Source organism: Massilia brevitalea, from assembly GCF_030711405.1.
GTDB lineage: Bacteria > Pseudomonadota > Gammaproteobacteria > Burkholderiales > Burkholderiaceae_D > Telluria > Telluria brevitalea.
In genome coordinates this window covers 57,672-114,484 of record NZ_JAULSI010000014.1, presented here as the reverse complement: position 1 = coordinate 114,484, position 56,813 = coordinate 57,672, and the positions used below count along the sequence as shown (strand labels likewise).

Annotated in this window: 50 protein-coding genes (2 of these 50 cut by a window edge); 39 read left to right on the top strand and 11 right to left on the bottom strand. The window is 66.2% G+C overall.

The genetic code is table 11. The features are described 5' to 3' along the window. On the bottom strand, window positions 1–272 hold the beginning of the coding sequence (locus tag QWL29_RS11160; RefSeq protein ID WP_305822960.1) for a response regulator. 4,651 nt of this gene lie to the left of the window's left edge; only the first 272 of its 4,923 coding nucleotides appear in the window; it begins with the start codon at window positions 270–272; its stop codon lies off the left edge, out of view. Window positions 273–817: 545 nt separating this feature from the next. On the opposite strand from QWL29_RS11160, the gene QWL29_RS11155 reads away from it, so the two are divergent. Next, entirely contained in the window at window positions 818–1,555 is a 738-nt protein-coding gene (locus QWL29_RS11155) for a helix-turn-helix transcriptional regulator (protein ID WP_305822959.1), read from the top strand. Here QWL29_RS11155 and QWL29_RS11150 read toward each other — a convergent pair. Beyond that, window positions 1,530–1,796, bottom strand: a complete 267-nt coding sequence (locus tag QWL29_RS11150) for a helix-turn-helix domain-containing protein (RefSeq protein ID WP_305822958.1) — start codon at window positions 1,794–1,796, stop codon at window positions 1,530–1,532. The genes QWL29_RS11155 and QWL29_RS11150 overlap by 26 nt on opposite strands. A gap of 156 nt (window positions 1,797–1,952) precedes the next feature. On the opposite strand from QWL29_RS11150, the gene QWL29_RS11145 reads away from it, so the two are divergent. Then, complete coding sequence (locus QWL29_RS11145; RefSeq protein ID WP_305822957.1) at window positions 1,953–2,540, top strand: acyl-homoserine-lactone synthase; 588 nt, start codon at window positions 1,953–1,955, stop codon at window positions 2,538–2,540. A gap of 282 nt (window positions 2,541–2,822) precedes the next feature. On the opposite strand, the gene QWL29_RS11140 is transcribed toward QWL29_RS11145, so the two are convergent. Next, window positions 2,823–4,919: a prolyl oligopeptidase family serine peptidase gene (locus QWL29_RS11140; protein WP_305822956.1), complete on the bottom strand. Its 2,097-nt coding sequence runs from the start codon at window positions 4,917–4,919 to the stop codon at window positions 2,823–2,825. A gap of 121 nt (window positions 4,920–5,040) precedes the next feature. Here QWL29_RS11140 and QWL29_RS11135 point away from each other — a divergent pair, with 121 nt between their 5' ends. From QWL29_RS11135 to QWL29_RS11115, 5 genes are all read left to right on the top strand, one after another. Beyond that, window positions 5,041–8,190: a CHASE domain-containing hybrid sensor histidine kinase/response regulator family protein gene (locus QWL29_RS11135; protein ID WP_305822955.1), complete on the top strand. Its 3,150-nt coding sequence runs from the start codon at window positions 5,041–5,043 to the stop codon at window positions 8,188–8,190. A gap of 82 nt (window positions 8,191–8,272) precedes the next feature. Further along, entirely contained in the window at window positions 8,273–11,686 is a 3,414-nt protein-coding gene (recC, locus tag QWL29_RS11130; protein ID WP_305822954.1) for an exodeoxyribonuclease V subunit gamma, read from the top strand. Continuing rightward, window positions 11,683–15,345 carry an exodeoxyribonuclease V subunit beta gene (gene recB / locus QWL29_RS11125; protein WP_305822953.1) on the top strand — a complete coding sequence of 1,221 codons (3,663 nt, stop codon included), beginning with the start codon at window positions 11,683–11,685 and terminating at the stop codon, window positions 15,343–15,345. The genes recC and recB overlap by 4 nt, the downstream gene beginning before the upstream one ends. Continuing rightward, complete coding sequence (recD, locus tag QWL29_RS11120) at window positions 15,342–17,288, top strand: exodeoxyribonuclease V subunit alpha (protein WP_305822952.1); 1,947 nt, start codon at window positions 15,342–15,344, stop codon at window positions 17,286–17,288. Before recB ends, recD begins: the two co-directional genes overlap by 4 nt. A gap of 130 nt (window positions 17,289–17,418) precedes the next feature. Further along, window positions 17,419–17,967 (top strand): hypothetical protein, encoded by a 549-nt coding sequence (locus tag QWL29_RS11115; RefSeq protein ID WP_305822951.1) that lies wholly within the window; start codon window positions 17,419–17,421, stop codon window positions 17,965–17,967. A 146-nt stretch (window positions 17,968–18,113) separates the two neighbouring features. On the opposite strand, the gene QWL29_RS11110 is transcribed toward QWL29_RS11115, so the two are convergent. The 3 genes from QWL29_RS11110 to QWL29_RS11100 all read right to left on the bottom strand — a co-directional run bounded on the left by QWL29_RS11110 (window position 18,114) and on the right by QWL29_RS11100 (window position 21,517). Next, a complete protein-coding gene (locus tag QWL29_RS11110; RefSeq protein WP_229436686.1) occupies window positions 18,114–18,722 on the bottom strand; it encodes a PH domain-containing protein in 609 nt (202 codons plus the stop codon). A gap of 123 nt (window positions 18,723–18,845) precedes the next feature. Beyond that, window positions 18,846–21,098, bottom strand: coding sequence for a VIT and vWA domain-containing protein (locus tag QWL29_RS11105; protein ID WP_305822950.1), 2,253 nt, complete (start codon window positions 21,096–21,098; stop codon window positions 18,846–18,848). After that, entirely contained in the window at window positions 21,095–21,517 is a 423-nt protein-coding gene (locus tag QWL29_RS11100; RefSeq protein ID WP_305822949.1) for a MerR family transcriptional regulator, read from the bottom strand. The genes QWL29_RS11105 and QWL29_RS11100 overlap by 4 nt, the downstream gene beginning before the upstream one ends. Before the next feature lie 235 nt (window positions 21,518–21,752). Here QWL29_RS11100 and QWL29_RS11095 point away from each other — a divergent pair, with 235 nt between their 5' ends. Together QWL29_RS11095 and QWL29_RS11090 are read left to right on the top strand one after the other, a co-directional pair. Further along, on the top strand, window positions 21,753–24,605 hold the full coding sequence (locus QWL29_RS11095) for a M16 family metallopeptidase (protein WP_305822948.1): 2,853 nt from the start codon (window positions 21,753–21,755) through the stop codon (window positions 24,603–24,605). 151 nt (window positions 24,606–24,756) lie between these two features. After that, window positions 24,757–26,010: an MFS transporter gene (locus tag QWL29_RS11090; RefSeq protein ID WP_305822947.1), complete on the top strand. Its 1,254-nt coding sequence runs from the start codon at window positions 24,757–24,759 to the stop codon at window positions 26,008–26,010. 420 nt (window positions 26,011–26,430) lie between these two features. Here QWL29_RS11090 and QWL29_RS11085 read toward each other — a convergent pair whose 3' ends face one another. Beyond that, entirely contained in the window at window positions 26,431–27,402 is a 972-nt protein-coding gene (locus QWL29_RS11085) for a serine hydrolase (RefSeq protein ID WP_305822946.1), read from the bottom strand. 222 nt (window positions 27,403–27,624) lie between these two features. Beyond that, window positions 27,625–28,647, bottom strand: a complete 1,023-nt coding sequence (locus QWL29_RS11080) for a sulfate ABC transporter substrate-binding protein (RefSeq protein WP_305822945.1) — start codon at window positions 28,645–28,647, stop codon at window positions 27,625–27,627. 246 nt (window positions 28,648–28,893) lie between these two features. On the opposite strand from QWL29_RS11080, the gene QWL29_RS11075 reads away from it, so the two are divergent. From QWL29_RS11075 to QWL29_RS11055, 5 genes are all read left to right on the top strand, one after another. Further along, complete coding sequence (locus tag QWL29_RS11075; protein WP_305822944.1) at window positions 28,894–29,418, top strand: GNAT family N-acetyltransferase; 525 nt, start codon at window positions 28,894–28,896, stop codon at window positions 29,416–29,418. A gap of 104 nt (window positions 29,419–29,522) precedes the next feature. After that, entirely contained in the window at window positions 29,523–30,131 is a 609-nt protein-coding gene (locus tag QWL29_RS11070) for a YcbK family protein (RefSeq protein WP_305822943.1), read from the top strand. 114 nt (window positions 30,132–30,245) lie between these two features. Next, window positions 30,246–30,536, top strand: coding sequence for a DUF378 domain-containing protein (locus QWL29_RS11065; RefSeq protein WP_305822942.1), 291 nt, complete (start codon window positions 30,246–30,248; stop codon window positions 30,534–30,536). Next, window positions 30,536–31,015, top strand: coding sequence for a metallophosphoesterase family protein (locus QWL29_RS11060; protein WP_305822941.1), 480 nt, complete (start codon window positions 30,536–30,538; stop codon window positions 31,013–31,015). Before QWL29_RS11065 ends, QWL29_RS11060 begins: the two co-directional genes overlap by 1 nt. 66 nt (window positions 31,016–31,081) lie before the next feature. Beyond that, complete coding sequence (locus QWL29_RS11055; RefSeq protein WP_305822940.1) at window positions 31,082–31,498, top strand: hypothetical protein; 417 nt, start codon at window positions 31,082–31,084, stop codon at window positions 31,496–31,498. A 175-nt stretch (window positions 31,499–31,673) separates the two neighbouring features. On the opposite strand, the gene QWL29_RS11050 is transcribed toward QWL29_RS11055, so the two are convergent. Beyond that, window positions 31,674–32,876 carry a porin gene (locus tag QWL29_RS11050; protein ID WP_305822939.1) on the bottom strand — a complete coding sequence of 401 codons (1,203 nt, stop codon included), beginning with the start codon at window positions 32,874–32,876 and terminating at the stop codon, window positions 31,674–31,676. Window positions 32,877–33,172: 296 nt separating this feature from the next. Further along, on the bottom strand, window positions 33,173–34,849 hold the full coding sequence (locus QWL29_RS11045) for an electron transfer flavoprotein-ubiquinone oxidoreductase (protein WP_305822938.1): 1,677 nt from the start codon (window positions 34,847–34,849) through the stop codon (window positions 33,173–33,175). Window positions 34,850–35,049: 200 nt separating this feature from the next. Here QWL29_RS11045 and QWL29_RS11040 point away from each other — a divergent pair, with 200 nt between their 5' ends. The 23 genes from QWL29_RS11040 (at window position 35,050) to QWL29_RS10930 (ending at window position 54,778) form a co-directional block, all read left to right on the top strand. Further along, window positions 35,050–35,826: an SDR family oxidoreductase gene (locus QWL29_RS11040; protein WP_305822937.1), complete on the top strand. Its 777-nt coding sequence runs from the start codon at window positions 35,050–35,052 to the stop codon at window positions 35,824–35,826. Window positions 35,827–35,868: 42 nt separating this feature from the next. After that, window positions 35,869–36,288 carry an acyl-CoA thioesterase gene (locus QWL29_RS11035; protein ID WP_305822936.1) on the top strand — a complete coding sequence of 140 codons (420 nt, stop codon included), beginning with the start codon at window positions 35,869–35,871 and terminating at the stop codon, window positions 36,286–36,288. A 579-nt stretch (window positions 36,289–36,867) separates the two neighbouring features. Continuing rightward, complete coding sequence (locus QWL29_RS11030) at window positions 36,868–37,599, top strand: beta-ketoacyl synthase chain length factor (protein WP_305822935.1); 732 nt, start codon at window positions 36,868–36,870, stop codon at window positions 37,597–37,599. After that, the gene (locus QWL29_RS11025) at window positions 37,592–38,365 is read left to right on the top strand and encodes a lysophospholipid acyltransferase family protein (protein ID WP_305822934.1); all 774 of its coding nucleotides are present in this window, start codon (window positions 37,592–37,594) and stop codon (window positions 38,363–38,365) included. The genes QWL29_RS11030 and QWL29_RS11025 overlap by 8 nt, the downstream gene beginning before the upstream one ends. Beyond that, window positions 38,358–38,612, top strand: a complete 255-nt coding sequence (locus QWL29_RS11020) for a phosphopantetheine-binding protein (RefSeq protein WP_229436664.1) — start codon at window positions 38,358–38,360, stop codon at window positions 38,610–38,612. The genes QWL29_RS11025 and QWL29_RS11020 overlap by 8 nt, the downstream gene beginning before the upstream one ends. A gap of 9 nt (window positions 38,613–38,621) precedes the next feature. Next, the gene (locus QWL29_RS11015; RefSeq protein ID WP_370663690.1) at window positions 38,622–38,909 is read left to right on the top strand and encodes an acyl carrier protein; all 288 of its coding nucleotides are present in this window, start codon (window positions 38,622–38,624) and stop codon (window positions 38,907–38,909) included. Between the two features lie 5 nt (window positions 38,910–38,914). Beyond that, a complete protein-coding gene (locus tag QWL29_RS11010) occupies window positions 38,915–39,460 on the top strand; it encodes a COG4648 family protein (protein ID WP_305822933.1) in 546 nt (181 codons plus the stop codon). After that, window positions 39,453–41,162, top strand: a complete 1,710-nt coding sequence (locus QWL29_RS11005) for an ApeI family dehydratase (protein WP_305822932.1) — start codon at window positions 39,453–39,455, stop codon at window positions 41,160–41,162. The genes QWL29_RS11010 and QWL29_RS11005 overlap by 8 nt, the downstream gene beginning before the upstream one ends. A gap of 6 nt (window positions 41,163–41,168) precedes the next feature. Further along, complete coding sequence (locus QWL29_RS11000) at window positions 41,169–42,245, top strand: class I SAM-dependent methyltransferase (protein WP_305822931.1); 1,077 nt, start codon at window positions 41,169–41,171, stop codon at window positions 42,243–42,245. Continuing rightward, window positions 42,238–42,984 carry a glycosyltransferase family 2 protein gene (locus tag QWL29_RS10995; protein ID WP_305822980.1) on the top strand — a complete coding sequence of 249 codons (747 nt, stop codon included), beginning with the start codon at window positions 42,238–42,240 and terminating at the stop codon, window positions 42,982–42,984. Before QWL29_RS11000 ends, QWL29_RS10995 begins: the two co-directional genes overlap by 8 nt. After that, window positions 42,975–43,910 (top strand): lysophospholipid acyltransferase family protein, encoded by a 936-nt coding sequence (locus tag QWL29_RS10990; protein WP_305822930.1) that lies wholly within the window; start codon window positions 42,975–42,977, stop codon window positions 43,908–43,910. The genes QWL29_RS10995 and QWL29_RS10990 overlap by 10 nt, the downstream gene beginning before the upstream one ends. Continuing rightward, window positions 43,897–45,456: an HAL/PAL/TAL family ammonia-lyase gene (locus tag QWL29_RS10985; RefSeq protein WP_305822929.1), complete on the top strand. Its 1,560-nt coding sequence runs from the start codon at window positions 43,897–43,899 to the stop codon at window positions 45,454–45,456. The genes QWL29_RS10990 and QWL29_RS10985 overlap by 14 nt, the downstream gene beginning before the upstream one ends. Beyond that, on the top strand, window positions 45,449–45,883 hold the full coding sequence (locus QWL29_RS10980) for an acyl-CoA thioesterase (protein ID WP_305822928.1): 435 nt from the start codon (window positions 45,449–45,451) through the stop codon (window positions 45,881–45,883). Before QWL29_RS10985 ends, QWL29_RS10980 begins: the two co-directional genes overlap by 8 nt. Then, entirely contained in the window at window positions 45,880–46,482 is a 603-nt protein-coding gene (locus QWL29_RS10975) for an outer membrane lipoprotein carrier protein LolA (protein ID WP_305822927.1), read from the top strand. Before QWL29_RS10980 ends, QWL29_RS10975 begins: the two co-directional genes overlap by 4 nt. Next, complete coding sequence (locus tag QWL29_RS10970; RefSeq protein WP_305822926.1) at window positions 46,479–48,857, top strand: MMPL family transporter; 2,379 nt, start codon at window positions 46,479–46,481, stop codon at window positions 48,855–48,857. Before QWL29_RS10975 ends, QWL29_RS10970 begins: the two co-directional genes overlap by 4 nt. Then, window positions 48,835–49,389: a DUF3261 domain-containing protein gene (locus tag QWL29_RS10965; RefSeq protein WP_305822925.1), complete on the top strand. Its 555-nt coding sequence runs from the start codon at window positions 48,835–48,837 to the stop codon at window positions 49,387–49,389. The genes QWL29_RS10970 and QWL29_RS10965 overlap by 23 nt, the downstream gene beginning before the upstream one ends. Beyond that, entirely contained in the window at window positions 49,386–50,579 is a 1,194-nt protein-coding gene (locus tag QWL29_RS10960; protein ID WP_370663689.1) for a beta-ketoacyl-ACP synthase, read from the top strand. The genes QWL29_RS10965 and QWL29_RS10960 overlap by 4 nt, the downstream gene beginning before the upstream one ends. After that, window positions 50,576–51,043, top strand: a complete 468-nt coding sequence (locus tag QWL29_RS10955) for a hotdog family protein (protein WP_305822924.1) — start codon at window positions 50,576–50,578, stop codon at window positions 51,041–51,043. The genes QWL29_RS10960 and QWL29_RS10955 overlap by 4 nt, the downstream gene beginning before the upstream one ends. Beyond that, window positions 51,040–51,774: a 3-oxoacyl-ACP reductase FabG gene (gene fabG, locus QWL29_RS10950; RefSeq protein ID WP_305822923.1), complete on the top strand. Its 735-nt coding sequence runs from the start codon at window positions 51,040–51,042 to the stop codon at window positions 51,772–51,774. Before QWL29_RS10955 ends, fabG begins: the two co-directional genes overlap by 4 nt. Beyond that, entirely contained in the window at window positions 51,771–53,018 is a 1,248-nt protein-coding gene (locus QWL29_RS10945; RefSeq protein WP_305822922.1) for a beta-ketoacyl-ACP synthase, read from the top strand. The genes fabG and QWL29_RS10945 overlap by 4 nt, the downstream gene beginning before the upstream one ends. 3 nt (window positions 53,019–53,021) lie before the next feature. Beyond that, on the top strand, window positions 53,022–53,603 hold the full coding sequence (locus tag QWL29_RS10940; protein ID WP_305822921.1) for a hypothetical protein: 582 nt from the start codon (window positions 53,022–53,024) through the stop codon (window positions 53,601–53,603). A gap of 98 nt (window positions 53,604–53,701) precedes the next feature. Next, the gene (locus QWL29_RS10935; RefSeq protein WP_305822920.1) at window positions 53,702–54,142 is read left to right on the top strand and encodes a heavy metal-binding domain-containing protein; all 441 of its coding nucleotides are present in this window, start codon (window positions 53,702–53,704) and stop codon (window positions 54,140–54,142) included. A gap of 15 nt (window positions 54,143–54,157) precedes the next feature. Then, entirely contained in the window at window positions 54,158–54,778 is a 621-nt protein-coding gene (locus tag QWL29_RS10930) for a 4'-phosphopantetheinyl transferase family protein (protein WP_305822919.1), read from the top strand. A 70-nt stretch (window positions 54,779–54,848) separates the two neighbouring features. Here QWL29_RS10930 and QWL29_RS10925 read toward each other — a convergent pair whose 3' ends face one another. After that, window positions 54,849–55,409, bottom strand: a complete 561-nt coding sequence (locus QWL29_RS10925; protein ID WP_305822918.1) for a PAS and helix-turn-helix domain-containing protein — start codon at window positions 55,407–55,409, stop codon at window positions 54,849–54,851. A gap of 142 nt (window positions 55,410–55,551) precedes the next feature. Here QWL29_RS10925 and QWL29_RS10920 point away from each other — a divergent pair, with 142 nt between their 5' ends. Both QWL29_RS10920 and QWL29_RS10915 read left to right on the top strand, forming a co-directional pair. After that, window positions 55,552–56,250: a CoA transferase subunit A gene (locus QWL29_RS10920; RefSeq protein ID WP_305822917.1), complete on the top strand. Its 699-nt coding sequence runs from the start codon at window positions 55,552–55,554 to the stop codon at window positions 56,248–56,250. Window positions 56,251–56,271: 21 nt separating this feature from the next. Beyond that, a protein-coding gene (locus tag QWL29_RS10915; protein ID WP_305822916.1) for a 3-oxoacid CoA-transferase subunit B crosses the window boundary here: on the top strand, window positions 56,272–56,813 show its 5' portion. Its footprint extends 109 nt past the window's final position; only the first 542 of its 651 coding nucleotides appear in the window; it begins with the start codon at window positions 56,272–56,274; its stop codon lies beyond the right edge, outside the window.

Below are 56,813 nucleotides of genomic sequence, written 5' to 3'. Positions count from 1 at the left end.
ACGATGGTGCTCCAGCCGCCGACCACGCCCGGCACGTCGGCGCGCTGGGTCAGGTGGCCTTCGCGGCCGACCACGCGCGACACTTCCGTCACGGTCTCGACCATCTTCTGCTTGGTTTCGATGATGTCGTTCAGCGTGTCGGCGATCTTGCCCGAGACGCCAGTCCAGTCGGAAGGCATGCGTACCGAAAAGTCGCCTTTTTTCAGGGCCATCAGCGTCGTCAGCAGGAGCTTGACGTCCAGCTGTTCAGCCATGTCGGTCATGGTGTTCATCGACGGTAAATCCTCGTTGTGGAAAGTGGGGTGGGTGCGGTGTGCTGTGCAGCCGGATGGCATGCCAGGCCTGGCGCGACGCTCGGATGAGCGTCAAGGAAACTGTTAAATAGAAAGTATTCAACGATACGCTTGTGCGGGGTCAAGTCAAGTAAGCAGCTGGAAAGTCTTGCAAGATTGAAATAAATTCTAAACAGGCGCGCGGAGCTTAGCGCAAGCGAACTCCGCGTGGCGCACGCTTGAGTGCGCCTTCTGGCAATGCTTCATGCATCGGCCGAATAACCGCTGTGCCTGAAATCGTTATCACGTAATAGTTACAGCATTACTTGCACAATTGAAATAACTATTGGACATGACTCTATTACTTGGAGTAAAAGTATCAACGGCATCTTAATTGATCGATTTAACAAATTTTTGTTGCCAGATGACGACCACGAATTCTCACATTCCATCGTTGGGCGTAATGAAATTGCCAGTTTGCATTATGCTGGCCCAGCGTATGCATTACCATCGTGATTTCACACTTTCGTTAAAAGCGAGCACACATGGTCGAGACTGCACAACTGGTGCAGCTGATGGAGATACGGGACCCTGGTACCTGGAGCCAGGTCCTGTTCGGGCTGGCACGCCAGCTCGGCTTCGATCAGGTGCTGTATGGCATGGTCGGCTCGCGCCATGCCCAATTCGAACGCGCTTTTTTGCGCAGTAATTATTCTTCGGCCTGGCGCGAGCGCTACGATGCCGAGCGCCTGGCCTACGTCGATCCGACGGTCGGCCATTGCCTGAGCAGCACGTTGCCGATTGTCTGGGAGCCGGATACCTTTGGCGGGAAAGAGGGACGGGCGCTGTACGAGGAAGCCTGTGCGTACGGGATACGCACTGGTGTGACGCTGCCGGTGCACGGGCCGAACGGCGAGTTCGGCGTGCTCAGCTTCGCGTCGGACGCGCCTGCGGACCAGGAGTTCACGCGGTCGATCGACGACGTGATGCCGACGCTGACCCTGGTGCGCGACTACGCGTTCGCGTCGGCGATCCGCTTCATGAACAATGGCCTCGGCAGCGAACCGGTGCCGCGCCTGACCCGGCGCGAGCTGGAAGTGCTCAACTGGGTCATGGCGGGCAAATCGTCCTGGGAAATTTCAAAGATCACCAATTGCTCCGAGGCGACCGTCAATTTCCACCTGGCCAACGTGCGCCAGAAATTCAACGTCAACACCCGCCAGCAGGCGGTCGTGAAGGCGATTGCGCTCGGGCTGATCAGCCCTGAAGATCGCCATCGTTGAGCTTGCCGTTGACGTAGAGCTTCAACAGGATCGCTACCGGGGCCGGAATCGCCAGCCCCGTCTCGAAGCGGCTGCCGCTCGACTGGGTCACGCCGAAGCGGCCCCAGAACTTTTCCTGGCTTTCGCGCTTGCTGATCCGGAACTGGCGCAGGTCCACGTGCGCCGCGCGCGGCGGCTGGTGCAGGGCCGGCTGCAGGTGCGGGCGGGCCAGCATGGTTTCGCTTACGAAATCGTTCGGCATGATGCGGTCTCCTGGTTGTTCGGTAGCAAAACCTCAGTATTCCACTCCCGTACCCCCTAGCCCACCTAGCAGAGCTGCTAGTTCCCCTCTTGCCCGGATTGCATGACTCTTTATGCGCTTCGCATACTTTTTCATTCACAACACAGGGAGAGCAACATGGCACTGCAGATCAATATCGCAGCACGGCGCGAATTCAAGTCCCGCGATTTGTGGGAAATGCACACGCTTCGTGCAAAGGTGTTCCAGGGCCGGCTGGGTTGGGAAGTACCGGTGCTTTCGGGAATGGAAATCGACGGCTACGATGCCCTGGAACCGCACTACATGATGATGCGCGAGCCAGGCGGCGGCGTGCTGCGCGGCTGCTGGCGCCTGCTGCCGACCGAAGGCCCCTACATGCTGAAGGACTCGTTCTCGCAGCTGCTGCACGGCCAGCCGGCGCCGCGCGACGAGCACATCTGGGAACTGTCGCGCTTCGCCATCGAAACCGAGGGTTGTAGCCACTTCGGGTTCTCGGAAATCACGATGGAGTCGATCGCGGCGATCATCCGTTATGGGCACGACGAGGGGATCGAGCGCTACGTGACGGTGACCACCACGGCCATCGAGCGGCTGCTGCGCAGGGCGGGCGTGGTGACCGAGCGGCTTGGGCCGCCGCTGGTGATCGGGGTCGAGACGGCGGTGGCGCTGTATGTGGATATCGAGCCGACGTGCCGGGTGTTATTTGATCGGCGGCTGGTGAGCTGAGTGGGATTGCGGCGCGTGCGGCCTAAGTGTCGGCCTGCGGCCGAAATTGTAGGGTGGGCCGGGCCGCGCTAGGCACTCCGTGCCCACGCGGTACGCACGTGTCCGTAGTCAGCGGCAGGGAGGTGTCGCCCGCAACGCATGCAATGGCCATGGGCCGTTGTCAGGCGTTTCGAGCGACATGTCGCGGCCAACGCATCAAGGATACGCACGTAACCGCGTGGGCACGGAGTGCCCACCGTACGGTATCCACCGCTAACGCAGGGTGGATATTCCGGTCATGCTTTACTTCAACTGCTTCAGCAGGAAGCTGTACGTCAACGCCCACATGCGCGCGGCTTGCGCGTTGTTGGCGGCGCCGCCGTGCCCGCCTTCGGTGTTTTCCCAGTACAGTATGTCATGCCCCTGTTCCTGCATCAGCGCCGCCATCTTGCGTGCATGGCCAGGATGCACGCGGTCGTCGCGGGTCGAGGTGGTGAACAGCACGCGCGGGTAGTGCTTGTCCTTGAAGACGTTCTGGTAAGGGGAATACTTCAAAATGTATTCCCACTGTTTCGGATCGTCCGGGTCGCCGTATTCCCCCATCCACGAGGCGCCGGCCAGGAGCTTGTGGTAGCGCGCCATGTCGAGCAGCGGTACCTGGCACACCACGGCGTTGAACAGATCCGGACGCTGCACCAGGGTGGCGCCGACCAGCAGGCCGCCGTTGCTGCCGCCCATGATGCCGAGGTGGCGCGGGCTGGTGACCTTGCGCGCGATGAGGTCCTGGGCCACGGCGATGAAGTCGTCGTAGGCCTTTTGCCGGTTTTCCTTCAGCGCCGCTTGGTGCCAGCGCGGGCCGAATTCGCCGCCGCCGCGGATGTTCGCCAGCACGTACACGCCGCCCTGTTCCAGCCAGGCGTTGCCGATCAAGCCGCTGTACGAAGGCTTCAGCGACACCTCGAAGCCGCCGTAGCCATACAGGACGGTCGGGTTCTTGCCGTCCATCTTGGCCTTGCGGTCCATGACCACGAAGTAGGGGACCATGGTGCCGTCCTTCGACTTCGCCTCGTACTGCGCCACCGTGTAGGGCTTGCTGTCGAAGTAGGCCGGCATCGCCTTCACGCGCTCGCGCTTGTCGCTACCGACGTCGCCCAGGTAGAGCGTGGTCGGGTTCAGGAAGTCGGTCACGGTCAGGAAGTACTGGTCGGACTCGATGTTATCCAGCGGCGATACGCCCAGGGTGCCGATGCCGGGCGCGGCGACGTCGCGGCGCTGCCAGGTCTGGTCGACGCGGCGCAGTTCGACCACGCGGTTCTTGACCTTGTCGAGGACGGTGAGCAGCAGCGCGTTTTTTGTGACCGCCACGCCGTCGAGCGAGGTGGTCGCCGTAGGCGTGAACAGCGCCTCGAAATTGCGCTCGCCGCGCATGAAGCGGTCGAAGTCCATCGCCAGCAGGCTGCCCTGCGGCCAGGTGCGTCCGCCCACGGTCCAGTCGGAACGCAGTTCGACCAGCATCTGGTCGCGCACCGCGTAGGCATTCGCGTCGAGCGGCTTGTCGATCTTGACCAGCTTGCCGGCATCGACCAGGAACAGTTCCGAGGTATAGAAGTCGATCTGGCGCGAGACGAAGGCGCGCTCGTAGCCGGGCGTCAGGTCGCGGTGGGCCGAGGCCGACAAATCGGTGGCGCCGGCCTCGTACACGGTGCGCGCGCCCGCCAGTGGCTGGCCGCGCTTCCACTCCTTGACGATGCGCGGATAGCCCGAGGTGGTCATCGCGTCCTTGCCGAAGTCGGTGCCGACGAACACCGTGTCCTGGTCGATCCAGGCGATGCTGCTCTTGGCTTCCGGCAGCGCGAAGCCGTTCGCCACGAAGGCGCGCGTCTTCAGGTCGAACTCGCGCACCACCTGGGCGTCGCCGCCGCCGCGCGAGAGCGACACCAGGCAGCGGTCGCCGCGCGGCTCGAGGCAGGACGCGCCGGCCCAGACCCAGTTCTCGTTCTCGCTCGTGGCGAGGGCGTCGAGGTCGATCACGGTTTCCCAGTCGGGCGCTTCCTTGCGGTACTCGGCCAGGGTGGTGCGGCGCCAGATGCCGCGCACGTGCCGGGCGTCGCGCCAGAAGTTGTACAGGTAGTCGCCATGCTTGCTGGCGTAGGGAATGCGCTCCTTGGCGTCGAGGATGGTCTGCAGGCGCGCGCGCAGGGCCTCGTGCGCCGCGCCGCCGAGTTCGCGCTCGGCCACCGCGTTGTGCTCGCGTACCCAGGCCAGCGGCTTCTCGCCGGCCACGTCTTCCAGCCACAGGCGCGGGTCGGCCGGCGCCGGGTCCGATGCCTGCGCCTGCACCGGCGCTTCACCTGCCGTTGCCAGTCCTGCGGCCAACCCTGCCGCCAATCCAATTACCATTTTCGCTGCCATTTTTCGCATGTTCGTGTATTTACTGTCGAGCGCCCCCCGGCGCATTGATCGCGTATATTACCAATGAATTAATCGAACCCATCAGTAAGCGACCCGGCAGGGCAAGGCGATGAATCTTTCGATCCCCCGCAGCATCGGCGCGGCCTTCGGTGCGCGCGGCACCACCCGCATCGTGTCGTGGGCGGCGGGAGCATGGCTGGCGCTGCTGGTCGGCGCGCTGCTGCACATGGGCGCCAGCCGCAGCGTCGAGGAAGAAGCCCTGCGCCGTTTCGAGAACCGCGCGCACGCCGCGCAGGAGCGCCTCGCCACTTCCATCAAGTCGTATTCCGACGTCACGCGCGCACTGGCGGCCCTGTTCTCGTCGAGCAAAGCCCCGGTCACGCGCCTGCAGTTCCACCGCTACGTGGCGCTGCTCGACCTGCGCGCCAATTATCCGGCCATCGATGCCGTCTCGTTTTCCCAGGAGGTGGCCGACGCCGATCGCGACAGCTTCGTGGCCGCCGTGCGCGCCGACCGCAGCCTGGCGCCGGAAGGCTATCCCGAGTTCGCCATCCGGCCGACGGGCCGCCGTTCCAGCTACAACGTGCTGACCTTCATCGAGCCGCCCGAGATGCTGCCCGAGAAGTTCGGCGTCGACCTCACCGCCGCCAGCCCGGTCGCCGAGTCGATGGCGCGGGCGCGCGACAGCGGCGGCATGAGCGCGTCCGGCCACCCGATCCAGGTGGCGCTGCCCGAGCCGCACATCGCGCTCGGCATGCGCGCCCCGGTCTACCTGGCCGACACCGCCCCGGCCGACGTGGCGAGCCGGCGCGCCGCCTATGCCGGCGCGGTGGGCGTGGCCTTCTCGGTGCAGACCATGGTCGAGCGCGCGCTCTCCGGCCAGCAGGGGCCGGCCCTGGCGCTGTCGCTGTTCGCGGCCGGCCAGGGCAATGCGGCGGCCAAGGGAACGGGAAGCCCCGGGCTGGCCCTGGCGCCGGGCGACCGCCTGCTGTACGGCGACGACGGCGTGCGCACGGCGCCGCGCGATGGCGCGCGCTTCACCACCGTGCTGCCGGTCGACTTCAACGGTTTGTTGTGGAAGGCCCACGTCAGCGCGCGCAAGAGCGCATTGTATTCGCCCTTCGACCGCTGGTTCCCGTGGGTGGCGCTGGCGAGCGGTTTCCTCGGGACCCTGCTGGTGTACAGCCTGTTCCTGTCGCTGTACTGGTCGCGCCGCGGCGCGATCGACCAGCGCATCCTGCTCGACACCGTTCTCGATAACCTCGACGCCTACGTCTACATGAAGGACCGCGACCGCCGCTACCGCTACGTGAACGCGAAGATGGCGCTGGCCCTGGGCTTGCCGGCCGAGGAGATCGTCGGGCGCCTCGACCGCGAGGTGATGCCCGTGGCCCAGGCCGACGCTGCCTGGCAGCGCGAGCGCAACGTCTTCGACGGCACCCGGCGCGCCAGCCAGGTCGGCGTCGAGCTGCCCGACGGCGCCACCCTGCAGCTGTGGGAAGTAAAGGTGCCGGTGCGCCTGGAGGGCGACGTCAGCGGGGTGCTGTGCGTGGCCACCGACGTCACCGAACTGCACCAGCTAAAGGCCCAGGCCGACGCCGCCAACCAGGCAAAGAGCGACTTCCTGTCGAACATGAGCCGCGAGATCCGTACGCCGATGAACAGCATCATCGGCATGACCCATCTGGCATTGAAAAATGCGCCCGACCCCAGGCAGCGCGACTACCTGCAGAAGATCTACCACTCGGGCCAGCACCTGCTGGGCATCATCAACCACATCCTCGACTTTTCCAAGATCGAGGCCGGGCGCCTGGAGCTCGAGCAGCTCGAGTTCCGCCTCGACACCCTGATGCAGGGCCTGGAAACCCAGCTCGGCGAAGCGGCCGCCGCCAAGGGGCTGCGCCTGGAATTCGACATCGCGCCGGAACTGGCGCGGCCCCTGCGCGGCGACCCGCTGCGCCTGGAACAGGTGCTGCTGAATTTCACCGGCAACGCCATCAAGTTTTCCGAGCGCGGCAGCGTCGTGATCCGCGCCCGCTCGCTGCACGCCTTTGGCCACGAGACCCTGGTGCGCTTCGAGGTCGAGGACAGCGGCATCGGCATCGCGCCCGAGGAGCTGGGGCAGCTGTTTACCTCCTTCCACCAGGCCGACCCGTCGACCACGCGGCGCTACGGCGGCACCGGCCTGGGCCTGGTGATCAGCAAGCAGCTGGCCGAGGCCATGGGCGGCGAAGTCGGCGTCGAAAGCGCGTTGGGGCGGGGCAGCACCTTCTGGTTCACGGCGCGCCTGGGGCGGGAAGCGCAGCCGCGCCGGCGCGTGGAGAACCCGGCGCCGAGCGCACCGGCGCGCCTGGACGGATGCAGCATCCTGCTGGTCGAGGACAACGTGTTCTCGCAGCAGGTCGGGCGCGAACTGCTGGGCGAGGCCGGCGCCGCGGTGGTGGTGGCGAACAACGGCGCCGAGGCCCTGGTGCAGATGTACCGCCAGATGTTCGACTGCGTGCTGATGGACGTGCAGATGCCGGTAATGGACGGCTTCGAGGCCACGCGCCGCATCCGCGCCGACCCGCGCCTGGCCGACACCGTGGTGATCGCCATGACCGCCAACGCCGGCGTCGAGGACCAGGCGCGCTGCATGGCGGTCGGCATGAACGACTTCCTCACGAAACCGGTGGCGCCCGAACACCTGGCGGCGACCATCGCGCGCGCGATAAGGCGCGGCGCGGCGGCGCAGGCGGCGGTCACGTCGCCGGAAGCCCGTACATCGGATACACGCATGCCGGATGCCCGTACCCCCGAAGCGCGTACGCCGGATGCCCGTACGCCGCAAGCATCCACCCCGGACGCCCGTATGCCCGAGACGGCGGCGCCGCGCAGCGAGGGGCCGGCCGCCGGCGGTGCGGCGCCCCTGCTGGACATCGCCGTGCTGGCCGCCACCTTCGGCGACAACCCCGACAAGCTGCGTAAATACGCCTTCATGTTTCTCGACAGCGCGCGCGAAGGCCTGGCCGAGATCGACATCGCGCTGGCGTCCAGCGACCTCGAACGCGCCGGCGCGGTGGCGCACCGCCTGAAGTCCTCGGCAAGGGCGGTCGGCGCCATGGCTTTCGGCGAAGTATGCGCCGAGCTCGAACAGCAGCACCAGCGCGGTTCGGTGGCCCAGGCGCGCGCCCTCGGGGCCCGCCTGCGCAGCCTGTTTGCCCGGCTGGAGCGCCAGGTCGCGGCGGAACTTGGCGCACGCGCGACGGATCACCGCTGAGCACCGCCAACGCTTCCGAAGTGGAGGCAAAAAGAGTATCCTGTGGCGCCGAACTGCCCAAGCATAAGCGCCCACTTTCACCATGTCCTCGACTATCACGCCCGGCCTGCTGATCCTGCACGGCAACCAGATGGAAATGCTGCGCGAAGCCGTCTTCGACTGGTTGCGCACGCACCCGCTCGGCCCCCTGGAACAGGAAACCATCCTGGTGCAGTCCAACGGTTTCGCCGAGTGGCTCAAGATCGCGCTGGCCCAGGACCTGGGCGTGTGCGCCGCCACCCGCGTGGCGCTGCCGGCGCGCTTCCTGTGGGAGGCCTACCGCGCCACCCTGGGCCGCGAGCGCGTGCCTACCCGTTCGCCGTTCGACAAGGACCCGCTCACCTGGCGCCTGATGCGCCTCTTGCCCACGCTGCTGAAGGAGCCGGTGTTCGCGCCGCTGACCCATTTTTTGGGCGACGGCTGCCCCGAGCGGCGCCTGCAGCTGGCCGAGCGCCTGGCCGATCTGTACGACCAGTACCAGGTGTACCGCGCCGACTGGCTGACGGATTGGGAGATCGGCCGCGACCAGTTGCGCCGCGCCGGCGGCGAGCCGGTGCCCCTGGCCGCCGACCAGTGCTGGCAGGCGCGCCTCTGGCGTGCAGTGCACGACAGCGTGCCGCCGATGGCGCGCGGTACCGGGCGCGCCGCCATCCACGAAGTCTTCGTCTCAGCCATCCTGTCGGGCGACCAGCCCAAGCACCGCCTGCCGCGGCGCGTGGTGCTGTTCGGGATGTCGGCCCTGCCGTACCAGACACTGCAGGCGATCGCCGTGCTCTCGCGCCACACCCAGGTGCTGCTGGCCGTGCCGAACCCCTGCCAGTTCTACTGGGGCGACATCATCGAGGGCCGCGAGCTGCTGAAGGCGGCGCATAAACGCCATCCGGAACGCGGCGGCATCGACCTCGCCGCGCTGCCCATCGAGGAGCTGCACGCGCACAGCCACCCGCTGCTGGCGAGCTGGGGCCGGCAAGGCCGCGACTTCGTGCGCATGCTCGACGAATTCGACAATGAGGAAGGGCGCCCCGAGGTATCGGGCATGACCAGGCTGCGCATCGATTTGTTCTCCGACGGCCAGGGTGAGACCTTGTTGCAGCAGGTGCAGGCCGCCGTGCGCGACCTGCTGCCGCTGTCCGAGCACCCGCAGATGCCGCCCGAGCTTGAGGACCGGTCGATCGAATTCCACGTCACCCACAGCACCCAGCGCGAAGTCGAGGTGCTGCACGACCAGCTGCTGGCGATGTTCGCAGCCAGCAGCACGCTGCGTCCGCGCGACGTGGTGGTGATGGTGCCCGACATCGACACCTTCTCGCCGGCGATCCACGCCGTGTTCGACCAGCACCGGCGCAACGACCCGCGCCATATCCCGTTCGAGATCGGCGACACGCGCGACCGCAGCGTCAACCCGCTGCTGGTCGCACTGGAGTGGCTGCTGCGCCTGCCCCAGCAGCGCTGCCGCCAGAGCGAAGTGCGCGACCTGCTCGACGTGCCGGCCGTGGCCAGGCGCTTCGGCCTGCATGAAGACGATCTGCCCACCCTCGGTCACTGGATCGAAGGCGCCGGCGTGCGCTGGGGCCTGGACGGCGAGCACCGCGCGGGCCTGGGCCTGGGTGCGGCCGGCGAGCAGAATGCCTGGATCTTCGGCGTGCGCCGCATGCTGCTCGGTTACGCCAGCGGCGCCGGCCAGCGCTACGGCGACATCGAGCCCTACGCCGAAGTCGGCGGGCTGGACGCGGCCCTGGCCGGTTCGCTGGCCCAGCTGGTCGAAAGCCTGCTCGACTGGCGCGCACGCCTGGCGCAGTCGCGCACGCCCCTTGAGTGGGGCGCCGAGGCGCGCGAACTGCTGGCCACCTTCTTCGACGGCCGCGAGGAAGGCGACCGCCTGACCCTGTCGCAGCTGAACGAGGGCCTGCAATGCTGGCTCGAGATGGCCGAGGCGGGCGGCTTCGACGAGCCGGTGCCGCTGGCGGTGCTGCGCGAAGCCTGGCTGAGCCAGATCGACCAGCCGACCCTGAACCATCAATTCGTGTCGGGCGGCGTGACCTTCTGCACCCTGATGCCGATGCGCGCCGTGCCGTTCCGCGTAGTCTGTTTGCTTGGCCTGAACGACGGCGACTTCCCGCGCCGCGCACCGCAGGCCGACTTCGACCTGCTGGCGCTGCCCGGCATGCACCGCCCCGGCGACCGCTCGCGCCGCGACGACGACCGCTACCTGATGCTGGAAGCTTTATTGGCTGCGCGCGACAAGCTGTACATCAGCTGGGTCGGCCGCAACGTGCGCGACAACAGCGAGCAGCCGCCGTCGGTGCTGGTGTCGCAGCTGCGCGACTATCTCAAACTGGGCTGGCACCTTGACCTGCACGACATCACGGTCGAACACGCGCTGCAGCCCTTCAGCCGCCGCTATTTCGAGGAAGGCGGTTTGCTGACCTATGCGCGCGAATGGCGCGCGGCGCACGGCGCGGAAGAGGGCAGCGAGATCGGCGACCTCCCGCCCTACGAACCCGATTCCGAGTTCCGCCTGAAACTGAGCGACCTGGCCAGCTTCCTGAAGCAGCCGGCGCGCTACTTCTTCCGCCGCCGCCTGGGCGTGATGTTCGGCGAGGCCGAGGTGATCGGCGAGGACGAGGAACCGTTCGCGCTGGATGCGCTCGAACGTTATTTTTTGGAAGACAGCCTGCTCGACGATGCCGGCAAGCCCGAGGCGCTCGACGAAGTACGCGCCACGCTGGACGCGCGCGCGGAACGCCTGGCGCGCGAAGGCGTGCTGCCGATCGGCCTGCTGGGCCGGCAGTGGCAGGAGCAACTGGTCGAGGGCCTGGTGCCGGTGCGGAGCAGCTGGCTGCGCCTGGGCGCGGACTTCCCGCAAGCGGCGCCCAAGCTGGCCGTGAGCCTGGAGCTGGACGGCCTGCAGCTCGACGACTGGATCGACCGCCTGCGCAGCAATGGCGAGCAAACCGCCTGGCTGATGCAGATTTCGTCGAAGGTGCTGGACAAGCACGGCAAGCCGCGCGGCGACAAGCTGATCGTGCCCTGGCTGCGCCAGCTTGCGGCCGGCGCCGCCGGTACCGAGGGCGCCCCCATCACCGGCTACCTTGTCGCGCGCGACGCGGTGATCACGATGGCGCCGATCGACAGCGCCGCCGCCTACGACGAGCTGGCCAACCTGGCACGCCTGTGGCGCCGCAACCTGGACGCGCCGCTGCCGCTGGCCTGCAAGACCGCGCTGGCTTCCGTGCAGGGCGGCGACATGCGCGTCAGCGAGCCGCGCGGCGTTTACGAGGGTGGTTTCGAGGTGTCGGGCGAAGTGAGCGACCCTTGCCTGGCGCGCCTCTGGCCCGACTTCGGCGCCCTGAGCGCGGGCGGCAACTGGCCGGCCTTGGCCGACGAACTGTATGGAGGACTGGCGCGCTGGCTGGAGAGCGTGCAGATCAAGAAGCTCGATGGAGAACAAGCATGAGCCAGCTGCTCGACCCCCTGGCATTCCCGCTGCACGGCTCGCGCCTGATCGAGGCCAGCGCCGGCACCGGCAAGACCTGGACCATCGCCGCGCTCTATTTGCGCCTGGTGCTGGGCCATGGCGGCGATGTCGCCTTCGTGCGCCCGCTGCTGCCATCCGACATCCTGGTGATGACGTTTACCCGCGCCGCCACGCGCGAACTGTCGAACCGCGTGCGCGAGCGCCTGGTCCAGGCAGCGGCCTACTTCCGCGGCGAACTCGCGCACGACGATCCGGCGCGAAAGGACCCGTATCTGCGCGATCTGGCCGCGAGCTATGCCGGCGACGGCGAACGCGTCGTCGCCGCCCACCGCCTGGTGCTGGCCGCCGAAACCATGGACGAAGCGGCGATCTTCACCATCGACGCCTGGTGCCAGCGCATGCTGCGCGAGCACGCCTTCGACAGCGGCAGCTTGTTCGACGAAGAACTGGTGAGCGACGAGCGCGCCCTGTTCGAGGATGCCGCCCACGATTACTGGCGCCAGCACGTGTATCCGCTGAACAGCCACGCGCTGGCCGCGGTGATCGACACCTGGCGCGACGTCGAGGCGCTGAAAGCCTCGGTGCGTGATTTGGTAAGCCGCTCGGGGGTACTCGGTACCCCCGATGCTGAGCCGCTGGCCGCCCTGGTGGCGCGCGTGCAGCGTGCGCAACAAGCCGAACTGGCGCGCCTGAAGGAAGGCTGGTCCGCGCGTGCCGACGAGATGGAACGCTGGATCGCCGGCCACCGCGATGCCAACCCCAAGTGCTTCAACGGCAACAAGCTGCGCGCCGATTCGCTGGTCAAGTGGTTCGAGGCCCTGCGCGCCTGGGCCGCGGACCCGGCCATGCTGGAACCAGACACCGCCAGGTTCAACGAGACTGCCTGGAATCGCCTCACGCCGCACGGCATCGAGGACGCCTTCAGCAAGGGCTTCAGCGCCGAGATCCCGGCCTGCTTCGACGGCACCGAGCCGCTGCGCGCGGCGCTCGATGCGATCGACCCGCTGGCCCACGCCTTGCTACGCCACGCCGCCGGCCACATCGCCGCGCGCATGGCCGAACTCAAGCAGCGCACGCGCCAGTTCGGCTTTGCCGACATGCTGGTGCGCCTGAAGGATGCGCTGGAAGGCCCGAACGGCGAGGCCCTGCGCCGCCGCATCGTGACCCAGTACCCGGTGGCGCTGATCGACGAATTCCAGGACACCTCGCCCGACCAGTACCGCATCTTCGATTTGCTGTACCGGGTGGCCGAGGACGACCCTGGGCAGGGCCTGTTCCTGATCGGCGACCCCAAGCAGTCGATCTACGGCTTCCGCGGCGCCGACATCCACAGCTACCTGTCCGCGCGGCGCGCCACCGCGGGCCGTCACTACCAGCTCGGCACCAACTACCGTTCCACCGCCGCGCTGGTGCAGGCGGTGAACCGCGTGTTCGAGTACGCGGAACGGGACGCGTCGCATCCGGGCCATGCCACCGGCGCCTTCCGCTTCCGCAAGGGCGAGGAAAATCCGCTGCCGTTCGATCCGGTTGCAGCGGCCGGCCACAAGGCGGAACTGGTCGGCGTCGACGGCCCTTACCAGGCGCTGACCATGAGCGCCAGCGCGCGCGAAGACATGAAGGTGGACGAATACCGCGAATTCTTCGCCCACCACTGCGCCGAGCACATCGTGAAGCTGTTGAACGACGAGGCGGTCGGCTTCAGGGAAGGAAGCACGTTTACGCGCCTGATGCCGGCCGATATCGCCATCCTGGTGCGCGACCGGCGCGAGGCAGCGGCGATCCGCGACGCCCTGATGCGCAGGCGCGTGGCCAGTGTGTATTTGTCCGACAAGGACTCGGTGGTCGAAAGCGAAGAAGCGCAGGACGTGCTGCGCTGGCTGCACGCCGTGGCGAATCCCCTGGACGGCGCCCTGGCGCGCGCCGCGCTGGCCACGCGTACGGCCGGGCTGCCGCTGGCCGAACTGGCGCTGCTCTCGAGCGACGAGACGGCGTGGGAAACCCGCGTCGAGCAGCTGAAGAACCTGCACAACTGCTGGCAGCGCCAGGGCGTGCTGGCCATGCTGCGCCGCTTCATCCACGAACTCGGCCTGCCGGCGCGCCTGCTGCGCGAACCCGGCGGCGAGCGGCGCCTGACCAATCTGCTGCACCTGGCCGAGCTGTTGCAGGAAGCCTCCGCCCAACTGGACGGCGAGCAGGCCCTGATCCGCTGGTTCGCCGAGCAGGTGGAAGGACTGGGCGAGGGCGGCGACGAGCGCGTGCTGCGCCTGGAAAGCGACGCCGAGCTGGTCAAAGTCATCACGGTGCACAAGTCGAAGGGCCTGGAGTACCCGCTGGTGTACCTGCCGTTCGCCGTCACCGCGCGCAAGACCGACCGCCGCAACCGCACCTTCTTCGACTATGTGGACGAGGCGGGCGGGCGCAGGATCGACCTGGCCCTGTCCGACGCGGCGCTGGAAGCCGTGGACCGTGCGCGCCTGGAAGAAGACCTGCGCCTGCTGTACGTGGCGCTGACCCGTGCGCGCCACTTCTTGTGGCTGGGCGTGGCGGCGGTGGCCGCCGGCAGGAAGGGCGAGAACCGCCTGCACGAATCGGCGCTCGGCTACCTGCTCAGCGGCGGCAACGCGGTCGCGGTGCCGCACCTGGCCGAGCATCTGGAGCGCCTGCGCGGCGAGTGCAGCGGCATCGAGCTGCATACCCTCGACGATGATCTCGACGGGTGCACGGTGCTGGACCGCGTGGAAACGCGCGCGCCGCTAATCGAGCCGGCGCCCTTCGACGCCGACTTCGAGCGCAACTGGGCGGTCGGCTCGTTCACCTCGATCACGCGCCACACCACGGCGCCGCCGCAGCGCGCCGCCGAGGAAACGCTGCTCGAAGAAGAGGAAGTGGCAGTCGCTGCCCCGCGCGGCGAGGACGCTCCCTGGCACCGCTTCCCACGCGGCTCGGTACCGGGCAACTTCCTGCACGAGCAATTGGAATGGATGGCGCAGGAAGGCTTTGCCGTCGACGACCCGGGCTTCGAATCGCGCCTGGTCCAGCGCATCGGGCGCGCCGGCTGGGGCAACCGCCTGGACGACGCGCTGGCCTGGCTGCGCATGATCGCCACCACGCGCCTGCCGCCGTTTGGCGCCAGCCTGATCGAGATCGAGGCGCCGCTGCCGGAGATGGAGTTCTGGTTCCCCAGCGACGAGCTGGCGATCGGCAAGCTCGATCGCCTGTGCCGGCGCAGCCTGCTCGGGAATGTCGCGCGTCCGACCCTGGCCGAGCGCCCGCTGCACGGCATGCTGAAGGGCTTCGCCGACCTGGTGTTCGAGCACGAGGGCCGCTACTGGGTGCTCGACTACAAGTCGAACGCGCTCGGCACGGGCGACGCCGCCTACACCCGGCGCGCGATGGAAGAGGGCATGGCCGGGCACCGCTACGACATCCAGGGGGCGATCTACATGCTGGCCCTGCATCGCCTCTTGAAGAGCCGCCTCGGCGACAGCTACGACCCGGCCGAACAACTGGGCGGCGCCGTATTCCTGTTCCTGCGCGGGATCGCCAACACCACGACCCATGGCTGCTATGTGCTGGAGCCGGACCTGGCCCTGCTCGACGGCCTGGACCGCCTGCTTGCCAACGGAAGTTTCGAATGACAGAAGTAGAAAAAATCGACGCCTTGTGGCGTGAAGTGGCGCGCCTGACCGAGGCCGGCGAACTGCGCCGCCTGTCCGGCGCCTTTGCGCGCTTTGTTGCCTCGCTGGGGTGCGCATCGACATGTGCTTCGCCGGCGATGCTGCTGGCCGCGACCGTGCTGTCCGAACTCGAGGGACGCGGCCACAGCTGCCTGCAACTGAGCGACCTGGCCGGCGACCCTGCCGCCTTGCTGGGCTGGAGCGGCGAGCAGTGGCAAGGCCTGGCCGTCGCCGTGGCGCCGCTGCCGAAGACCGCCAGGGCCTGGGCCACCCAGATCGCCGCCTGCGAACAGGTGTGGAAAGTCGGCGACCTCGATTACGGCGAGCCGCTGGTGTTCGACGGCGAGCGCCTGTATTTGCGCCGCTACTGGCGCGACGAAACCGTGGTCGCGGCCAGCATCCGCGCGCGCGCCGCCGGCACCCGCGCCGTGGACGTGGCCAAGGTCCATTCCTGGCTCGATCTGTTGTTTTTCTCGCAGCGCGCCAGCGAAACGCCGAACTGGCAGAAGCTGGCCTGCGCCGTGGCTTTGCGCGGCTCGGTGGCGATCATCACCGGCGGCCCCGGCACGGGCAAGACCTACACGGTGGCGCGCCTGCTGGCGCTGCTGTTCGCCACCGCCCCCGACGCCGCGCGCCAGCGCATCGCACTGGCCGCGCCCACCGGCAAGGCGGCCGCGCGTTTAAAACAGTCGATCGACAAGGCCTTGAGCGAGCTGGCCGAGCGCGTCGGCGAAGCGCTGCCGCTGCGCCAGCTCACCGAACGCATGGGCGCCGCCCGCACCTTGCACAGCCTGCTCGGTGCGCGGCCGGACACCCGCTCGTTCGCCCACCACGCCGGCAACCCGCTCGACGTGGACGTGCTGATCGTCGACGAAGCCTCGATGGTGCACCTGGAAATGATGGCCAGCCTGCTCGATGCGCTGCCCCCCGGCGCCATGCTGGTGCTGTTGGGCGACAAGGACCAGCTGGCCTCGGTGGAGGCCGGCGCCGTGCTTGGCGACCTGTGCCACGACGCCCAGCGCGGCGGCTACAGCATGGACACCGCGGACTACGTGCGCATCGCCAGCGGCGAGGCACTGCCCGCCGAATTCCTCGGCAGCGCCGGCGCGCTGGCCCAGCAGACCGTGATGCTGCGCCACAGCCGCCGCTTCGGCGGACCGATCGGGCAGCTGGCGCTGGCCGTGAACGCCGGCGACGCCGACGGCGCCGAGGCCGTGCTGCGCAGCAGCGACAACGCCGAACAGGTGCGCTGGATCGAGCACGCGCACCAGCACCACGTGGTCAACCTGGCGCTCGAGGGTTACCAGCCCTACCTGGAGCTGCTGGTGGACCGACCGCAGGGCAGCACGCACGAGGACTGGGTGCGCTCGGTGCTGGGGCGCTTTGAGGCCTTCCGCATCCTGTGCGCGGTGCGCGAAGGCGAGTGGGGCGTGTCCGGCCTGAACACCGCCATCGAACAGCGCCTGGAAGCCGCGGGCCTGCTGCGCCGCGGCGGCGAGTGGTATGTCGGGCGGCCGGTGATGGTGACCCGCAACGACTACGGCACCGGCGTGTTCAACGGCGACATCGGCCTGACCCTGAGCGACCCCGCGCGTCCCGGTTCATTGCGCGTGTACTTCATGGAAGGCGACGCCGTGCGCTCGGTACTGGCCACGCGCCTGCGCAACGTCGAGACGGCGTTCGCGATGACGGTGCACAAGTCGCAGGGCTCGGAGTTCCGCCATACGGTGCTGGTGCTGCCCGAAGACCGGCACGGCATCCTGACGCGCGAGCTGGTGTACACGGGGATCACGCGTGCGAGTGCGGAGTTCACGCTGGTGTCGCCGAGCGGGTCGGTGCTGGCGGAGGCGGTGGCGAGGCGCACGCATCGCGCCAGTGGCTTGCGTAGCCTGATTGAGCGTTGACACCGGTAAGCAGCCTGATTCTGGCGGAAATGCTTTCGTGTTCTTACTCAACGCTTTCTGAATTGTTAAGTTGACATAAAGTATTTGACGTTGGAGAATTTCCTTTCTTTTTTTTAATTCGACTTCCAACATGGCTATTGGTGACAGCAAGTTTGTGTACAACTTTGAAGTAATCACGAATGGTAAAGTTGTAGGTACGATCGCAGCAAGAGGCAAGGAAATAAGTGTCGTCATTTTTGAAGGCGGCCGCTCCAGCTATTCGTTGGATCAAATCGACTCTATCGAACTGATTCATGCGGAAGGTGCAAGCTTGCCCCAAGGTGGAAGAGGCATGGTGCTGGGGGCGCTGGTGGCGGGTCCGCTTGGCGCAATCGCTGGTGCGGGGATGGGGCGGTTGCTAAGAGAGTGTCACTTCGTCCTTACGCTGAAAAATGGCCGGGCCTTGTTATGCAAGGGGCTTCACAAGGTTTATGCAGACTTTGAAGCTCACCGGAAAATCCTTGCATTCGAAGAGCGAGGGACGAAAGCGATCGATACGCTGCTCTCGAAGACCACGCCGGCTCTGCCGGAAGCAGGTGCATCGACGGAAGACGCTCCGCCTCCGACTGTCATCACCGTACCTATGCCAGTGCGGCGCGCCCATGATGTGTTTTTCATTCCCAAAAAGACGTCTGGCTAAAGGAGAATTAGGTCGAGTTAAGGCTGGCAGATCGCTGGTGCGGCCAGTGCGTACAGGTACGTTAGCTTTACCGATCAGGAAAAAAAGCGAGAAGCAGCACATTACATGCCGCTTCTCCCGCAAATGACAGTAACTGCTGTCCGTTCTCAGTTGTGGATGTACTTGGTGAAAACGTCGCTGAAATCGCGCTTGGTATGCGTATCGAACATCGCCGTATTCAGCGCCTCCAGCAATTCCCCATACTGGCTCACCAGGCTCCCCGCCCCCGGCGCGATATTCAGCTTGTGCACCGACGCCGTCGCATCCAGCGCGCGCAGGGCGTTATCGCGCGACAGCGCATTGCGTTTCTGCTGCTTGCCGATCGTGATCAGGGCCTTGTAGATATCCTTCAGCTGCTCGATGAAGCTTTTCTTCACGTCGATGGAAAACTTGGTGCCTTCGAGGTTGAACTTGAGTTCGATGTCCATGTCCAGCGTGCCGGCGGTTTCGATGCTGACGTCGGTAATCTGGTACGACGCATAGTCGTAGCGCTTGATCGAGCGCTTCGACGACACGGCCGAATCGCCGTCCACGTGGATCAGGGCGAGATTGGTGAAGCAGTATTCGTCCTTCTTGCTCTTGATGAGGAAAAAGATCTGCTCGCCGTCTTCGCTGAACAAATAATCGTCCGCGTCGACCTTGTCGTAATCGGCCGAGCCGACGATGACGCCGATATCGCTGAACCCCAGTGCTTCCGCTGCCAGTCTCTTGAACATGATCGCCCTCGCGTGATGAAAACGGCTACCTTACCACTGTTTTAGTAAGGCAATTAAACAAGTGTCGCTCGCCTGACGCGGCGCAGCCCGGATCTGCGTGGACGGCCGGTGCCGCGCTGTGCATCAATCGGCCCGCTTGCGCAGGAAAGACGGTATTTCTTCGTCCCAACTCGTTGCCGTCTTGGTGTCGTAGGCGTCACGCACGATCTTCTCGACATGGATCGCCAGCATGCACTCGTCCAGCGTGTCACCCGGCCTGCCCAGGCTGCCGATCGTCTCGGTCAGGCGCGCTATCAGGCTGCGCGGCGTGACGAGCTTGCGGATCGCACGGAGCAGGGCCTGCACCACCGGCGTCTCACCGTAGCCGGCTGCGGCAAGACCGCGCAAGGCTTCGACCAATTGCGGCGGCAAAGCGCCCTCGAGCTGGTCGAGCGAGTCTGGCAGGGGGACGGACTGGTTGCCCAGGTGCTCGACAAATGCGTGCATGCGCGCCCGGTTCGGATACGGATCGGCCTCCAGCAGCGCCTGCCGCCGGAACATCACTGGTGTGTCGTAGCCGGCCTGGCGCTGCCCGACCATCATCGCCGTGTCGCCGCGGCTCCAGACCGCCGGCGCCGAATAGGTCCCGGTACGCAGCACGCCCGCGCCGCCCCAGCCCGCAGGCAAGGCCTGGGCAACGCGTTCCAGCGCCGGCATGATCTGCTGCTTTTCGCCGTCCGCGCGCGCCAGCGTCAGCACCAGGTTGGTCGTCTGGCCGACCAGGCCATATTCCATGGCCAGCGCATGGCGCGTGCGGGCATCGGCATCGCGCATGCGCGCCGCGGCGGCTACCCTGGCCAGGGTGTCGCCCTCGACGATGGCGCCATCGATGCGCAGTTCGGCGCGCTGCGGCGCTCCACTGGCCGGGTCGCACCATTCGAGCACGGCGCTGCCCGGTGCAGCTTCGAAGAAGCCTGCGAAGTGGTGCACGGTCTCGCCATTGAACAGCGGACCGGCATCGGCCTGCCAGCGCGCTTCGCCATCCCAGGTCACCTGCGCGTTCCTCACCGGCGCCTGGCGCATGCGTTTGACCATCCTGCGGATCGCGCCGTCGGCTTCCACCGGGTCGGCGATCAACTCGCAGGCGCCGCCGCTGCGGATGGCCAGCATGTGCAGGAGCGAGGAGGCCGGGGCGCTGCCGATGCCCACCGCGAACACACGCTGGCCGGCCCGTTCGGCGCAGGCGACAAGTTCGTCCGCTTCCCATACGTCGCCGTCGGTGACCAGCAAGACGTCCGCAGCGACAGGGGCGCCGAGGTCGAAGGTGGACAGCAGCGCCTGGCGGATGTCGGTGCCGCCCATGTCGGCCTGGGTGTCGGAGACCCAGCCGCCGGCCTTGGCGATGGCGCGCGGTGTGGCCGCCATCAGCGCGCGGGTGCAGTGCTCGACCGCGCTGCCGAAGCGGCTGAAGCTGAAGCTGTCGGCGATGTCGAGGTGGCTCAGGACCTGGTGCAGGGCGGTGCGTGCGGCGTCGATGCGGTCGCCATTCATCGAGCCCGAGCAGTCGACCAGGATCTTCAGGCCGAGCGGATGCGCGGCGCCCGTCGTGTCCGGGCAAAGGCTCGCGAGCGCAACGTAGCCGCGGCCATCCCTGCCGACCGTGGAAAAGGATGTCGCCGCCAGGCTGTCGATGGCCAGCACGAAATCGCGGTCGAGGCAGGCGTCGGCGGCGGGCGAGACGCGGACGCCGGCGTCGGTACGGCGCAGCGCCAGCGCGTGCGAGGGCGAGGCGAGCCGGCCCCCGGCCAGGTCGCCATGCAGTTCGAGGTCGAGCGTGAAGGGGTGCCGGGCCAGCACATCGGTGACCGGCACCTGATGCGGCTGCATGCCGATCGCGCCCGCGTCGCCATAGCGTGGCCCGATGACGGTCGGGACCACCAGCCGCACCTGGCCCTGCGCCAGGGTGAGCAGCTGGGCATAGCGGAAGCGCACCAGCGCCGTTTCGCCCGGCAGCAGGTTGCCCACGTTGACCGTGTATACGCCGTCGGCCGCGCGTTCCACCATCACCGCCGTATCGCCTTCTTCCAGCGCACGCTCGTACTGGCGCTCGCCGTCGGCCTTGGCCGTCACGGTTCCGCGCAGCACGCGCTCGCCCAGCACGAACTCCACGTCCAGCAAGACTGCATTCCACGGCACCGGGAAGTTGTATACGGCTTCGATGTTGGTGGCGCCGGCGTTCCGGTAGCGCTGCTCCACCCTCAGCTCGAACAGCAAGCCCTTGACGCTGCCTTCGGCGCGCACCGATTCCAGGACCGAGGCGCGGGGCTTGCCGCGAAGGGAGACGAATGCGTCGCTGGCCATGCCCGTATTCACGCCGATGTTCACGCCGATGCTCATGCCGAGGGTTCCTCTTGTTTGATGTGCTGGTAAGCCGCCATCACGGCGGCAAAGAATGTCCGGACCTGTTCCGGCGACAGCCCGGCCTGCGCCGGATCGAGCTTCACCTCGACGCCCTCGTCGACGATGAAATGGCTCCAGACTTCGACCGTCCCGTTGCGGTTGCGGCGTTCGGGAGCGGGCTCGGAGGCGTTGTCGAGGCGCTCGCGGATGCGTTCGAGCGACAGCCCCTCCTGGGTCCAGCGCCGGATCGCCAGCAGCTGCTCCAGGTGCTGCTGGCCATAGCGTGCCGAACGGGTTTCGCCTTCGGGACGATCGACCAGGCCCAGCTGGATGTAGTAGCGCACGGTCCGCTTCGGCAAGCCGGTCAGGGCCGACAGTTCGTCGATGGTGAAGGTTCTCGGTTCGTCGCTTGTCATGCTCATGCTCCGCTGTTGCTTAATGAGAGATCGCCATGGCCGATTCAGTCAGGCAGTTTTAATACAGTAAATTGTGACAGTAGCACTGTCAATAACTTTTTGCTGTCGTTCGGGCATCGCGTCGCAGCGAGGCTAGTCAGGACGTTGTAGCAATTGGGAAATTGCAATACTATCCAGAACCTTATGGTGCACCGGACCATCCGGCGCCATCGTTCTATTCTGAGGATCTGATTGCATGAAGACTTTCCCATCGAAGCTGGTGCTCGCAGCCTGCATTTCGTCGGCGCTCGCGTCGACCGTCCTGGCGCCGGCCCACGCCGCCGGCAAGCCGGCCGCCAGCGCGCCGCAGGCCGGCCTGAAAGTGGACTTCCAGAAGTTCACGCTGCCGAACGGACTGGACGTGGTCTTCCACATCGACCGCTCGGACCCGGTGGTAGCCGTGAATCTCACCGCGCACGTGGGTTCGTCGCGCGAAAAGGCCGGCCGCACCGGCTTTGCCCACCTGTTCGAACACCTGCTGTTCCTGGAATCGGAAAACCTGGGCAAGGGCGGTCTCGACAAGATGACCGCGCGCATCGGCGGCTCCGGCGCCAACGGCTCGACCTCGCAGGACCGCACCAACTACCTGCAGACCGTGCCGAAGGATGCGCTGGAAAAGATGATCTGGGCCGAAGCCGATAAACTCGGCTGGTTCATCAACACCGTGACCGAACCGGTGCTGGCCAAGGAAAAGCAGGTCGTCAAGAACGAGAAGCGCCAGGGCGTGGACAACGCGCCGTATGGCCACACCCGCTACGTCATCAACAAGGCCCTGTACCCGAACGATCACCCCTACAACTGGCAGGTGATCGGCTCGCTCGAAGACCTGCAGAACGCGACCCTGGACGACGTCAAGGAGTTCTACCGCCTGTGGTACGTGCCGAACAACGTGACCCTGGTGATTGCCGGCGACTTCGACCCGGCCCAGGCCCGCAAGTGGGTCGAGAAGTATTTTTCCGAGATCAAGCGCGGCGCGCCGATGAAAGCGATGGACAAGCGTCCGGGCGTGGTGAAGCAGACCGTGAAGCTGGCGCACGAAGACAACTTCGCCAAGCTGCCCGAGCTGACCATGTCCTGGCCGACGGTCGAGGACCTGCATCCCGACAGCTATGCGCTGGAAGTGCTGGCCGAATACCTGTCGGAGACCAAGCGCGCGCCGTTCTACCAGGTGCTGGTGGAAGACGACAAGCTGGCGCCAGCCGTCCAGATGGGCAACCAGACTGCGGAACTGGCCGGCCAGTTCATGCTGAAGGTGCGCGCCTTCGAGGGTAAACCGCTCGACCAGGTGGCGGGTTCCATCGACAAGGCATTCGCCAAATTCGAAAAGGAAGGCATCTCGGAGCGCGACCTGAACCGCATCAAGGCCGGCCTCGAGACGCGTTTCTATAACTCGGTGTCGAGCGTGCTCGGCAAGTCGGCGCTGCTGGCCGAATACAACTACCTGACCGGCAATCCGGGCCACATCGAAGAAGGCATCCGCAAGACCCTGGCCGTGACCACGGCCGACGTGCGCCGCGTGTACGCCACCTACATCAAGGGCAAACCGTACGTGGCCACCAGTTTCGTCCCGAAAGGCAAGCTGGCGCTGGCCCTGAGCGGCTCCGGCAAGGCCGACGTGGTCGAGGAAAAAGTGGTGCAGGGCGCCGAGAACGCGGTCGACCCGAGCGCGAACGCCGAGTATGCGAAGACTCCGTCCAGCTTCGACCGCAGCAAGGAGCCGCCGTATGGCCCGGCGCCGGTGGTCAAGGTGCCGCAGGTCTGGGACACCAAACTGGCGAACGGCATGCGCGTGGTCGGCATCGAGAACGACGAGGTGCCGCTGGTGGAGTTCGACATCGCCGTCGACGGCGGCCTGCTGCTCGACAAGCCGGAAAAGGTGGGCGTGGCGAATTTGATGGCGCGCCTGATGACCCAGGGCACGGCCAAGAAAACGCCGCAGGAACTGGAAGAAGCAATCCAGCAATTGGGCGCGAGCATCAATGTGTTTGCGCGCAACGAAGACGTGCGCATCGGCGTCACCACCCTGGCCCGCAATTACCAGGCCACGCTGGACCTGGTCGAGGAAATCCTGCTGCAGCCGCGCTGGGACGAGAAGGAATTTGCGCTCATCAAGCAGAGCGTGCTGAGCCAGATCCGCCAGCAGGAAGCCGAGCCGAATGCCGTGGCCAGCCTGAACTTCGGCAAGCTGGTGTATGGCAAGGACGATCCGCGTTCGCGCAACATCCTGGGCACGGTGGAGAGCGTGAATGCGATCACCATCGACGACCTGAAGGATTACTACCGCGCGAATCTGTCGCCGTCGGTGGCGCGCATGCACGTGGTCGGCGCCTTGCCGAAGGCAAGCGTGACGCGCTCGCTGGCCGAGCTGGACCGCGAGTGGAAGGCCAAGCCGGTCGTGCTGCCGGCCGCCGTGCCTGCGCCGGCCCCGACGCCGGCCAGGGTCTATTTCGTCGACGTGCCGGATGCCAAGCAATCGGTGCTGCGCATCGGCTACCGCGCGCTGGCGGCCACCGACCCGGACTTTTATCCGGCCACCGTGACCAACTACATCCTGGGCGGCGGCGGCTTCGCCTCGCGCCTGACCCAGCAGCTGCGCGAAGGCAAGGGCTACACCTACGGCATCAATTCGGCCTTCGCCGGCAGCAACAGCGCCGGTCCCTTCACCATCGCCAGCGGCGTGCGCAGCAACGTCACGCTCGAATCGGCCCAGCTGGTGAAGCAGGTGCTGCAGGAATACCCGGCGACTTACTCGGCGGCCGACCTGGAAACGACCAAGAACTTCCTGGTCAAGAGTAACGCGCGCGTCTTCGAAACCTCGGCGGCGAAGCTGAACATGCTGGACAACATCAGCAAGTTCGGCTGGCGCGCCAGCTACGTCAAGGACCGCGAAGCCATCGTCAAGGCCATGACCCTGCCACAGATCCAGTCGCTGTCGCAGAAATACCTGGACCCGTCGAAGATGGTCTGGCTGGTGGTGGGCGACGCCAAGACCCAGCTGCCGCGCATGCAGGAGCTGGGCTTCGAGGAACCGGTCATCATTAGCAAATAAGCAGCAAAAAAACAACGGGGGTCAGGTCTGACATGCGGACACGGCCTCTGCTGTTATCCTTGGAAATGAACGGGCAGGTTGGGCAATACGGATGAGCTCGTGTCCGAATGTCAGACTTGACCCTCGCTTTTTATGCTTTTCCTCGCTTTTCATGACAAAACAATCCTGGTATTTCGGCTGGAATATCGTTGCCGCCGCCACCCTGCTCACCACTCTGACGGTCGGCATGCGCCTCGGCATCGGGCCCTTCTTCCTGCCCATGGTCGAGGACCTGGGCTTCAGCCGCAGCCTGCTGGCCTCGATCATTGCCATCGGCATGCTGTGCTATGGTCTGGCGATGCCGCTGGCGGGCTACCTGGTGGGGTGCTTCGGCACGCGTGTCGTGCTGCTGCTCGGCACGGCCATCGTGGTCGGCTCGGTGATCTGGACCGTGAACGCGCGTTCGCCGCTGGGCTTCCTGCTGGCGTTCGGCGTGCTGATGTCGGTCGGTCTCGGCTTTACCAGCCCGGTGGCGCTGACGCCCATCATCAGCCGCTGGTTCACGCGCCAGCGCGGCATGGCGCTGTTCTTCCTGTCCACCGGGTCGATGGCGGGCATGGCGCTGCTCACGCCCATCCTTACCGCATCCATCCACGCCATCGGCTGGCAATCGACGCTGATCGGCTTTGCGGTCCTGTTCGCCGTGGTGACGGTGCCGGCGGCGCTGCTGTGCATGCGCGAGGCGGCGCCCGAACATACCGATTTGCTGTCCGAGCAGGTCAGCGCAGGCAAGGCGGGCGGCAAGACGGCGCCGGCCAGCCTGAGCTTCGGCGCCGCCGTGCAGACCTCGCCGTTCTGGAAAATCGTGATCGGCCTGTTTGCCTGCGGCTTCAGCATGAACCTGCTCGGCACCCACGGCGTGCCCATGCTGATGGACCATGGTTTCGACGCCATGACCAGTTCCTACGGCATCGGGCTGATCGGCCTGGTGGCGATCCTCGGCACGCTGGTGCTGGGCCGCCTGTCGGACCGCCTGCCGCGCCGGAATATCCTGGGCGCGATCTACCTGGTGCGCGGCTTCGGCTTCTTTGCGCTCTTGGCCGTCGGCACCCATTGGGAGCTGTACGTCGCCGCAGCCATCGGTGGCATGGTCTGGGCCGGCAGCATCGCCACCTCGTCGGCAATGCTGGCCGATATTTACGGCGTGCGCCTGGTTGGCGTGATGTACGGCACAGCGTATCTGGGCCACCAGGTTGGCGCCATGCTCAGCTCCTGGCTGGGCGGCTGGGCGTTCGACCGCTTCGGCACGCACTGGGTGGCATTTGGCCTGTCCGGCGTGCTGCTGGTGATCGCGGCAGCCGTGTCGATGCGCCTGCCCCTGAAAGGCTTTACCTTGACGGCGCCGGTTACGCCGGCAGCCAGGTAGGCGCAGGGGAGGGCGGGGTAGTCATCGCCTCCATTACCCCGCTTTCGCACGATACGACACGATAGCGCACGATTTGCGGACGAAACCGCGCGATACGGTCGCGCATTCGCACGAAACGGCGACGAAACTGCGCGACAGCGGCACGATTTCACACGATGCCATCGTTTATACGCTTTGGCATATGGCGAGATATGCGAACGCATATCGTGCGGAATCGCGCTCCGTGCGCGCGCAGATCGTGCGCTTTCGCGGCCGAATCGGGCGATATCGTGGGCCATCGTGCGATTACGGGCTGCTGGGGAATTGAGAGGACCCGCCGGGCGGACTCCTATATTGCCACTCTCCAAAACAAAAGGGACTGCCGCGTGAGCGAGAGTCCCTTTGTCATCCGAGCCCAGACCGCCCGCAGGCGGCGCCCAATCAATTGCGGCGCTTGCGCGTGACGACGGCCTTTTTCTTCTTCGGCGCGACCACGACTTTCGACTTGCTGCGGGTCGAGGCTTTCGCCTTGACCTTCACGCGGCCGGCTGAGGCCTTGATGCGCGGGGCGCGGCTGCTGGCCTTCAGCACCGCGCGCGGGGCGCTGGCGGCAACCGGGTCCTTCCCGCCATTGATGTAGCGGCGGATGTTCAGCGCGTCCATGATGCGCGCCGACGAGGCGCCGGCGTTCAGCAGCACCATGGTCGCGTTCTTGCCGGCGGCCTTGATGCTCATGATCAGGCAGCGGCCCGCTTCCTGGGTGTAGCCGGTCTTCGACAGGCCGACGTCCCAGCCCTTGGCGCCGACCAGGCGGTTGGTGTTGTGGAATTCGACTTCGCGGCTGTTGATGCTGATCAGGTTCTTGGCATCGGTGGTGCGGTCGGTGATTTCCTTGTAGTTCGAGGCGGCGTTGGCCATCTTGACCAGGTCGGCAGCGGTCGAGCGGTTGTTCGGCGACAGGCCGGTCGGCTCTTCGATCACGGTGTTGGTCATGCCCAGCGCGGCGATCTTGTGGCGCACGGCAGCCTTGAAGGCAGGCACGCCGCCCGGATAGGTGCGGGCAAGCGAGGCGGCGGCGCGGTTGTCCGAAGACATCAGGGCCAGTTGCAGCACGTCTTCGCGCGGAATGCTGGCGCCGACCGGCACGCGCGAGGTGCTGTGTTTCAGGGTATCGACGTCGCTGCGGTCGATCTCGATCAGTTCCTGCATGTCCTGCTTCGCGTCCAGGATGACCATGGCGGTCATCAGCTTGGTCAGCGAGGCGATGGGCATGACGGTGCTGGCGTTTTTTTCCAGCAGAACTTTGCCGGTGTCATCTTCCACCACCAGCACCGATTGCGAACCGAACGGCACCGCGAGTGCGGCAGCAGACGAGATCGACAATAGGACGGCAGCGAACAGTTTTTTCATCATGGTGTCGGAATGGGGAGTCGGGGTTGAGGGCCAGGATGCCAGGGCGGCATCGCGTCTTGCTGTAAGGCACACCGAAGTTTGAAAGATAGCATCGCCATTTCCCCGTGTCTATGGCGCACAGGAAAAAACGACCTCCATATGCATATTTTCCCGAAAAAAAGGCCCTGCGTTGTTGCAGGGCCTTTTTAGAGTTGCAAGAAGCTGACTGCTTCGTCAAGACGATTACTTCGGCTGGTAGATCTTGTCGAACTCGCCGCCGTCGTCGAAGTGGACCTTCTGGGCATTGCGCCAGCCGCCGAACAGCTCGTCGACCGTGAACAGGGCGATCGGCTTGTAGTTCGCCGCATACTTCTTCATCACCGCTTCGTTGCGCACGCGCAGGAAGTGCTTGGCGCCGATTTCCTGGCCGGCCGGGGTGTACAGGAAGTTCAGGTAGGCCGTTGCCGGCTTGCGTACATTGCGGCGGTCGACCACCTTGTCGACCACGGCCACCGGCGATTCGGCCAGGATCGAAGCTTGCGGATACACGACCTCGAAGTTGTCGCCGAACTCCTTGCGCACCATGCTGACTTCGTTTTCGAAGGTCACCAGGGCGTCGCCGATCTGGCGCTGGGTAAAGGTGGTGGTGGCAGCACGGCCGCCGCCGTCGAGGATCGGCACATTCTTGAAGATGCGGCCGACCAGGTCGCGCGCCTGCGCTTCGTTGCCGCCCTTTTTCAGCACCGAGCCCCAGGCCGCCAGGTAGGTGTAGCGGCCATTGCCCGCGGTCTTCGGGTTCGGGATCACGACCTGCACGCCCGGCTTGGCCAGGTCGTCCCAGTTCTTGATGCCTTTTGGATTGCCCTTGCGGACCAGGAACACCATGGTCGAGTAATAGGGCGCCGCATTGTTCGGGAACTTCTTCGCCCAGTCCTTGGCCACCAAGCCACGGTCGGCCAGCATGTCGATGTCGTTGGCCTGGTTCATGGTGACGACCGACGCTTCCAGGCCGTCGGCCACGGCGCGCGCCTGCTTGCTCGAGCCGCCGTGCGACTGCTTGATGGTGACGGTGTCGCCGGTCGCCTTTTTATAGTCGGCGATGAAGGCCGGGTTGACGTCCTTGTACAGTTCGCGCGCCACGTCGTAGGACACGTTCAGCAGCTCGGCCTCGGCGGCGCTTGCGCTCAGCGGCAGGACGGCGCCCAGGGCCAATGCGGCGCCAAGGGACAACGACACGCGACGCAGGGGCAGGAATTTGTTCGGCATATGTTCTCGCTTTTTGTATGCTATTGGGACAGTGTGCATGTTCCTTAATTTCGGCGCGAAACGGAAGAATACTTTCGTCATATGCTTAGAAGCCGCGCGCAGACTGGCGCCAGGACTGCATGGCATCCGGCAGACGAAGCCGCTTTCGGTGTATAGTCCGGGCATTGCGCTACCCGGATGGGATACCCGGACGGGACAATGCGCAGCAAGAAAATAGTGAGACAACGATTTACTGGGTCAGATGGTATGGGTATCGATATTCGCACAGCAGCACCGGCCGACGCCGCTTACGCCTGCGCCTTGCTACGCCGCTCGATCGAGATCGGCTGCGAGGCCGATCATCGCGACCGTCCTGGCCTGCTCGACACCTGGCTCGGCAACAAGACGCCGGAGAATGTCGCCGCCTGGTTCACCGCGCCGACCAACTACGCCATCGTTGCCGAGCAGGACGGCAAACTGCTCGGCCTGGCCCTGCTGACCCAGGCCGGCAAGGTGCCACTCTGCTATGTCGAGCCGGATGCCTTGCGCAGCGGCGTCGGCCGCGCCCTGCTGGCAGCCCTGGAAGCGCAGGCGCGCGCCTGGAATATCCGCAAGCTGCACCTGCACAGCCCGCACAGCGCGGCGCCGTTTTTCGAGCGCCATGGCTACACGAATGCCGGCCTGGAAAAGTCCTGCTTCGGCATGGAAAGCAACTTGTTGTGGAAAGCACTGGATATCGATCCAGCGGTTGCGGCAAAACAGGGTAAACGTTTTTGCAATTGCAGCCAATAAGCGACACGTACCGTCTTCTTTAAGCGAAGTTGTTGCGTTATAGTACAGACCTTCGCATTGATGAGTACGTTATGTCTTCCCGCAGAGATTTCCTTCGACAGGGCATGCACCTGTCCGCCCTGGGCGTACTGAGCCCGACCCTGATCGGCAGTGCCCAGGCTGCAGCGCAGGCGGCGCCGGCCGACCTGACTCCCCCTCCCGATTTGTTCGACGCGCAGTTGCTCGACCTCGATTTCTGGGTCAAGCCGCGTACGCTTACCGTCACCCGCCCGGCCAGCGGCGAAAAGGCCAGGCTGCTGTACTGGAAAGACGGCGAGATGATCGATTCCGCCTACCAGGAACTGTGCCACCTGCTGCGCGACGTGAACGGCAAGCAGACCGCGGCGATCGACCCGAAACTGCTGGAAATGCTGTGGAGCACCCAGGCCTTCATCGCCCGCTACGGCCTGGAGCAGCCGCTCGAGATCCTGTCGGGCTACCGCACCCCGGCCTCGAACGCGCGCCTGATCGAAGCCGGCGTGCCGGCCGCGCGCAAGTCGCTGCACATGACGGGCAAGGCCGCCGACATCCGGATTGCCAGCCTGAACGAGGAAGTCCTTGGCGGACTGGTGCGCAGCTTCCGCACCGGCGGGGTGGGCTATTACTACCGGTCGGGTCCGAAGGGCGGCTGGATTCATGCGGATACCGGCCTGAACCGCACCTGGAAAGGTTAGTCCGCCATCCACGGCGCGCCAGCCTGCTGGTATTTTTGCTATCGTGAGTCTGCGCGGCGCCGCTTGCGCCGCCGGTTCGACGCATCCCGACTCATCCGATCCGAGGAGAAAACGATGGCAACGATGAACGCACCCACGATGGACCGCCGTACCAGCCCGGAACGCCGTCTCGCCCTGCGCGAAGGCCGCCGTTCCGCCATGTCGGCCCTCGACTACCTGGCCATGGCGCTGCTGATCGTCGGCGGCCTGAACTGGGCCATGGTCGGCCTGTTCGACGTCGATATCGTCGCCACCATCTTCGGCCCGGGCAGCCCGGCCACGCGCCTGGTGTACGTGGTGGTGGGCCTGGCCGCGCTGTACTCGATCTACACGACGGCGAAGATGGCGAGCGCCAAGCGCCACTGATGGTGTCGCCGGCGGCCGTGCGCATCGGCCTGATTTCCGATACCCACGGCCTGCTGCGTCCGGAAGCATTGCGCTTCCTGGCCGGCTGCGACCATATCGTGCATGGCGGCGACATCGGCAAGCCCGGCATCCTCGACGAGCTGGCGCAACTTGCGCCCTTGACCGTGGTGCGCGGGAATAACGACCGCGAGGACTGGGCCGCCGGCATACCCGTGACGGCGACGCTGCAATGCGCCGGCGTGACCCTGTACGCGATCCACGACCTGAAGGAACTCGCCATCGACCCGCGCGCGGCCGGGGTGCGCGTGGTCGTGTCCGGGCATTCGCACAAGCCGGCCTGCAGCGAGCGCGGCGGCGTGCTGTACGTGAATCCGGGCAGTGCCGGCCGGCGCCGCTTCACGCTGCCCATTTCCTGCGCCGAGCTGCTGATCGAGGGGGAGGTGGTGACGCCGCGCATCGTCACCATCGTCGCCGATTAAAGCGCGGCCCACGCATGCCTGCAAATGCCGTAGCATACGGCTCTTACGCCATTCTTATCGCATGTCATGACCGCATCAAACGATTCCCCAGACACCCCGCCGCGCTTCCGTCCCCGTCCCTGGTTCCACCTCGAAACCCCGCAGGATGTCGAGCTCTGGATCGCCGAGCACGACCAGGCGTTGCAGGACCTGATCAAGCCGCAGGAAACCGGTTACGGCGTCAAGTTCACGCTGGCCGAAGGCGGCGACATCTACCTGCAGACCGGCGAGGATGCGCTCGTGCTCGACGTCGAGCCGGACGCGGCCTGGATCGCGCCCCTGATCACCGCTGCCACCGGCGCCGAGCCGCCGCCGGGCCAATACTGGCTGCTGCCGGCCGACCGGCTGGTGCAGCTGGTCATTGGTTTATCGAGCCTGGTTGCCAGCACCACGCTGGTGGTCGGCCACCGCTTCGGCGCCCACGGCCGGCGCATGGCGTATTAGGTATGCCTGGTGGGTTCGAGCCGCACGCGGACCGACCCACCCTACAAGGATGCGCTACGATAAAAGGTAGTCTCGTAGGGTGGGCACTCCGTGCCCACGCGGTTACGTGCAGATCCTTGCACCCGCAGCAGCGAACCATCGCCCGCCACCGCTTGCAACGACCACTACCCCCGCATCAGAAGTGGTGCGTCACACCCATCGCCAGGGTGCGCGTTTCGATTCCCATCTGCGGCACCGTGGTCCCCGCCACCAGCGGCAATGCCGTCCCATTCAGGATCACCGTCGACACCCCGAAATTGCGTACCGACCCCGCCCGCACATACAAGCCTGTCCGGCGCGACAAATCGACATCCGCCCCCAGCATGATCCCCAGCGCCGACGACTGCGCCAGCTGCCCGGAAAAATTGCGCGCCCGCTCGGTATCGCGGTACACCGCCGACGCCCGGTAGGTGAACTGCCCGCGCGGCACGATCAACCCCAGCGTCACCAGCGAGGCCTCGCCGCTCTGCGCCTCGCGCGGCTTGATCTGCACATAGGACGTCGACAGCACCAGCCGGCCATTGTCGAAGATCGCGCCGACCGACGGAATATCCGTGCGCACGCTCTGTGCCGGCGCGCCGCCCGTCACCACGACCGGGCTGCTGAAGCCCTGGGTCAGGCTGGCCGCCAGGTAGAACGGCCCGCTGTTGTACGACAGCACGCCGCCGCGCGCGCCGGTGCGGGGCTCGTTGGCGCCGGTCGGGTTGGTGGCGTAGATGAACTGCGCCGACAGCGGGCCGACGCGCGGCGTGGCGTAGGTGATGGATTTCGGCACGCGCACCGGAATCGTCGCCGCGCCGGGGCCGAGGTCGGTATTCGAGCCGAGGCCGCGCGGCGTCTGCATGATGCCGCCGCCGACCCAGGTATACACCGAGTTCGTCACCGGCAGGCCATAGGGGTCGATGAACAGCGGCAGCATCGCATTGATCTGGTTACCGATGCGCACTGCGCCCCAGGTGCTCGACCGCAGGCCAACCCAGGACTCGCGGTTGAACAGGGCGGCGGCCTGCTGGGTGCCGTCGTCGGCATTCAGGCCCGCTTCCAGCTTGATCTCCGCCTTCAGCCCACCGCCCAGGTCTTCCGATGCGTAGAAACCGAGCTTGGAGCTGTAGGTACCGCCGCTCTGCATCTGCCACTTGCCCGCGGCGTGATCGGTTTTCGTGTACAGCGTGCCGAGGTCGACCGTGCCGTAGACCACCATGGTGCTTGCGGCGCGGCTGAATTCAGGCATCTGGGCCAGGCGGGTCATCAGGTAGGAGGGCGTGGTCTGGGCGCTGGCGTGGGCGAAGACTGAGGCGAGGGCGGTGCAGAGCAGGGCGCGGCGGAGAGGGCTTGGCATGGAGGCAAGGTTGGTGGAATTGAAGGCGCGCATTATTGCATATGGATAATGCGCGTCACCAGCCAGGCGGGGTGGGCACTTGTTGTATGGCGGTAACAAGTGTCAGTGGGCCTGAGATTGTCCGTGTATTGGATGATCATGCGTCGTACCGCGTGGGCACAAGTGCCCACCCTACATTGCATATGCCGCGAAAGTTTGCACCTGCACTCGTGCCCACGCGGTCCTTCGTGTCGATGCACACCCGACAATAAAAAACAGCCCGCCAAAGCGAGCTGTCTTCCCATCCAACGACCAAATTACATGTTCGGATAATTCGGCCCGCCGCCACCTTCCGGTGTCACCCACACGATATTCTGCGTCGGGTCCTTGATGTCGCAGGTCTTGCAATGCACGCAGTTCTGCGCATTGATCTGCAAGCGGTCCTGCCCCGCATCCGTCTTCACATACTCGTACACGCCGGCAGGGCAATAGCGCTGCTCGGGCCCCGCATACTTGGCCAGGTTCACCTCGACCGGAATCGCCGGATTCTTCAGGGTCAGGTGCACCGGCTGGTCTTCCGCGTGATTCGTGTTCGAGATGAACACCGACGACAGCTTGTCGAAGGTCAGCTTGCCGTCCGGTTTCGGATACACGATCGGCGTGAATTCCGAAGCCGGGCGCAGGCATTCGTTGTCGGCATGCTTGTGGCGCAGCGTCCAGGGCGCCTTGCCCTTGAAGATCAACTGGTCGATACCGGTCATCACAGTGCCCAGGTACAGGCCCTTGCTCATCCACGGCTTGAAGTTGCGCGCCACGTGCAGTTCCTCGTGCAGCCAGGAGTTCTTGAAGGCTTCCGGATAGCTGCTCAATTCATCGTGCTGGCGTCCCGCGCCGAGCGCCGCAAAGGCCGATTCCGCCGCCAGCATGCCGGTCTTGATCGCGCCATGGCTGCCCTTGATGCGGCTGACGTTCAGGAAGCCCGCGTCGCAGCCGATCAGGCAGCCGCCCGGGAAGACGGTTTTTGGCAGCGATTGCAAACCGCCTGCGGTGATCGCGCGCGCGCCATACGAGATGCGCTTGCCGCCTTCGAAGTAGCCGCGAATCGCCGGATGGGTTTTGTAGCGCTGGAATTCCTCGTACGGCGACAAATACGGGTTCTGGTAGGACAGGCCCACCACGTAGCCGACGGCCACCTGGTTGTTCTCCAGGTGGTACAGGAAGGAGCCGCCATAGGTATCGGTCGGCAGCGGCCAGCCGGCGGTGTGGATCACCAGGCCCGGCTTGTGCTTGGCCGGGTCGATTTCCCAGAGTTCCTTGATGCCGATGCCGTACACCTGCGGGTCCTTGCCCTTGTTCAGGTCGTACTTGGCCATCAATTGCTTGCCCAGGTGGCCGCGCGAACCTTCGGCAAAGAAGGTGTACTTTGCATGCAGTTCCATGCCGAGCTGGAAGTCCGGACCTGGCTCGCCGTCGCGCTTGACGCCCATGTTGCCGGTGGCGACACCTTTCACCGAGCCGTCCTCGTTGTACAGCACTTCGGCCGCCGGGAAGCCGGGGAAGATTTCCACACCCAGGGCTTCGGCCTGCTGGCCCAGCCAGCGCGTGACGCTGGCCAGCGAGATGATGTAGTTGCCGTGGTTGGTCAGCGACTTGGGCACCATGAACGAGGGCGTGGCGTACGACTTGGTCTCGGTCAGGAACAGCACCTGGTCTTCGGTGACGGCGGTGTTCAGCGGCGCGCCGAGTTCCTTCCAGTTCGGGAACAGCTCGTTCAGCGCGATCGGGTCCATCACCGCGCCCGACAGGATATGGGCGCCGACTTCGCTGCCTTTTTCCAGCACGCAGACCGTCGCTTCCTGGCCTTTTTCAGCGGCCAGCTGCTTCAGGCGAATCGCCGCCGACAGGCCCGCCGGGCCGCCGCCGACGATCACAACGTCGTACTCCATTGCTTCGCGCGGGCCGTATTGTTCGAGGATGTTGGTAGGCTCTGTCATGGTCGTAAAATGGGTTAAAAAAATTTAAGCACGAGTGTGCGGGTTTTTGCTGCCGTTTGCAATGTGGCGCACCGTTTTAGGGCCAATTTATCCCGATTATTAGGGGCGAAGGTCTAATCCCGCCGTCCTGGGGCTGGGTTTTATGCCATCATTATGCCTTCATAGTCATCCGTGCCGCGGCACACCAGACAGGAGCGAACGTGGGCATCGAAGTCAATTTTGAAGGAAAGATCGCCATGGTCACCGGCGCCTCGAGCGGCCTCGGGGCGCGCTTCGCGAAAGCCCTGGCCGGCGCCGGCGCCCAGGTGGTGCTGGCCTCGCGCCGCATCGACCGCCTGAAGGAACTGCGCGCCGAAATCGAGGCCGACGGCGGCGCCGCCCACGTGGTCACGCTCGACGTCACCGACCTGGCCAGCATCAAGTCGGCGATTGCCCACGCCGAAACCGAGGCCGGCCCGATCGACATCCTGGTCAACAACTCCGGCGTGCAGAGCACCCAGCGCCTGCTCGATGTCACCGAAGACGATTACCAGTACATCATGGACACCAATTTGCGCGGCGCGTTTTTCGTCGCGCAGCAGGCGGCCAAGCGCATGATCCAGCGCGCCAAGGGCGATCCGCGCAAGCAGCACCGCATCGTAAACATCGCCTCGGTGGCCGGCCTGCGCGTGCTGCCGCAGATCGGCGTGTACTGCATGAGCAAGGCCGGCGTGGTGCAGATGACCAAGGCGATGGCGGTGGAGTGGGGCAAGTACGGCATCAACGTGAACGCCATCTGCCCCGGCTACATCGCCACCGAGATGAACGAGGATTATTTCGAGACCGAACAGGGCAAGAAGCTGATCGAGCTGCTGCCGCGCAAGCGCCCGGGCAAGCCGGAAGACCTGGATGGCCTGCTGCTGCTGCTGGCGGCCGAGGAAGCGCATTTCATCAACGGCGCCATCATCACGGCGGACGACGGCATGACGGCGCAATAAGATCTTCGCAGTACCGAATTTTTAGCAACAAGAGCAGGAAGCATGAGCAACAAGAAGCTGGTACACACGATGCGGATGCCGGTCCGCTGGGGCGATATGGACGCGATGGGCCATGTCAACAACACGGTTTATTTCCGCTACATCGAGACGGCGCGCATCGCCTGGCTGGAAGGGGTGGGCGCCTTGCCCGACCCGAGCAAGAGCGGCCCTGTGCTGGTCAATGCGCAGTGTTCGTTCCTGAAGCAACTGAAGTATCCAGCCGAGATCGAGGTCACGTCCTGGGTCGGTCCGCCGGGGCGGTCGAGCTTCGAGGTGTCGCACGAGATTCGTCTCGTCGACGCGAACGGAGACGCGGGCGCGCTGCATGCCGAAGGCGCGGCCAAGATCGTCTGGGTTGATTTTACGGTCGAGAAATCGGTGCCGCTGCCGGACGAGATACACAGCCTGCTGCCCGCAGCATGAGCGAAGCGCCCCGCGGGGCGCTTTTTTTATTGTGTCGGCTCTGGCCGGAGCCACAATGTCTCCCGTAGGGTGGGCACTCGTGCCCACGCGGTACGCACCCATCCGTCAGTCCGCAGCGGCGAGGCATCGCTCGCAACGCCTCCATCTACGACAAACCCGCATGGCGCCCGGCTTCGCTTGAAGCCAGCGAGCGACAATTTACCGCCACGAGTGCAAGCCAGCGCACCTACCGCGTGGGCACGGAGTGCCCACCCTACGGATGCCCATCGTCCGTTACAAGCGCCAACACTATTCAGCCGTCAAGCCCCATCGCAAGACCGTTGTAATCCCGCTGATTGTGAGAATGTGTGAGTTTTAGCTGGCTTGCGATGTGGCAATATGGCGCGCTTTCGACAACAGTGGCTGAAGAGCGCATCCCGGCTGCATAAGCCCGGTCTGTCAAGTGTTGCAAAAGAGGCTTGCCACTAGCGACATTGTTCTCTAAGGCAAGTCGCGCGATTATAATTTGATCTACAACACCCCGTCGCGCGTCTGAATTTGCTGCCGAATCGACTTTCATTTCCTACGCATCGCTCGCCTATGTCCACTCACGAAGTCGCCTTTTCCATTGCCAGGCACGCTGCCTGGGCGCCCGGCGTGACTTCGTCCGACGCATGGCGCGCCTGGGCCGGTGCTCCCTGGCCAATTGAAATGGGCGAGGAGCCGAAGGTTGCCGCCATGCCCGCCATGCTGCGCCGCCGTGCCGGCTTCCTGGGCCGCATGGCGCTCGAAGTGGCCTACGAATGCGCGGGCGGACAAACCAATGTCCCCACCGTCTTCTGCTCGCGCCACGGCGAAGTGGCGCGCGCCATCGAACTGCTGTCCGACCTGGCGCGCGGCGAACCGCTGTCGCCCACCGCCTTCGGCCTGGCTGTGCACAACGCCAGCGCCGGCCTGTTTTCGATTGCACGTGCCGACCGCGCCAACCACGTGGCCCTGGCCGGCGGCAGCGCCACCGTCGAACACGCGGTGATCGAAGCCTGCGGCATGCTGGCCGACGGCGCCGCCAGCGTACTGCTGGTCGCCTGCGACGCGCCGCTGCCCGCGCTGCTCGCCCCCTTCGAGGACTGCGACGAACAGCCCTGGGCCTTTGCCTGGCTCATGACCGCGGCGGATGCGAATCCGTTGCGCCTGTCCTGGCAGGGCGCGCAAGCCGGGGAGGCGAGCAGCACCCCTGGCGGCCTGGAAGTGCTGCGCTTCCAGCTCGGCGCCACGCCCGCACTGGTACGCGACACCGGCGCCATGCGCTGGACCTGGAGCCGCGATGCGTGACCGGCTCTGGCACGGCTGGCGGGTGCTCGCCACCGGCATCAGCTTCGCGCTGTTCGGCCTGGGTGGCCTGCTGCTGCGCGTGCTCGTGTTCCCGCTGCTGGCGCTGTGCGTGCGCGACCCGCAGGTGCGCATGCGCGCCGCGCGCGCCACCATCCGCGCAGCCTTCCGCGCATTCGTCGGCATCATGCGCGGCCTCGGCGTGCTGCGCTACGAAACCCATGGCCTCGACAGGCTCGAACGCGAGGGCCAGCTGATCCTGGCGAACCACCCGACCCTGATCGACACCGTGTTCCTGATCGCCTTTGTGCGCAACGCCGACTGCATCGTCAAGGGCGGCCTCTGGAACAACCCGGTAACGGGCGGCCCGGTGCGCGCGGCGCGCTATATCCGCAACGACCGCGGCCCCGAGCTGGTCGAGGACTGCATCGCCTCGCTGCGCGCCGGCGGCAATTTGATCGTGTTCCCTGAAGGGACGCGCACCCCGCGCGGCGGCGCCATGCAGCTGAAGCGCGGCGCCGCGAATATCGCCGTGCGCGGCGAGCGCGCCGTGACGCCGGTGCTGATCACCTGCACGCCGCCCACGCTCGGCAAGGGCGACAAGTGGTGGCACGTGCCGCCGCGCCAGGCCAGCTTTCGCATCGAGGTGCTGGACGACATCGGCGTCGAGCGCTTCAAGGACACCGGCGTGAGCGAGGTCCTGGCCGCGCGCCGCCTCACCGAACACCTGCAACATCTTTTTTTGGAAGAAGGCCAGCAACATGCTTGAACAGGAAGTGAAAGAACTGATCATCGACGTCCTCCAGCTGGAAGACATCGCTCCCGCCGACATCGACAGCGAGGCGCCCCTGTTCGTGGAAGGGCTGGGCCTCGATTCGATCGACGCGCTCGAGATCGGCGTGGCGCTGCAGAAGCGCTACGGCATCACGCTGTCGGCGGAGTCGCAGGAAACGCGCCGCCATTTCGCATCGGTGCGCGCGCTCGCAGCGATGATTGAAGCTAACCGCAAGAAGTAGGAGAAGGCCATGGTAGCCATTAACGACATGAACCGCGACCAACTGTTTGTCTGGGTCGCCGACCTGCTGGCCGAGATGTTCGAACTCGACCGCGACGCGCTGACTCCGGAATCGAACCTGTACGCCGACCTCGACATCGACAGCATCGACGCCGTCGACCTGGCCGTCAAACTCAAGCAGATGACCGGCAAGCGCCTGGCGCCGGAAGTGTTCAAGACCATCCGCACCATCGACGACGTCGTGGGCGCCTTGTCCAACCTGGCGCTGGCCGGCGTGGCCGAAGAGCAGCCGGCCTGAGTACAGTGGTCTGGAATGTCCTCGCGGCCGCACTGACGCTGCTGTATCCGCTGGCGATCTGGTTCGGCCACGGCGCCATCGAGCCGCGCTGGCTGGCCGGCCTGCTGCTGGCCACCGTCGCCGTGCGCCTGCCGGCGCTGAAGATCAACGCCTCGGCGCGCTGGTCGGCCGCCGGTGCGCTGGCGCTGGTGGCGGTGGCGGTGGCGTCGAACGCCGTGCTGCCTTTGAAGCTGTATCCGGTGCTCGTGAACGGCGCGCTGCTGGCCGCCTTCGGCTACAGCCTGGTGCACGGCCCGTCGATGGTCGAGCGCCTGGCGCGCCTGCGCGAGCCGGATTTGCCGCCTGAAGGCGTGGCCTATACGCGCCGCGTCACGCAAGCCTGGTGCGTTTTCTTTGTCGTGAACGGCGCGATTGCGCTGGGCACGGCGCTGTTCTGTTCCGAAGCCGTGTGGTCGCTCTACACCGGCGTGATTTCCTATCTGCTGATGGGGCTGATGTTCGGCGGCGAATACCTGCTGCGCATACGCTTCAAGCGGCTGCACCATGTCTGATTTGTTTATCCGTCTCGCCACGCGCGATGTTGAAGCGCTGGCAGGCTGGCGTGCCGGCCAGCCCGTGCGCCATGGCGAATGGCTGGCCCGCGTGCGTGCCTGGGCCGCGCTCGGCCGCCGTACTGGCGCCACGCAGATCGCCCTGTATTCTGAGGACAGCCTGGAGTTCGGCGCCGCCCTGTTCGGCGCCTGGCTGTCCGGTAAAACCGTGTGGATGGTGGCCGACACGCTGCCGGCCAGCTGCGCCGCGCTGGCCGGCGAGGTGGGCGCCTTCTGGGGCGAGTTCCCCGCATCCTGCACGCCTGCCGTTCCCGCCGAGGATGACGATGGCGACGTGGACTGGACCGCGCCGGCGCCGGACTTCCCGGCCATGGTGGTCTACACCTCGGGCAGCACCGGCGCGCCGACGCCGATCCGCAAGCAGCTGTCGCAGCTGACCGGCGAAGTCGACGCCCTCGACGCCCAGTTCGGCGCCGCCCTCGGTGATGCCGAGGTGCTGGCCACCGTCTCGCACCAGCATATCTACGGCCTGCTGTTCCGCGTGCTCTGGCCCCTGATGGCTGGCCGCGCGATCCACGCCGAACGCCACGAATACCCCGAAACCCTGGCGCGCGCGCTGGCCGAGCGGCCCTGCGTGCTGCTGGGCAGCCCGGCCCACCTGAAGCGCCTGCCTGAACACCTCGACTGGCAGGGCGCGCGCGAACAACTGCGCGCCGTGTTCTCGTCCGGCGGCATGCTCGAAGCCCAGGCATCCCTGCACGCGTGCACGCTGCTGGGCCAGTCGCCGATCGAAGTCTACGGCAGCTCGGAGACCGGCGGCATCGGCTGGCGCCAGCGCGGGCTGCAAGCTGACGAAGGCTGGCGCCCGCTGCCGTTTGTGCAGTGGCGCGCCGGCGACGAGGGCCTGCTCGAAGTCGATTCGGTCCAGGCCGGGCCGGGTGGCTGGCAGATCCTGTCCGACCGCGTCGAGGCGCTGGACGGCGGGCGCTTCCTGCTGCGCGGCCGCGCCGACCGCATCGTCAAGATCGAAGAAAAGCGCGTCTCGCTCGACGCCGTCGAATCGGCCCTGCGCGCAACCGGCCTGGTGCTGGAAGCGCGCGTGCTGGCGTGCCTCGACGGCGCCGCCGCGCGCCAGTCGCTGGCCGCCTTCGTGGTGCTGAGCGGCGCGGGCGCGGCCCGGCTCGAATCCGGCAGCAAGCAGGCCCTGAACAACAAACTCCGTATGCTGCTCGCCTCCAGCGTGGAAGCGGTCGCCTTACCGCGCCGCTGGCGCTACCTGGACCGCCTGCCGGTGAATGCCCAGGGCAAGACCACCCAGGCGCTGCTGCTGGCATTGCTGGAGCCGGCGCCCGACAGCCACCCGCGCCGCCCCAGCCTGCGCGTGCTGGAGCAGGCGCCGTCCCGTGCGCTGCTCGAACTCGTGGTGCCACCCGACCTGCTGTACTTCGACGGCCACTTCAGCGTGGCGCCGGTGCTGCCGGGCGTGGTGCAGGTCGACTGGGCGATTGCCTACGGCCGCGAATACCTGGGTCTTGGCGGCGCGTTCGCCGGCATCAACGCCCTGAAGTTCCAGCAGATGATCCGCCCCGGCCACCCGGTGCAGCTGGAGCTGGTCCACGACACGAATAAAAACAGCCTGAACTTCCGTTACTTTTCCGACGCCGGCGCGCACGCAAGCGGCCGCATACTCCTGGGGACCTGATACAGCATGTTGAACAAGAAGTTTTCGCCGGAGCGCCAGAGTGCCTTCGAAGCCCGTTTCGAAGCGCAGAAGATTGCCTATGGCCCGGTGGTGTTCCAGTGCGTGCGCTATGCCTGGAAGCGCGGCATGCTGCAGGCCATCGCCGACGTCGGCGAGGCCGGTCTCTCGGTCGAGGAACTGGCGGCCACCGGCCAATGGACGCCCTACGTACTGAAGGTGGTGCTGGAAACCTGCCTGTCGGCCGGCGTGGTCTTGCTGAACGATGGCCGCTACGCGCTCGACAAGGCCGGCTTCGTCGTCCTCACCGATCCGATCACGCAAGTGAACATCGACTTCAACCACGACGTCTGCTACCAGGCCATGTTCTCGCTCGAACAGACCCTGGACGAGGAAAAGCCGCTGGGCCTGAAGGTCTTCGGCGAGTGGCCGACGATCTATGAAGGCCTGTCGCAGCTGCCGGAACCGGCGCGTACCAGCTGGTTCGCCTTCGACCACTATTATTCGGACACCTCCTTCCCGGACATCCTGCCCGACGTCTTTGCCACCGCGCCGCGCCGCGTGATGGACATCGGCGCGAATACCGGCAAGTTCACGCTGGCGGCCTTGCAGGCGAATGCCAACATCGAACTGCACCTGGTCGACTTGCCGGGCCAGCTGGCCGTGGCCGACAAACACCTGCAGGAAGCCGGCCTGCGCGAACGCGCGACCCTGCATCCAACGAATCTGCTGGACAAGGCGGCCGCGCTGCCGGCCGACATGGACCTGATCTGGATGAGCCAGTTCCTCAGCTGCTTCTCGGAAGAGGCGATCGGCTCGATCCTGGAACGCGTGGCCGCCACCCTCGGCCCGCGTGGCCAGGTCCTGATCATGGACACCTTCTGGGACCGCCAGCGCTACGACATCGCGTCCTACTGCCTGATCAATACTTCGCCTTACTTCAACAACCTCGCCAGCGGCAACAGCAAGGTGTACGAGAGCGAAGACTACATCCGACTGGCGCGAGCCGCCGGCCTGGAACTCGTCACCGCGCGCGACAACATCGGCTACTGCCACTCGCTGCTGCGCTTTGCCAAGGCTGCCTGACGTGTTCACGCCCTGCGTCGTCATTCCCGTCTATAACCACGAGCACGCAATCGGCAAGGTGCTGGAGCAGGTGCTGGAGCACGGCATGCCCTGCATCCTGGTCGACGACGGCAGCTCCCAGGCATGCGCGGCGGAGCTGGACCGCCTGGCCGCGCTGCACCCGGACCGCGTGGTGCTGGAGCGGCACACGGTCAACCAGGGCAAGGGCGGGGCGGTGCTGACCGGCTTTGCACGCGCGGCGCGCGAGGGCTACAGCCACGTGCTGCAGGTCGACGCCGACGGCCAGCATGCGGTGTCCGACATCCCGCGCTTCCTGGATGCCGCACGCGCGCGTCCGCAAGCAGTGGTGGCCGGCTGCCCGGTGTACGACGAGTCGGTGCCGGCGCTGCGCCTGTATGCGCGCTACCTGACCCACGTCTGGGTCTGGATCAACACGCTGTCGCTGGCGATCCGCGATTCGATGTGCGGCTTTCGCGTGTATCCGGTGGCGCCGGTGCTGGCGCTGGCCAAGCGGCGCCGCCTGGGCCTGCGCATGAACTTCGACATCGAGATCCTGGTGCGCCTGTACTGGGACGGCGTCGAGGTCGTGAACCTGCCCACCAAAGTCGGCTACCCGGAAGACGGCGTGTCCCACTTCCAAGCCTGGACCGACAACGTCCTGATCACGCGCATGCACGTTGCCCTGTTCTTCGGCATGCTGCCGCGTATTCCTTCCTTGCTGGTGCGCCGATGGCGTTGAGCCGCCCGCACGACGCGCGCCACTGGGCCGCCATCAACGAAGCGAGCTTCGTGGGCGGCATGCGCCTGCTGTTCTGGGTCTGCCGCGTGTTCGGGCGCTGGCCCTTCCGCGTGCTGCTGTATCCGGTGCTGGCCTGGTACGTGCTGACCCAGGCGCGGGCGCGCCGCGCGTCTTCACGCTACCTGGCGCGTGCCGGGGCGCCGAGCGGCTTCCTTGGCGTGCTGCGCCACTTCGGCGCCTTTGCCGAAGCCATCCTCGACAAGATGCTGCTCTGGGGCGGCCTCTACGACTTCGAGCAGGTGCGCATGCATGGCGCCGAACCGCTGTGGGAGATGATCGAGCAGCGCCGCGGCGCGCTGCTGGTCTGCGCCCACCTCGGCAACCTCGACCTGTGCCGCGCGCTGTCGCTGCGCACGCCAGGCCTGAAGATCAACGTGCTGGTGCATACCCGCCACGCCCAGGCTTTCAACGCCATGCTGGCGAAGCTCGACCCGCGCAGCCAATTGAACCTGATGCAGGTCACCGAGATGACGCCGGCCATGGCGATGATGCTGTCCGAGCGCATCGAGTGCGGCGAATTCGTTGTGATTGCCGGCGATCGCGTGCCGGTGTCCGACAATCCGCGCGTGGCCATCGCCCCCTTCATGGGCCGGGACGCGGCCTTTCCGGTCGGCCCTTACGTGATGGCCGCGGTGCTCGGCTGCCCGATGTACGGACTGTTCGCGACCGGCCACGAGCTGCACTTCGAACTCCTGCGCGAGCGCGTGCTGCTGCCGCGCCGCGGGCGCGAAGCGGCGCTGGCCGAGCTGGCCGCGCAATACGCCGCGCGCCTCGAACACCATGCCCGGCGCGCGCCGCTGGAGTGGTTCAACTTCTACGATTTTTGGCATTTACCCGGAACGGAACACGTCCATGCAGCTGACTGACATCACCACCCCGCAGCGCACCGTGCGCTTCGACCGCACGCGCCTGGCGCTGCAGGACATCGTCGACCTGGCGCGCGGCACGGCCCGCGCCGAGCTCTCGAGCGACCCGGCTTTCCGCGCCGCGATTGCAAAAGGCGCCGACTTCCTCGACCGCCTGCTGCGCGAGGACGGCGCCATCTACGGCGTGACCACCGGCTACGGCGACTCCTGCACCGTGGCGGTGCCGCTGTCGCTGGTGGCCGAGCTGCCGCACCACCTGTACACCTACCACGGCTGCGGCATGGGCGCGGTCCTCACGCCGGCGCAGACGCGCGCGGTGATGGGCGCGCGCCTGGCCTCGCTGTCGAAGGGCTTTTCCGGCGTGAGCGTCGGCCTGCTGGAGCAGATCGTGCGCCTGTTCGACTCCGGCCTGCTGCCGCTGATCCCGAGCGAAGGCTCGGTCGGCGCCAGCGGCGACCTGACGCCCTTGTCCTACCTGGCGGCGGTGCTGTGCGGCGAGCGCGAAGTGCTGAGGAATGGCGTGCAGCTTCCTGCAGCGCAAGCGCTGCAGGAAGCGGGCATTGAGCCCCTGCAACTGCGCCCGAAGGAAGGCCTGGCGATCATGAACGGCACCGCCGTCATGACCGGTCTCGCCTGCCTGGCCTGGGACCGCGCCGATTACCTGGCGCGCCTGGTCACGCGCATCACGGCGCTGGCCTCGTTCGCGCTGGACGGCAACGACCACCACTTCGACGAAACCCTGTTCTCGGTGAAGCCGCACGCCGGCATGCAGAACGTGGCGGCCTGGCTGCGCCAGGACCTGGAGTACGCCGGCCAGCTCGAACGCAACGGCAAGCGCCTGCAGGACCGCTACTCGATCCGCTGCGCGCCGCACGTGATCGGCGTGCTGACCGACGCGCTGCCGTTCTTCCGCGAGTCCATCGAGAATGAGCTGAACAGCGCCAACGACAACCCGATCATCGACGCCGAAGGCGAGCGCGTGCTGCACGGCGGCCACTTCTACGGCGGCCACATCGCCTTTGCGATGGACGGCATGAAGAACGCGGTGGCCAACCTGGCCGATCTGCTGGACCGCCAGATGGCGCTGCTGGTCGACGCCCGCTACAACCAGGGCCTGCCGGCCAATTTGTCCGGCATGACCGGCGAGCGCGCCGCCATCAACCACGGCCTGAAGGCGCTGCAGATCAGCGCCTCGGCCTGGACCGCGGAAGCGCTGAAGCTGACCATGCCGGCCTCGGTGTTCTCGCGCTCGACCGAATGCCACAACCAGGACAAGGTGAGCATGGGCACGATCGCCGCGCGCGACTGCCTGCGCGTGCTGGAACTGACCGAACAGGTGGCCGCGGCGCTGCTGGTAACGGTGCGCCAGGGCGTGTGGCTGCGCCAGCGCCTCGACACTTCGCGTCCGCTGCCGGCGCCGCTGGCGCGCATGATGGCGCTGCTCGGCCAGGACGTGGCGCCGGTGCTGGAAGACCGCCGCCTCGATCCGGAACTGCACCTGCTGCTGGGCCGCATCCGCGACCAGGCCTGGAGCCTGTATGCGTAAGGTGAAAGAGCCCAGCCGCTGGTGGGCCGAAGTGGAAATGCACGTCCAGTTCTTCGACCTGGATCCAATGCAGATCGTCTGGCACGGCAACTACGTGAAGTACCTGGAAGTGGCGCGCTGCGCGTTGCTCGACAAGATCGGCTACAACTATGAGCAGATGAAAGCATCGGGCTATGCCTGGCCGATCATCGAAATGAATTTGCGCTACGCCGGCCCGGCCACCTTTGGACAGCGCCTGCTGCTGCGCGCCGAGATCGTCGAGTGGGAAAACCGCCTGCGCATCGACTATCTGATCAGCGACGCCGCCAGCGGCAAGCGCCTGAACCGCGCCACTACCACGCAAGTGGCGGTCGACGTCCACAGCGGCGAGATGTGCTTTGCCTCGCCCGCCATCCTGTTCGAGAAACTGGGAGTACCCGCACCATGAAACGCATCCTGATCGCCGCCGCGCTGAGCCTGGCCTGCGCCGGCGCGCAAGCTGCTGCCCCGATTGCCAAGATCCAGGCCATGCTGGCCAAGCCGGACCAGCTGTGCGGCAGCTTCAGCCAGACCAAGACCCTGGCCGGCATGAAGAAGCCGCTGGCGTCCAGCGGCCGCTTCTGCGTGGTGGCCGGCAAGGGCGTGCTGTGGCGTACCCTCAAACCCTTCCCGAACACGCTGCGCCTGAAGCGCGACGAGATCGTCCACATGCAGGGCGACCGCGTGGCGATGCGCCTCGACGCGAGCCAGGAGCCGACCGTGCGCATGATTAATGGCGTACTGTTCTCGCTGCTGGCCGGCGACCTGGGCCAGCTCGACGCCTTGTTCGAGGTCGACGGCTCGGCCACGAACGACAGCTGGAAGGTGGCGCTGAAGGCGCGCAACCCGGCGGTGGCGCGCGCCATCGGCGCCATTTCGCTCGACGGCGGCGCCTACGTGCGCACCATCCACATGGCCGAGGAAAGCGGCGACCGCACCGACATCAGCTTCTCCGACATCAAGACCGGCGCCGGCGCCATGCTGCCGGAAGAGGCGGCGCTGCTGTGAACATCAAGGGAAACGCTAGCAAGCGCCTGGCGCTGCTGTGGGCGCTGGTGGTCTGCCTGCTGGTCGGGCACAACGCCTGGCTGTGGCTGGGCCAGCGCATCACGCCGGATACCGACATCCTGGCGCTGCTGCCGCTCGACGAGCGCGACCCGGTGCTGCAGCAATCCTTTACCCACATGGTCGACAGCGCCCAGCAGCGCGTGGTGGTGCTGGTCGGTGCGAAAGAGTGGCAGGATGCGGGGCAGGCCGCAGACGCCTACCGCAAGGTCTTGCAGCCGCATGCCGAGCTGATTTCCTTCGACGCCATGGGCGACGAATCGCAGGCCAACTGGCTGGCCAGCCTGCAGCCGCATGCGGCGCTGCTGATCGGCGCCGCGCAGGAAAAGCAGCTGCGCGAGCAGCCGGCCCAGTTTTGGACCGAGTCCGCGCTGGCGCGCCTGTATAGCGCCTTCTCCGGCCCCAAACTCGGCGCCTTCCGCGACGATCCTTTCGGTCTGTTTGCCGGCTGGGCCCAGGAACGCGCCGGCGAAACCCCGGTGCGCCCGCGCGACGGCCGCCTGTTCGTCAGTGGGGAAGGGCGCGAGTACGTGCTGCTCACCTACACCCTGAAGCCATCGGCCTTCTCGCTCGGCGCCCAGCAAAGCGTGGTGCCGCTGCTGGACGCGGCCAAGGCCGCCGCGCTTCAAGCCGTGCCGGCGAGCGAGATCATCACCGCCGGCGTGGTCCTGCACGCCGCTGCCGCCGGCGCCCAGGCCAGCCGCGAAGTGCACACCATCGGCGCCGGTTCGCTGATCGGCATCGTGCTGCTGACCTGGCTGACCTTCCGCTCGGTCAAGCCGATCAGCCTGACCCTGCTGTCGATCGGCGTGGGTTTTCTTGGCGCGCTGTCGCTGTGCTGGCTGCTGTTTGGCCGCATCCACTTGCTGACCCTCGTGTTCGGCGCGAGCCTGATCGGCGTTGCCCAGGACTACGGCATCTACTTCCTCTGCCACCGTCTCGGCGCCGACAAGGCCGTCGATTCGCCGCGCCTTTTGCGCCGCTTGTTGCCCGGCCTGGCCTTCACGCTCCTGGCCGCAGTGATCGGCTACCTGGGCCTGGCCCTGACGCCTTTTCCCGGCCTGCGCCACATGGCCGTGTTCTCGGCCCTGGGCCTGGTGTTTGCCTGGCTGACCGTGGTGTGCTGGTTCCCGGTGCTGATCAAGGCCGACACCCTGAAGCCGGGCTGGCTGGCGCGCCGCTACCGTGGCCTGGTGCTGGCCTGGCCGCGCTTTCCGCAGGGACCGCGCGCGGTCGTGCCGCTGGTAATGATGACGGTGTTCGCGGCGCTCGGCTGGTCGCGCCTGGGCACGAACGACGACATCCGCTCGCTGCAATCCTCGCCGCCGGCCCTCATCGGCGACCAGATCAAGCTGGGCAAGCTGCTCGATGCACCGAGCCCGGTGCAGTACTACCTGGTGCGCGGCGCCACCGCCGAGGAAGTGCTGCAGCGGGAGGAAGCCTTGAAACGCCGCCTCGACGCCCTGATCGGCCAGGGCCACATCGCCGGCTACCAGGCGTTGTCGAACTGGGTGCCGTCGCGCCAGACGCAGGCCGCGCGCCTGGCGCTGGTGAACGACAAGCTCCTAAGCGCGAACGGTCCGCTGGCCGCCCTCGGCCGCGAGATCGGCGAAGATCCGGCATGGGCCGCTGCCACCGCCGAGCACCTGCGCGCCAACGGCCGCCCCATGAACATGGACACCTTCATGCGCACCCCGGCCAGCCAGCCCTGGCGCCATTTGTGGCTGGGTGAAGTGGAGGGTGTCCAGGCCAGCATCGTCGCCCTGCGCGGCATGCGCTATGCCTCGATCCCGGTACTGGCCAAGGCCAGCGACGGGCTGCAGGGCGTGCAGTGGGTCGACAAGGTTGGCGGCATTTCGTCGGTGCTGGGCCGCTACCGCGCCGATATGGGCTGGGTGGTGCTGGGCGCCTACCTGGTGGTGTTCCTGGTGCTGCTGCCGCGGTACAAGGGCCGCACCTGGCGCGTGCTGGCGCCGACCGCGCTGGGCAGCATCGCCACGCTTGCCTTCCTCGGCTTTGGCGGCCAGAGCCTGACCCTGTTCCATGTGCTGGCGCTGATGCTGCTGCTGGGCGTGGGCGTCGACTACGGCATTTTCATGCAGGAAGAAACCGAACATGCCGGCGACGCGCCCTGGCTGGCGGTGGGCCTGTCGGCGGCCAGCGCCATCCTCGCCTTTGGCCTGCTGGGCCTGAGCGGCACGCCGGCGCTGCAGGCTTTCGGCATGACCATGCTGATCGGGACCACCCTGGTCTGGTTCGCCGCCCCGTGCTTCATCGTGAAAAAGGAAACCATCCATGCGAAGCCTGTCCTCGTTTAAGGCAGTTGCCTTGTTCGCCGCCGCGCTGGCCGTGACCGGCTGTGCGACCAGGACGGAAGGCCCGGCGCGCCTCGGCCTGCGCCTGGCCCCTGCCGCGCTGGGAGAAACCATCAGCGTGCAGCAGCACCTGACGGTGCAGCGTGCAGGGAACACCAACGACCTCGACGCGGCCCTGGAGGTCGACGCCGACAAGGTCAGCCTGGTCGGCCTGGCGCTCGGCATGCGCGTACTGAGCCTGGAGTACGACGGCAGGGAACTGACCGAATGGCGCCACGCCATGCTGCCGGCCCAGGTGCGCGCTGCCGACGTTCTCGAAGACGTGCAGCTGACCCTATGGCCGGTGGCCGAGATCGCGCGCGTGCTGCCGGCCGGCTGGACCATTTCCGAAGAAGGCCTGCGCCGCACGCTGAAGCTGAACGGCGAGGTGGTGGCGACGATTCAATACAGCGGGCTGCCGCGCTGGCAGGGCACCGCAGTGCTGGACAACCAGCGCTACCAATACAAGCTGACCATCGTGTCGGCCAGCGAATGAATACCGACATGCTTTACCTGAACGAATGCGCACTGGTGTGCGCGCTGGGCGCAGAGCGCGAGGCGATCCGGCGCCGCCTGCTCGATGAAGCGTGCTCCGGCCTGCAGGTGTCCGACGCCTGCTCGCCGGGCCGCCCGCTGCCGCTGGGCCAGGCCGACGCCGTGCTGCCGTCGCTTGACCACCTGCCGCTGCCGCTGCGCAGCCGGAACAACGCGCTGGCGCTGGCCGCGCTGGCGCAGATCCGACCTGCCGTGGACGCGGCGATTGCGCGCTACGGCGCGGGCCGCGTCGCCGTCATCATCGGCACCAGCACCTCGGGCGTGGGCGCCACCGAAGCGGCGCTGGCTGCGCACCTGGAGACCGGCACGCTGCCCGACGACTTCCATTACGGCCAGCAGGAGATGGCGTCGCCGGCCCTGTTCCTGGCGCGCGAACTCGGCACCGCCGGTCCGGCCTATGTGCATTCGAGCGCCTGCTCGTCGAGCGCCAAGGCCATGGCCAGCGCCGCGCGTTTGATCCGCATGGGCCTGGCCGATGCGGTGCTGACCGGCGGCGTGGATACGCTGTGTTGCTTCACGGTGGCCGGCTTCTCTGCGCTGGAATCGGTGAGCGACGTGCAGTGCAACCCGCTCGGCGCCAGCCGCAAGGGCATCAACCTGGGCGAGGGCGCGGCACTGTTCCTGATGACGAAGGAGCCGGCAGCGGTGGCCCTGTGCGGCTGGGGCGAATCCTCGGACGGGCACCACATGTCGGCGCCCGATCCGCAAGGCGGCGGCGCGCGCATCGCCATGAACGAGGCCTTGCGCCGCGCCGGCATCGCCGCCGGCGAGATCGACTACATCAATTTGCACGGCACCGCGACCGTGCAGAACGATGCGATGGAGTCGCGCGCCGTGGCCGAACTGTTCGGCCATGACATTGCGGTGAGCTCGACCAAGCCGTTCACCGGCCACACGCTGGGCGCGGCCGGCGCGGTGGAAGCGGCCTTCTGCTGGCTGGCGATGCAGGACGATAACCCTGAAGGCAAACTGCCGCCGCATTTGTGGGACGGCGTGCTTGACGCGGCGCTGCCCGCGTTGAACGTGGCCGCCCCCGGCGCGCGCCTGGGCCGTCCGATCCGCTACGCGCTGAGCAATTCGTTTGCCTTCGGCGGCTCGAACGCGGCGCTGGTGTTCGGGAGGATGGGATGACCGTGCCCGACATCCACAGCCTGGTCCCGCACAGCGGCGCCATGTCCCTGCTCGGCAGTTTTGTGTCGGCCGACGAAGAGAACCTGACGGCCGAGGTGCGCATCGGCCCGGACACCATGTTCCTGGCCAAGGGCGTGGTCGGCGCCTGGGTCGGCGTCGAGTACATGGCGCAGGCGGTGGCGGCGCATGCGGGTTATGTGGCCACGCAGCGCGGCGAGCCGGTGCGCGTCGGCTTCCTGCTCGGCACGCGGCGCTATGCCTGTGCGGTGCCAGCGTTTGCGCTGGGCAGCGTGCTCACCATCCATGTGCACCGCGCGCTGCAGGGCGACAACGGCCTGGGTGCCTTCGATTGCTGTATTCAGGAAGTCAGTGAAGACGGCAGCGTAAAGGAACTGGCCACGGCCACGATCACCGTCTTCCAGCCAGATAATGTTGAAGAGTTTTTGCAACGGAGTTCAGAATGAGTAGTAAAGACAAGAGTGTGCTGGTGACCGGCTCGTCGCGCGGCATCGGCAAGGCCATCGCCCAGCGCCTGGCGCGCGACGGATACACGGTGGTCGTGCATTGCCGCAGCCGGCGCGAGGAAGCCGATGCGGTCGCCGCCGGTATCAATGCCGATGGCGGGCAGGCGCGCGTGCTGCAGTTCGATATCGCAGAACGCGATGCGACGGGCGCCGCGCTGCTGGCCGACATCGAGGCCCATGGCTGCTACTACGGCGTGGTGGCGAATGCCGGTGTGGCGCGCGATACCGCTTTCCCGGCCATGACCGGAGAGGAGTGGGACCAGGTGCTGGGCACGAATCTCGACGGCTTCTTCAATGTGCTCAACCCCTTGGTGATGCCGATGGTCCAGCGCCGCAAGCCGGGCCGCATCGTGACCATGGCCTCGGTGTCCGGCCTGGTCGGCAACCGGGGACAGGTGAACTACAGCGCAGCGAAAGCCGGCATCATCGGCGCCACCAAGGCGCTGGCGCTGGAACTGGCCAAGCGCAGCATCACGGTGAACTGCGTGGCGCCCGGCCTGATCGAGACCGACATGATCGAGGAAGTACCGATGGAAGAAGCGCTGAAGATGATCCCGGCGCGCCGCGTCGGCCGCCCGCACGAAGTGGCGGCGGCGGTGAGCTATTTGATGTCGGAAGACGCGGGTTACGTCACGCGCCAGGTGCTGTCGGTGAACGGAGGCCTGGCATGAAGCGCCGCGTCGTCGTCACCGGCATGGCCGGCATCAGCCCGCTCGGCAACGATTGGGCCACGGTCCGCGCGCGCCTGGGCGCCGGCCGCAACGCCATCGTGCGCATGGATGACTGGGCCGACTACGAGGGCCTGAACACGCGCCTCGGCGCGCCGGCCGCGCCATTCGAACTGTCGCCGCGCTTCAACCGCAAGACCATGCGCAGCATGGGCCGCGTGGCCTTGCTCGCCACCCGCGCCAGCGAACTGGCGCTGCAGGATGCGGGCCTGCTGGACCATCCCATGCTCAGTAGCGGCAAGGTCGGCGTGTCCTTCGGGTCCTCGGCCGGCACCCCAAGCGCCATCGGCGACTTCGGGCGCATGATGGAAGAACGCACCACGCGCGGCATCAACGCCACCACCTACATCAAGATGATGGCGCACACGGCGCCGGTGAACATCGGCGTGTTCTTCGGCGTGACCGGGCGCGTGTTCACCACCTCGTCGGCCTGCACCTCGGGCAGCCAGGGTATCGGCTATGCCTACGAGGCGATCCAGAGCGGGAAGCAGACTGCGATGATCGCCGGCGGCGCCGAGGAGCTGTGCGCCACCGAGGCGGCCGTGTTCGACACCCTGTTCGCCACCAGCACCCGCAACGATACGCCCGAGACCACGCCGCGCCCCTTCGACCGTGCGCGCGACGGCCTGGTGATCGGCGAGGGCGCCGGCTGCCTGATCCTGGAAGAGTATGAGCATGCGGTCGCGCGCGGCGCCACCATCTACGCCGAGCTGGTGGGCTTCGGCACCAACAGCGACGGCACCCACGTGACCCAGCCGAAGGCGGCCACGATGCAGGTGGCGATGCAGCTGGCGCTGGACGACGCCGGCCTGGCGCCGGACGCGATCGGCTACGTGAACGCGCACGGCACCGCGACCCAGCAGGGCGACCTGGCCGAGACCCAGGCCACGCACGCGCTGTTCGGCAGCCGCATGCCGATCAGCTCCCTGAAGAGCTACATGGGCCACACCCTGGGCGCCTGCGGCGCGCTCGAGGCCTGGTTCAGCATCGAGATGATGCGCGAAGGCTGGTTCGCGCCGACGCTGAACCTGAACGACATCGACCCGGAGTGCGGGGAACTGGATTACATCCGGGGCGAGGGACGGCGCCTCGAATGCGAGTACGTCATGTCGAACAATTTTGCGTTCGGCGGCATCAACACGTCCCTGATTTTCAAACGCTGGTCTTCCAACAACCAAGAGAGATAAACCATGAAGAACACCCGCCGCATCCTCCTCGCCGCTGCTGCCCTGGTTGCGCTCCCGCTGATCCACGGCTGCGCCACCAAGATCAAGGCTTCGTCGTCGCACAACCCGGCGCCGGCCACCGCGTTCTCGTCCTATGGCCGCATCGACGTCAAGCCGGTGGCCTATGCGCCCGGCTACAAGGGCAACCCGGCCGCGCTGGGCAAGATCGCCGCCAACCTGGACAAGGACCTGGCGCCGTCGCTGGCCCAGTGGAATAGCCGCCCGGACAATGGCCGCACGCTGACCGTGGAACCGATCGTCGAAGAGATGTCGTTCAAGAGCACCACCAAGCGCGTGTTCCTCGGTCCGCTGGCCGGCAGCTCGGGCGTGCTGATGCGCGTGACCTTCCGCGACAACACCGGCAAGGTGATCGCCACGCCGGAATTCTTCCAGCGCGCGAATGCGATGAGCGGCGGCTTTACCCTGGGCGTGCAGGACAATCTGATGCTGACCCGCGTGTCCAGGCTGGCCAGCAGCTACGTCATCGCCAACTACGACCAGGCCGTAGGCGGCCCGACCGGCGCCGACGACGCAGCGGTCAACTGAGTTTGCAGCACGGCGGACGATCCTGTCCGCTTCGATAGTCGCCGGCGGCAGGGTAGCGCCGCCGGTTTTCTTCCACCGATCCACAAGCGAATAACAACATGAAAAAACTGATCCTCACCGTCGCCGCCATTGCCGCCATCGGCAGCACCCTCCCAGCCCAGGCGCGCGATACCAAGCTGATGATGCCGCTGGACGCCGCCATGGCCGACAACGACGCCCAGTCCCGCCTCGGCGACGACGTCAAGTTCTACTTCGGCAAGCAGAAGACCCCGGCCGTGCTGAAAAAGCTCGGTACCGACCAGACCAGCCAGAAGACCAACTCCTTCGGCAAGTCGGCCGAGAAGTCCTGCAACTGGGCCTTTCTGTCGGCCATGCTGCGCCTGAAGGCGCGCGCCCAGGAACTCGGCGCGAACGCGGTCGTGAACATCGTCAGCAACTACAAGAACATCGAGAATTCGAGCGAGACCGAGTTCGAATGCCACGATGGCGCGATGATGACGGGCGTGGCGCTGAGGGCCGACTTCGTCAAGCTCAAATAAGCGGGAAGGGCAGCCATGGCAAAGGCAGGAACGCTGCTGTGGCTGGCCGACACGTCAGCGCTGGATGCGGACTGGTTCGCGACGGGCCTCGGCTGGCTGAACGACGCCGAGCGCCTGCGGCACGAACGCTTCGTGCGCGCCGAGCGGCGGCGCCAGTTCGTCGCCGGCCGCGTGCTGCTACGCATGGCGCTTGGCGAGTTGCTGGGCGTCGCACCGCACGCGGTCAAGTTGACCGAGCGGCCGGGCAATGCGCCGGCGCTCGCCTTTCCCGAACGGCCGGGCCTTGGCCTGAGCATTTCGCATAGCGGGCAGTGGGTAGCCTGCGCGGTCAGCCCGGACGGGCCGGTGGGGCTCGACATCGAACGCATCGATCCCGCGCGCGATGTGGTCGCCATCGCCGAACAGGCGTTTGGTTCAGAAGAAGCCGGGCGGCTGCAGTTCCTGGACCCGGCCGCGCGTGCGGACGCTTTCTATCGCATGTGGTGCCGCTATGAAGCCAACATCAAGCTGGGCGGCCGGGGCATCCACGATATCGTTCACACTTTCCCCGGTCTGGCACTCGCCCTGAGCAACATGGAGGCGCTGGACGTGGAACCTGCCATGATCGACCTGCGCGGCGTGCATTCAAGCGTTTGAATTGCGGTCTGCTTTACTCCAGTTCTGGAGTGGATTTACTTCGAAACCGCAGTCAAAAATATACCCTGTCTCAGCGCGCGACGCCGACCAGCTTGTGCACCAGTTCCGACGAGGTCGACGCAGCGAACTTCTTCATCAGCTTCGCCCGGTGCATCTCCACCGTGCGCGGGCTGAGGTCGGTTTCGCGGGCGATCACCTTGCTGGTTTTCCCTTCCACCAGCAGCGCCGCGATCTCGCGTTCGCGCGGCGTCAGTTCCGCCGTGACCGGACGCTTTTCGCTGACGTCCTCGAAGGTCCAGACGCCGGCGCCGAGCGCGTCGCCCGCATCGAGCGCGCGGCCGGCCACATGGCACCAGAACAGTTCCCCGTCGCCGCGGCGCATGATGCGCTCGTCGGAATAGCGCCCGCGCGCGTTCATGATCGGCACGATGCGGTCGCCGGTGCGCAGGAACTCGTCCATGGTGGGGTAGAGCACGGCGAAGGACTGGCCGTCGAGCTGACCGCGTTCGTAGCCGAACATCGATGCCAGCGCCACGTTGCAGGACTGGATCACACGGTTCACCGAAATGCACATGCCGACCGGGGCATGCTGGAAAATCATTTCGTAATCAATGGCGTATGATGAATTCATCTGATGCAGGTCGACTGGGGACGGGTTTGGCCGGGGGCCGGTATTTCTACGGTATTGTGCTTTGCGCAAGCGTATTTTATGCTGCCTCGCTCTACTCTGCAGGACATAAGAGCTTCTTGGCTTAACTATTAAAGGGACGGGTATGAACAAAGTTTATCCAGATGCGGCATCGGCGCTGGCCGGCGTCGTCCAGGACGGCCAGACGATCGCCGTCGGCGGCTTCGGCCTGTGCGGCATTCCCGAAGCGCTGATCGCAGCGCTGCGCGATTCGGGCGTCAAGCAACTCACTGCCATCTCCAACAACGCAGGCGTGGACGGCTTCGGCCTCGGCCAGCTGCTGGAAACGCGGCAGATCAAGAAGATGATCGCCTCCTACGTGGGCGAGAACAAGGAATTCGCACGCCAGTTCCTGGCCGGCGAACTCGAACTCGAATTCACCCCGCAAGGCACGCTGGCCGAAAAGCTGCGCGCAGGCGGCGCCGGCATCCCGGCCTTCTTCACGAAAACCGGCTACGGCACCATCGTTGCCGACGGCAAGGAAACGCGCGAATTCGACGGCGAGCACTACGTGATGGAACACGCGCTGCTGCCCGACGTCTCGCTGGTGAAAGCCTGGAAAGCCGACAAGGCCGGCAACCTGGTGTTCCGCAAGACCGCGCGCAACTTCAACCCGAACGTGGCCAGCGCAGGCAAGGTCTGCATCGCGGAAGTCGAGGAACTGGTCGAGATTGGCGAGATCGATCCGGACGGGGTGCACACCCCGAGCATCTTCGTGCACCGCATCGTCCACAACCCGACGCCTGAAAAGCGCATCGAACAGCGGACCGTGCGCGCCAACTAAAAGATCATTCGGAGACAGAACATGGCATGGACTCGTGATGAAATGGCTGCGCGCGCAGCGAAAGAGCTGCAGGACGGCTTTTATGTGAACCTGGGCATCGGCTTGCCGACCTTGGTCGCCAACTATGTGCCGCAGGACATCGAAGTCTTCCTGCAATCGGAAAACGGCTTGCTCGGCATTGGACCGTTCCCGACGGATGACGCGGTCGACGCCGACCTGATCAACGCCGGCAAGCAGACCGTGACCGCGCTGCCGGGCGCCTCCTACTTCAGCTCGGCCGATTCCTTCGGCATGATCCGCGGCGGCAAGATCAACCTCGCCATCCTTGGTGCGATGCAGGTGTCGGAAGGCGGCGACCTGGCCAACTGGATGATCCCGGGCAAGATGGTGAAGGGCATGGGCGGCGCGATGGACCTGGTGGCCGGCGTCAAGCGCGTGGTGGTGGTGATGGAACACGTGGCGACCGCCAAGGACGGCACGACGTCGCACAAGATCCTCAAGAAATGCGACCTGCCGCTGACCGGCGTGGGCGTGGTGGACCGCATCATTACCGACCTGGGTGT

Excerpts from the sequence above, each read along its gene's own strand:
- QWL29_RS10930 (WP_305822919.1), top strand. The coding sequence starts at position 54,158 with ATGGCAAAGGCAGGAACGCTGCTGTGGCTGGCCGACACGTCAGCGCTG.
- QWL29_RS10955 (WP_305822924.1), top strand. The coding sequence starts at position 50,576 with ATGACCGTGCCCGACATCCACAGCCTGGTCCCGCACAGCGGCGCCATG.
- QWL29_RS10935 (WP_305822920.1), top strand. The coding sequence starts at position 53,702 with ATGAAAAAACTGATCCTCACCGTCGCCGCCATTGCCGCCATCGGCAGC.
- QWL29_RS11155 (WP_305822959.1), top strand. The coding sequence starts at position 818 with ATGGTCGAGACTGCACAACTGGTGCAGCTGATGGAGATACGGGACCCT.
- QWL29_RS11065 (WP_305822942.1), top strand. The coding sequence starts at position 30,246 with ATGGCAACGATGAACGCACCCACGATGGACCGCCGTACCAGCCCGGAA.
- QWL29_RS10945 (WP_305822922.1), top strand. The coding sequence starts at position 51,771 with ATGAAGCGCCGCGTCGTCGTCACCGGCATGGCCGGCATCAGCCCGCTC.
- QWL29_RS10985 (WP_305822929.1), top strand. The coding sequence starts at position 43,897 with ATGCAGCTGACTGACATCACCACCCCGCAGCGCACCGTGCGCTTCGAC.
- fabG (WP_305822923.1), top strand. The coding sequence starts at position 51,040 with ATGAGTAGTAAAGACAAGAGTGTGCTGGTGACCGGCTCGTCGCGCGGC.
- QWL29_RS10990 (WP_305822930.1), top strand. The coding sequence starts at position 42,975 with ATGGCGTTGAGCCGCCCGCACGACGCGCGCCACTGGGCCGCCATCAAC.
- QWL29_RS11140 (WP_305822956.1), bottom strand. The coding sequence starts at position 4,919 with ATGGTAATTGGATTGGCGGCAGGGTTGGCCGCAGGACTGGCAACGGCA.
- QWL29_RS11055 (WP_305822940.1), top strand. The coding sequence starts at position 31,082 with ATGACCGCATCAAACGATTCCCCAGACACCCCGCCGCGCTTCCGTCCC.
- QWL29_RS11075 (WP_305822944.1), top strand. The coding sequence starts at position 28,894 with ATGGGTATCGATATTCGCACAGCAGCACCGGCCGACGCCGCTTACGCC.
- QWL29_RS11005 (WP_305822932.1), top strand. The coding sequence starts at position 39,453 with ATGTCTGATTTGTTTATCCGTCTCGCCACGCGCGATGTTGAAGCGCTG.
- QWL29_RS11070 (WP_305822943.1), top strand. The coding sequence starts at position 29,523 with ATGCACCTGTCCGCCCTGGGCGTACTGAGCCCGACCCTGATCGGCAGT.
- recC (WP_305822954.1), top strand. The coding sequence starts at position 8,273 with ATGTCCTCGACTATCACGCCCGGCCTGCTGATCCTGCACGGCAACCAG.
- QWL29_RS11100 (WP_305822949.1), bottom strand. The coding sequence starts at position 21,517 with ATGACAAGCGACGAACCGAGAACCTTCACCATCGACGAACTGTCGGCC.
- QWL29_RS11035 (WP_305822936.1), top strand. The coding sequence starts at position 35,869 with ATGAGCAACAAGAAGCTGGTACACACGATGCGGATGCCGGTCCGCTGG.
- QWL29_RS10980 (WP_305822928.1), top strand. The coding sequence starts at position 45,449 with ATGCGTAAGGTGAAAGAGCCCAGCCGCTGGTGGGCCGAAGTGGAAATG.
- QWL29_RS11110 (WP_229436686.1), bottom strand. The coding sequence starts at position 18,722 with ATGTTCAAGAGACTGGCAGCGGAAGCACTGGGGTTCAGCGATATCGGC.
- QWL29_RS10940 (WP_305822921.1), top strand. The coding sequence starts at position 53,022 with ATGAAGAACACCCGCCGCATCCTCCTCGCCGCTGCTGCCCTGGTTGCG.
- QWL29_RS10960 (WP_370663689.1), top strand. The coding sequence starts at position 49,386 with ATGAATACCGACATGCTTTACCTGAACGAATGCGCACTGGTGTGCGCG.
- QWL29_RS11095 (WP_305822948.1), top strand. The coding sequence starts at position 21,753 with ATGAAGACTTTCCCATCGAAGCTGGTGCTCGCAGCCTGCATTTCGTCG.
- QWL29_RS10925 (WP_305822918.1), bottom strand. The coding sequence starts at position 55,409 with ATGAATTCATCATACGCCATTGATTACGAAATGATTTTCCAGCATGCC.
- QWL29_RS11060 (WP_305822941.1), top strand. The coding sequence starts at position 30,536 with ATGGTGTCGCCGGCGGCCGTGCGCATCGGCCTGATTTCCGATACCCAC.
- QWL29_RS10975 (WP_305822927.1), top strand. The coding sequence starts at position 45,880 with ATGAAACGCATCCTGATCGCCGCCGCGCTGAGCCTGGCCTGCGCCGGC.
- QWL29_RS11115 (WP_305822951.1), top strand. The coding sequence starts at position 17,419 with ATGGCTATTGGTGACAGCAAGTTTGTGTACAACTTTGAAGTAATCACG.
- QWL29_RS11090 (WP_305822947.1), top strand. The coding sequence starts at position 24,757 with ATGACAAAACAATCCTGGTATTTCGGCTGGAATATCGTTGCCGCCGCC.
- QWL29_RS11015 (WP_370663690.1), top strand. The coding sequence starts at position 38,622 with ATGGTAGCCATTAACGACATGAACCGCGACCAACTGTTTGTCTGGGTC.
- QWL29_RS11145 (WP_305822957.1), top strand. The coding sequence starts at position 1,953 with ATGGCACTGCAGATCAATATCGCAGCACGGCGCGAATTCAAGTCCCGC.
- QWL29_RS11030 (WP_305822935.1), top strand. The coding sequence starts at position 36,868 with ATGTCCACTCACGAAGTCGCCTTTTCCATTGCCAGGCACGCTGCCTGG.
- QWL29_RS11025 (WP_305822934.1), top strand. The coding sequence starts at position 37,592 with ATGCGTGACCGGCTCTGGCACGGCTGGCGGGTGCTCGCCACCGGCATC.
- QWL29_RS11045 (WP_305822938.1), bottom strand. The coding sequence starts at position 34,849 with ATGACAGAGCCTACCAACATCCTCGAACAATACGGCCCGCGCGAAGCA.
- QWL29_RS11000 (WP_305822931.1), top strand. The coding sequence starts at position 41,169 with ATGTTGAACAAGAAGTTTTCGCCGGAGCGCCAGAGTGCCTTCGAAGCC.
- QWL29_RS11105 (WP_305822950.1), bottom strand. The coding sequence starts at position 21,098 with ATGAGCATCGGCGTGAACATCGGCGTGAATACGGGCATGGCCAGCGAC.
- QWL29_RS11085 (WP_305822946.1), bottom strand. The coding sequence starts at position 27,402 with ATGATGAAAAAACTGTTCGCTGCCGTCCTATTGTCGATCTCGTCTGCT.
- QWL29_RS10965 (WP_305822925.1), top strand. The coding sequence starts at position 48,835 with ATGCGAAGCCTGTCCTCGTTTAAGGCAGTTGCCTTGTTCGCCGCCGCG.
- QWL29_RS11135 (WP_305822955.1), top strand. The coding sequence starts at position 5,041 with ATGAATCTTTCGATCCCCCGCAGCATCGGCGCGGCCTTCGGTGCGCGC.
- recB (WP_305822953.1), top strand. The coding sequence starts at position 11,683 with ATGAGCCAGCTGCTCGACCCCCTGGCATTCCCGCTGCACGGCTCGCGC.
- QWL29_RS11080 (WP_305822945.1), bottom strand. The coding sequence starts at position 28,647 with ATGCCGAACAAATTCCTGCCCCTGCGTCGCGTGTCGTTGTCCCTTGGC.
- QWL29_RS10920 (WP_305822917.1), top strand. The coding sequence starts at position 55,552 with ATGAACAAAGTTTATCCAGATGCGGCATCGGCGCTGGCCGGCGTCGTC.
- recD (WP_305822952.1), top strand. The coding sequence starts at position 15,342 with ATGACAGAAGTAGAAAAAATCGACGCCTTGTGGCGTGAAGTGGCGCGC.
- QWL29_RS11050 (WP_305822939.1), bottom strand. The coding sequence starts at position 32,876 with ATGCCAAGCCCTCTCCGCCGCGCCCTGCTCTGCACCGCCCTCGCCTCA.
- QWL29_RS11150 (WP_305822958.1), bottom strand. The coding sequence starts at position 1,796 with ATGCCGAACGATTTCGTAAGCGAAACCATGCTGGCCCGCCCGCACCTG.
- QWL29_RS11020 (WP_229436664.1), top strand. The coding sequence starts at position 38,358 with ATGCTTGAACAGGAAGTGAAAGAACTGATCATCGACGTCCTCCAGCTG.